This is a genomic window from Janthinobacterium sp. 75 (assembly GCF_004365495.1).
Taxonomy (GTDB): Bacteria; Pseudomonadota; Gammaproteobacteria; order Burkholderiales; family Burkholderiaceae_D; genus Janthinobacterium.
This window is the reverse complement of record NZ_SORD01000002.1, coordinates 461,374-517,174: the sequence shown is the minus strand read 5'-3', so window position 1 is coordinate 517,174 and position 55,801 is coordinate 461,374. Positions and strand designations below refer to the sequence as shown.

55 protein-coding genes and 1 tRNA gene (1 of these 56 cut by a window edge) are annotated in these 55,801 nt (G+C 61.9%); 40 read left to right on the top strand and 16 right to left on the bottom strand.

All coding sequences use genetic code 11. The annotated features are described in order from the left end of the window. Positions 1-165 carry the 3' end of a Zn-dependent hydrolase gene (locus C8C89_RS26645; RefSeq protein WP_133994104.1) on the top strand. The gene continues 1,071 nt to the left of window position 1, outside the view, so the window shows 165 of its 1,236 coding nt (coding positions 1,072-1,236); its start codon lies beyond the left edge, outside the window; it ends in the stop codon at positions 163-165. Between the two features lie 22 nt (positions 166-187). Here C8C89_RS26645 and C8C89_RS26640 read toward each other — a convergent pair whose 3' ends face one another. Then, the gene (locus tag C8C89_RS26640) at positions 188-1,942 is read right to left on the bottom strand and encodes an allantoate amidohydrolase (RefSeq protein WP_133994102.1); all 1,755 of its coding nucleotides are present in this window, start codon (positions 1,940-1,942) and stop codon (positions 188-190) included. Positions 1,943-2,015: 73 nt separating this feature from the next. After that, positions 2,016-2,954, bottom strand: a complete 939-nt coding sequence (locus C8C89_RS26635) for a LysR family transcriptional regulator (RefSeq protein ID WP_034754583.1) — start codon at positions 2,952-2,954, stop codon at positions 2,016-2,018. Positions 2,955-3,085: 131 nt separating this feature from the next. Here C8C89_RS26635 and C8C89_RS26630 point away from each other — a divergent pair, with 131 nt between their 5' ends. The 14 genes from C8C89_RS26630 (at position 3,086) to C8C89_RS26565 (ending at position 18,920) form a co-directional block, all read left to right on the top strand. Then, entirely contained in the window at positions 3,086-4,318 is a 1,233-nt protein-coding gene (locus C8C89_RS26630) for a urate hydroxylase PuuD (RefSeq protein WP_133994100.1), read from the top strand. Further along, positions 4,315-5,550 carry a M20/M25/M40 family metallo-hydrolase gene (locus C8C89_RS26625; protein WP_133994098.1) on the top strand — a complete coding sequence of 412 codons (1,236 nt, stop codon included), beginning with the start codon at positions 4,315-4,317 and terminating at the stop codon, positions 5,548-5,550. The genes C8C89_RS26630 and C8C89_RS26625 overlap by 4 nt, the downstream gene beginning before the upstream one ends. Positions 5,551-5,625: 75 nt before the next feature. Then, positions 5,626-6,552 (top strand): LysR family transcriptional regulator, encoded by a 927-nt coding sequence (locus C8C89_RS26620; protein ID WP_133994096.1) that lies wholly within the window; start codon positions 5,626-5,628, stop codon positions 6,550-6,552. Positions 6,553-6,686: 134 nt separating this feature from the next. Continuing rightward, positions 6,687-7,361, top strand: coding sequence for a DUF4286 family protein (locus C8C89_RS26615; RefSeq protein WP_133994094.1), 675 nt, complete (start codon positions 6,687-6,689; stop codon positions 7,359-7,361). Between the two features lie 108 nt (positions 7,362-7,469). Continuing rightward, positions 7,470-8,798, top strand: a complete 1,329-nt coding sequence (locus tag C8C89_RS26610; protein WP_133994092.1) for an MFS transporter — start codon at positions 7,470-7,472, stop codon at positions 8,796-8,798. Positions 8,799-8,802: 4 nt separating this feature from the next. Further along, positions 8,803-9,480 carry a DUF2848 domain-containing protein gene (locus tag C8C89_RS26605; protein ID WP_101484015.1) on the top strand — a complete coding sequence of 226 codons (678 nt, stop codon included), beginning with the start codon at positions 8,803-8,805 and terminating at the stop codon, positions 9,478-9,480. Positions 9,481-9,484: 4 nt separating this feature from the next. Next, on the top strand, positions 9,485-10,843 hold the full coding sequence (locus C8C89_RS26600; protein ID WP_133994090.1) for an amidase: 1,359 nt from the start codon (positions 9,485-9,487) through the stop codon (positions 10,841-10,843). Positions 10,844-10,931: 88 nt separating this feature from the next. Next, a complete protein-coding gene (locus tag C8C89_RS26595; RefSeq protein ID WP_101484874.1) occupies positions 10,932-12,263 on the top strand; it encodes a paraquat-inducible protein A in 1,332 nt (443 codons plus the stop codon). Next, positions 12,256-13,884 (top strand): MlaD family protein, encoded by a 1,629-nt coding sequence (locus C8C89_RS26590; protein WP_101484017.1) that lies wholly within the window; start codon positions 12,256-12,258, stop codon positions 13,882-13,884. Before C8C89_RS26595 ends, C8C89_RS26590 begins: the two co-directional genes overlap by 8 nt. Next, positions 13,881-14,486, top strand: coding sequence for a PqiC family protein (locus tag C8C89_RS26585; RefSeq protein ID WP_243858444.1), 606 nt, complete (start codon positions 13,881-13,883; stop codon positions 14,484-14,486). Before C8C89_RS26590 ends, C8C89_RS26585 begins: the two co-directional genes overlap by 4 nt. A 47-nt stretch (positions 14,487-14,533) precedes the next feature. Further along, positions 14,534-14,932 (top strand): DUF2946 domain-containing protein, encoded by a 399-nt coding sequence (locus tag C8C89_RS26580; protein ID WP_243858441.1) that lies wholly within the window; start codon positions 14,534-14,536, stop codon positions 14,930-14,932. Between the two features lie 77 nt (positions 14,933-15,009). Beyond that, positions 15,010-17,121, top strand: coding sequence for a TonB-dependent receptor (locus C8C89_RS26575; RefSeq protein ID WP_243858439.1), 2,112 nt, complete (start codon positions 15,010-15,012; stop codon positions 17,119-17,121). A gap of 8 nt (positions 17,122-17,129) precedes the next feature. After that, entirely contained in the window at positions 17,130-18,476 is a 1,347-nt protein-coding gene (locus C8C89_RS26570) for a PepSY-associated TM helix domain-containing protein (RefSeq protein WP_133994088.1), read from the top strand. Between the two features lie 57 nt (positions 18,477-18,533). Beyond that, positions 18,534-18,920, top strand: coding sequence for a hypothetical protein (locus C8C89_RS26565; protein ID WP_133994086.1), 387 nt, complete (start codon positions 18,534-18,536; stop codon positions 18,918-18,920). A 10-nt stretch (positions 18,921-18,930) separates the two neighbouring features. Here the strand turns inward: C8C89_RS26565 and C8C89_RS26560 are convergent, their stop codons facing one another. Then, entirely contained in the window at positions 18,931-19,845 is a 915-nt protein-coding gene (locus C8C89_RS26560; protein WP_101484877.1) for a LysR family transcriptional regulator, read from the bottom strand. A gap of 102 nt (positions 19,846-19,947) precedes the next feature. Here C8C89_RS26560 and C8C89_RS26555 point away from each other — a divergent pair, with 102 nt between their 5' ends. The 5 genes from C8C89_RS26555 to C8C89_RS26535 all read left to right on the top strand — a co-directional run bounded on the left by C8C89_RS26555 (position 19,948) and on the right by C8C89_RS26535 (position 24,618). Next, positions 19,948-21,057, top strand: coding sequence for a muconate/chloromuconate family cycloisomerase (locus C8C89_RS26555; protein ID WP_133994084.1), 1,110 nt, complete (start codon positions 19,948-19,950; stop codon positions 21,055-21,057). 10 nt (positions 21,058-21,067) lie between these two features. After that, positions 21,068-21,358 carry a muconolactone Delta-isomerase gene (gene catC, locus C8C89_RS26550; protein ID WP_101484022.1) on the top strand — a complete coding sequence of 97 codons (291 nt, stop codon included), beginning with the start codon at positions 21,068-21,070 and terminating at the stop codon, positions 21,356-21,358. Positions 21,359-21,392: 34 nt separating this feature from the next. After that, positions 21,393-22,313 carry a catechol 1,2-dioxygenase gene (catA, locus tag C8C89_RS26545; RefSeq protein ID WP_133994082.1) on the top strand — a complete coding sequence of 307 codons (921 nt, stop codon included), beginning with the start codon at positions 21,393-21,395 and terminating at the stop codon, positions 22,311-22,313. Between the two features lie 10 nt (positions 22,314-22,323). After that, the gene (pcaD, locus tag C8C89_RS26540) at positions 22,324-23,103 is read left to right on the top strand and encodes a 3-oxoadipate enol-lactonase (protein ID WP_133994080.1); all 780 of its coding nucleotides are present in this window, start codon (positions 22,324-22,326) and stop codon (positions 23,101-23,103) included. Positions 23,104-23,214: 111 nt separating this feature from the next. Further along, complete coding sequence (locus C8C89_RS26535; RefSeq protein WP_133994078.1) at positions 23,215-24,618, top strand: sodium:solute symporter family protein; 1,404 nt, start codon at positions 23,215-23,217, stop codon at positions 24,616-24,618. 13 nt (positions 24,619-24,631) lie between these two features. Here the strand turns inward: C8C89_RS26535 and C8C89_RS26530 are convergent, their stop codons facing one another. From C8C89_RS26530 to C8C89_RS26520, 3 genes are all read right to left on the bottom strand, one after another. After that, positions 24,632-26,026, bottom strand: a complete 1,395-nt coding sequence (locus C8C89_RS26530; protein ID WP_133994076.1) for a GntP family permease — start codon at positions 26,024-26,026, stop codon at positions 24,632-24,634. 148 nt (positions 26,027-26,174) lie between these two features. Beyond that, a tRNA-Pro gene (locus C8C89_RS26525) sits at positions 26,175-26,248 on the bottom strand. A 54-nt stretch (positions 26,249-26,302) separates the two neighbouring features. Further along, positions 26,303-28,396 carry an AsmA family protein gene (locus C8C89_RS26520; protein ID WP_133994074.1) on the bottom strand — a complete coding sequence of 698 codons (2,094 nt, stop codon included), beginning with the start codon at positions 28,394-28,396 and terminating at the stop codon, positions 26,303-26,305. 133 nt (positions 28,397-28,529) lie between these two features. On the opposite strand from C8C89_RS26520, the gene C8C89_RS26515 reads away from it, so the two are divergent. Genes C8C89_RS26515 through arsH form a run of 3 tightly spaced genes read left to right on the top strand, consistent with a single transcriptional unit; the run spans position 28,530 to position 30,074 of the window. Then, complete coding sequence (locus C8C89_RS26515; protein WP_243858437.1) at positions 28,530-28,904, top strand: metalloregulator ArsR/SmtB family transcription factor; 375 nt, start codon at positions 28,530-28,532, stop codon at positions 28,902-28,904. After that, entirely contained in the window at positions 28,901-29,323 is a 423-nt protein-coding gene (arsC, locus tag C8C89_RS26510) for an arsenate reductase (glutaredoxin) (protein ID WP_101484028.1), read from the top strand. The genes C8C89_RS26515 and arsC overlap by 4 nt, the downstream gene beginning before the upstream one ends. Positions 29,324-29,345: 22 nt before the next feature. Continuing rightward, positions 29,346-30,074, top strand: coding sequence for an arsenical resistance protein ArsH (arsH, locus tag C8C89_RS26505; RefSeq protein ID WP_133994197.1), 729 nt, complete (start codon positions 29,346-29,348; stop codon positions 30,072-30,074). Between the two features lie 60 nt (positions 30,075-30,134). Here arsH and ispB read toward each other — a convergent pair whose 3' ends face one another. Further along, entirely contained in the window at positions 30,135-31,124 is a 990-nt protein-coding gene (gene ispB / locus C8C89_RS26500; protein WP_101484029.1) for an octaprenyl diphosphate synthase, read from the bottom strand. A gap of 304 nt (positions 31,125-31,428) precedes the next feature. Here ispB and rplU point away from each other — a divergent pair, with 304 nt between their 5' ends. The 5 genes from rplU (at position 31,429) to proB (ending at position 34,845) form a co-directional block, all read left to right on the top strand. Further along, positions 31,429-31,740, top strand: a complete 312-nt coding sequence (gene rplU / locus C8C89_RS26495) for a 50S ribosomal protein L21 (protein ID WP_038500602.1) — start codon at positions 31,429-31,431, stop codon at positions 31,738-31,740. Positions 31,741-31,780: 40 nt separating this feature from the next. Next, positions 31,781-32,053 (top strand): 50S ribosomal protein L27, encoded by a 273-nt coding sequence (gene rpmA, locus C8C89_RS26490; protein WP_010395157.1) that lies wholly within the window; start codon positions 31,781-31,783, stop codon positions 32,051-32,053. 113 nt (positions 32,054-32,166) lie between these two features. Then, positions 32,167-33,276 (top strand): GTPase ObgE, encoded by a 1,110-nt coding sequence (obgE, locus tag C8C89_RS26485; protein ID WP_101484030.1) that lies wholly within the window; start codon positions 32,167-32,169, stop codon positions 33,274-33,276. A 12-nt stretch (positions 33,277-33,288) separates the two neighbouring features. Beyond that, positions 33,289-33,699 (top strand): hypothetical protein, encoded by a 411-nt coding sequence (locus C8C89_RS26480; RefSeq protein WP_133994072.1) that lies wholly within the window; start codon positions 33,289-33,291, stop codon positions 33,697-33,699. A 27-nt stretch (positions 33,700-33,726) separates the two neighbouring features. Beyond that, positions 33,727-34,845 (top strand): glutamate 5-kinase, encoded by a 1,119-nt coding sequence (gene proB / locus C8C89_RS26475; RefSeq protein ID WP_133994070.1) that lies wholly within the window; start codon positions 33,727-33,729, stop codon positions 34,843-34,845. Between the two features lie 130 nt (positions 34,846-34,975). Here the strand turns inward: proB and nth are convergent, their stop codons facing one another. Together nth and rsxB are read right to left on the bottom strand one after the other, a co-directional pair. Beyond that, positions 34,976-35,623: an endonuclease III gene (gene nth / locus C8C89_RS26470; protein WP_101484033.1), complete on the bottom strand. Its 648-nt coding sequence runs from the start codon at positions 35,621-35,623 to the stop codon at positions 34,976-34,978. Further along, a complete protein-coding gene (gene rsxB, locus C8C89_RS26465) occupies positions 35,620-36,354 on the bottom strand; it encodes an electron transport complex subunit RsxB (protein ID WP_133994068.1) in 735 nt (244 codons plus the stop codon). The genes nth and rsxB overlap by 4 nt, the downstream gene beginning before the upstream one ends. Before the next feature lie 363 nt (positions 36,355-36,717). Between rsxB and C8C89_RS26460 the strand changes: the two genes are divergently transcribed. The 3 genes from C8C89_RS26460 to C8C89_RS26450 all read left to right on the top strand — a co-directional run bounded on the left by C8C89_RS26460 (position 36,718) and on the right by C8C89_RS26450 (position 40,883). Continuing rightward, the gene (locus C8C89_RS26460) at positions 36,718-37,458 is read left to right on the top strand and encodes a transporter substrate-binding domain-containing protein (protein ID WP_101484035.1); all 741 of its coding nucleotides are present in this window, start codon (positions 36,718-36,720) and stop codon (positions 37,456-37,458) included. Positions 37,459-37,584: 126 nt separating this feature from the next. Beyond that, on the top strand, positions 37,585-40,149 hold the full coding sequence (locus C8C89_RS26455; protein WP_133994066.1) for a TonB-dependent receptor: 2,565 nt from the start codon (positions 37,585-37,587) through the stop codon (positions 40,147-40,149). A 44-nt stretch (positions 40,150-40,193) separates the two neighbouring features. Further along, on the top strand, positions 40,194-40,883 hold the full coding sequence (locus tag C8C89_RS26450) for a DOPA 4,5-dioxygenase family protein (protein ID WP_133994064.1): 690 nt from the start codon (positions 40,194-40,196) through the stop codon (positions 40,881-40,883). Between the two features lie 66 nt (positions 40,884-40,949). Here C8C89_RS26450 and phaZ read toward each other — a convergent pair whose 3' ends face one another. The 4 genes from phaZ to C8C89_RS26430 all read right to left on the bottom strand — a co-directional run bounded on the left by phaZ (position 40,950) and on the right by C8C89_RS26430 (position 44,881). Continuing rightward, the gene (gene phaZ / locus C8C89_RS26445) at positions 40,950-42,170 is read right to left on the bottom strand and encodes a polyhydroxyalkanoate depolymerase (protein WP_101484038.1); all 1,221 of its coding nucleotides are present in this window, start codon (positions 42,168-42,170) and stop codon (positions 40,950-40,952) included. Positions 42,171-42,445: 275 nt separating this feature from the next. Then, a complete protein-coding gene (gene fdxA / locus C8C89_RS26440) occupies positions 42,446-42,769 on the bottom strand; it encodes a ferredoxin FdxA (RefSeq protein ID WP_010395176.1) in 324 nt (107 codons plus the stop codon). A 332-nt stretch (positions 42,770-43,101) separates the two neighbouring features. Continuing rightward, positions 43,102-43,389, bottom strand: coding sequence for a protealysin inhibitor emfourin (locus tag C8C89_RS26435; protein ID WP_133994062.1), 288 nt, complete (start codon positions 43,387-43,389; stop codon positions 43,102-43,104). 94 nt (positions 43,390-43,483) lie between these two features. Then, positions 43,484-44,881, bottom strand: a complete 1,398-nt coding sequence (locus C8C89_RS26430; RefSeq protein ID WP_133994060.1) for a hypothetical protein — start codon at positions 44,879-44,881, stop codon at positions 43,484-43,486. 198 nt (positions 44,882-45,079) lie between these two features. Here C8C89_RS26430 and C8C89_RS26425 point away from each other — a divergent pair, with 198 nt between their 5' ends. From C8C89_RS26425 to proX, 4 genes are all read left to right on the top strand, one after another. After that, complete coding sequence (locus tag C8C89_RS26425) at positions 45,080-45,364, top strand: polyhydroxyalkanoic acid system family protein (RefSeq protein ID WP_101484041.1); 285 nt, start codon at positions 45,080-45,082, stop codon at positions 45,362-45,364. A gap of 582 nt (positions 45,365-45,946) precedes the next feature. Then, positions 45,947-47,182 carry a glycine betaine/L-proline ABC transporter ATP-binding protein ProV gene (gene proV / locus C8C89_RS26420; RefSeq protein WP_101484880.1) on the top strand — a complete coding sequence of 412 codons (1,236 nt, stop codon included), beginning with the start codon at positions 45,947-45,949 and terminating at the stop codon, positions 47,180-47,182. Further along, entirely contained in the window at positions 47,179-48,288 is a 1,110-nt protein-coding gene (proW, locus tag C8C89_RS26415; RefSeq protein ID WP_101484042.1) for a glycine betaine/L-proline ABC transporter permease ProW, read from the top strand. The genes proV and proW overlap by 4 nt, the downstream gene beginning before the upstream one ends. Positions 48,289-48,306: 18 nt before the next feature. Next, positions 48,307-49,365, top strand: a complete 1,059-nt coding sequence (proX, locus tag C8C89_RS26410) for a glycine betaine/L-proline ABC transporter substrate-binding protein ProX (protein ID WP_133994058.1) — start codon at positions 48,307-48,309, stop codon at positions 49,363-49,365. Between the two features lie 91 nt (positions 49,366-49,456). Here proX and C8C89_RS26405 read toward each other — a convergent pair whose 3' ends face one another. The 3 genes from C8C89_RS26405 to C8C89_RS26395 all read right to left on the bottom strand — a co-directional run bounded on the left by C8C89_RS26405 (position 49,457) and on the right by C8C89_RS26395 (position 50,796). Beyond that, on the bottom strand, positions 49,457-49,927 hold the full coding sequence (locus C8C89_RS26405; protein ID WP_133994056.1) for a GNAT family N-acetyltransferase: 471 nt from the start codon (positions 49,925-49,927) through the stop codon (positions 49,457-49,459). Between the two features lie 47 nt (positions 49,928-49,974). Continuing rightward, a complete protein-coding gene (locus C8C89_RS26400; RefSeq protein ID WP_034782468.1) occupies positions 49,975-50,229 on the bottom strand; it encodes an acyl-CoA-binding protein in 255 nt (84 codons plus the stop codon). A gap of 210 nt (positions 50,230-50,439) precedes the next feature. Beyond that, positions 50,440-50,796, bottom strand: a complete 357-nt coding sequence (locus tag C8C89_RS26395; protein WP_101484045.1) for an FKBP-type peptidyl-prolyl cis-trans isomerase — start codon at positions 50,794-50,796, stop codon at positions 50,440-50,442. A gap of 197 nt (positions 50,797-50,993) precedes the next feature. Here C8C89_RS26395 and C8C89_RS26390 point away from each other — a divergent pair, with 197 nt between their 5' ends. From C8C89_RS26390 to C8C89_RS26370, 5 genes are read left to right on the top strand one after another with little or no spacing between them, the layout of a single operon-like run. Next, positions 50,994-51,965 (top strand): cytochrome D1 domain-containing protein, encoded by a 972-nt coding sequence (locus tag C8C89_RS26390; protein ID WP_133994054.1) that lies wholly within the window; start codon positions 50,994-50,996, stop codon positions 51,963-51,965. Between the two features lie 2 nt (positions 51,966-51,967). Next, the gene (locus C8C89_RS26385) at positions 51,968-52,792 is read left to right on the top strand and encodes a polysaccharide deacetylase family protein (RefSeq protein WP_133994195.1); all 825 of its coding nucleotides are present in this window, start codon (positions 51,968-51,970) and stop codon (positions 52,790-52,792) included. Further along, positions 52,789-53,829, top strand: coding sequence for a sterol desaturase family protein (locus C8C89_RS26380; RefSeq protein WP_101484047.1), 1,041 nt, complete (start codon positions 52,789-52,791; stop codon positions 53,827-53,829). Before C8C89_RS26385 ends, C8C89_RS26380 begins: the two co-directional genes overlap by 4 nt. Then, complete coding sequence (locus C8C89_RS26375; RefSeq protein WP_133994052.1) at positions 53,829-54,656, top strand: EI24 domain-containing protein; 828 nt, start codon at positions 53,829-53,831, stop codon at positions 54,654-54,656. The genes C8C89_RS26380 and C8C89_RS26375 overlap by 1 nt, the downstream gene beginning before the upstream one ends. A gap of 45 nt (positions 54,657-54,701) precedes the next feature. After that, on the top strand, positions 54,702-55,487 hold the full coding sequence (locus C8C89_RS26370; RefSeq protein ID WP_101484049.1) for a molybdopterin-binding protein: 786 nt from the start codon (positions 54,702-54,704) through the stop codon (positions 55,485-55,487). The last annotated feature ends 314 nt before the right edge of the window (positions 55,488-55,801 follow it).

Here is a 55,801-nt window from a genome sequence, read left to right as displayed (position 1 = left end):
CACGACGCCATCTATGCGGCCAGGCTGGCACCGGCCGGCATGATTTTCGTACCGTGCAAGGACGGCATCAGCCACAATGAAATCGAGGATGCCAAGCCCGAGCACCTGGAAGCTGGCTGCAATGTGCTGCTGCACGCAATGCTGGAGCGGGCCGTGGCCGTATAGGTCACCGGCCCACGTCCGCCACTCAGGGCTTGGGCTGGAAGTTGCGCAAAAACGCCAGCAGCGCCCGCGCCGCGATGTCGGCGTCGTCCGCCGTCATGGTTTCCAGCGGATTGTGGCTGATGCCGCCATTGCCGCAGCGGGTAAACAGCATGGCCACGTCGGTGATGGCGGCCATGGCCATGGCGTCGTGGCCGGCGCCAGACAGCAACGTGTATGGTTCGATGCCGACCGATTCCACGGCCTGCGCCAGCTGCGCCATCAGCCACGGCGCACACGGCGCTGCACGCGCCGACAGCAGCAGTTCCAGCTGGTAGTCAATCTGGCGCCGCGCGCAGATGGCGGCGATGCCGTCGAGAATATCGTCGACGGCCGCCTGGCGCACGGTATCGACGGCGGCGCGGATGTCGAGCGACAGGATGCAGGCGCCTGCGATCACGTTGACGGAGCCGTTGGGCACCTGCAGCTGGCCCACCGTGCCCACCAGCGCATCGCCCTGGCTGCAGCGGTGTTCGACCAGCAGGATGATTTCGGCGGCTGCGCTGGCCGCATCCTTGCGCATGGTCATGGGCGTGGTGCCCGCATGGCTGGCCACGCCGCCAAGATTGACCAGGTAACGCGAACTGCCGGCAATTGCCGTGACAATCCCCAGTGGCAGGTCGCGCTCCAGCAGCACGGGCCCCTGCTCAATATGCACTTCCACATAGCCGAGCAAATTGGCGGGATCGCGTGCGATGGTGCCGATGGCGGCCGCTTCATGGCCGGCGGCGGCCAGCGCCTCGCGCATGCTCACGCCATCTGCGTCAAGCTGTTCCAGCAGAGACAAGTCGAACTTGCCCGTGATGGCCGTGCTGCCCAGGAATGTGCTCTTGAAGCGCACGCCTTCCTCTTCGGCGAAGCCGACGATCTCGACGTGGAAGGGCAGCTTTTCACCCCGCTCATGCAGATGGCGCACGACGGCGATCGGCAGTACGATGCCCAGCCGGCCATCGTACTTGCCGCCGTTGCGCACTGTGTCGTAATGCGATCCCGTCATCAGGGTTTTCGCGCCAGGCGCATCCGACAGATAGCACCCGACGACATTGCCGACGGCGTCGATCTGCACCTGCATGCCCGCCTCCCGCATCCAGTCGGCCAGTTGCGCGGCCGTCTTCTGGTGCGCTGGCGTCAGGTAGGCGCAGGTGAGGTTGTAATCGCTGTCGCTCCAGCCGGCCAGCGTTTCCGCCTGCTGCATGATGGCCGGGCCGAAGTCCAGCCGCACGTCGAACAGGTCGTTCAGGCGCAGTTCGGCGATGCGCTTGATCTGCCGCAGCGACTCGGCCAGTTCATCGGCAGGCCGGTTTTTCAGGCGCCGCGCAAACGTGGCGATGATGTCCTGGCGCGTCAATCCTTCGCCCGTCGGGCCCTTGACGGCCAGGATGAAGGGAAAGCCGAACTTGGCGTTGTATTCGCTGTTGAGGCGCTGCAGGGTGGAAAATTCCTCGGGACTGCACAGGTTCAAGCCGGACTTGGCTTGCTCGCGCGTCGACTCCGCCGTCAGTTGCCCCGCGATGGCGGCCTTGCCTGCCAGCTCGGGATGGGCGCGGATCAGCCCCAGCTGCTCATCGGGAGAGGCCAGGGCCAGCACGCGCTGCAGCTCCATCTTGAGGGCCGTCAGGCTGGCAAACGGCCTGGCCGCTGCCGCGCGCTGGGGTATCCAGGGTGAATGTTCGTAGATGCCATGCAGTTGCGCAATAAAGTCGGCCTGGCTGCTGGTGTTCAGGTCTGAAAGGGTCGTCATGGTTTTCCGATCATGCAAGCGGTGATGATAGCGCCCTGTCCTGGCGTCCATTATATGCGCGCGCTGATAGCTGCTATCGCTGCACCAGCGCCTTGGCGGCCGCGCTGACCTGGTCGCGCAGCCATTTATGCTCGGGTGCCTGGTGCACGCGCTGGTGCCACAGCTGGTAAAAGCGCATGGGCGGGAATTTCAATGGCACGGTATACGTTTTCAGCGGCAGGGTCTTTTCATAGAAGCGCATGAATTGCCGGCCCGTGGTGAGCACCAGATCCGTCTGCGTCAGCATGTAGGGGATCAGGCCGAAATACGCCGATTCCACCACCACGTTGCGCTGCAGGTTTTGCCGTTCGAGGAAGGAATCGATCACGCCGTGGTAGCCGGGCATCATCTGCGACGGCGCCACGTGGGGCAGGCTCAGATAATCGTCCAGGGTCATGGCGTCGCTGGCCGTGCGCCGCGCATAGGCGTTTTCCGCATGCATGGCGCAGATGATGGGGTCTTCGAACAGCTTCGAGATATGCAGGTGGGCGGGCGGCTCGTCCCAGTTGGCGATGACCAGGTCCAGGCCACCGTCGGAGAGTTGGCGGATATGGTCGATGCCCGGTCCCAGGCTATGCAGCACCACGCGGCTTTTCGGCGAGCCGCGGCGCAGCAGGGCCACCACGTTGGGCAGGAACTGGCTGTCCAGGTAATCGGGCGCGGCGATATGGAAGGTGCGCGCCTCTTCCTGCGCCACGAATGGCGTCTTCTTGACGAACAGGCTCTCCGTCTGGTCGAGGATGCGCTTGGCCGGATTGAGCAGACTTTCTCCATGCTGGGTGGGCACCATGCCGCGCGCGCCGCGCACGAGCAGCGGGTCGCCCGTCAGTTCGCGCAGCTTGCGCAAGGAGGCGGAGATCGAGGGCTGCGGCTGATTGAGTTTCAGCGCCACGCGCGAGACATTCTTTTCCACCAGCAGCAGGTAGAGGATGCGGATCAAGTGCAGGTCGAGGTGTTGCGGCAGGCTGGACATGTGGCGGCGGCTCTGTTGTATATCGATTTGAATATGTCAAATATACGATATTTTTCATGTGAAGGGCGGTAAATCCGTTTATCTTGTGTAGATTGGCACGAATATGGCTTCGGTCTGACTAGAGGAAATTTATGGAAGTATTTGCCTACCTGATTCCGTACGGCCTTGAGTGGCTGAACCTGATCGTCCGCTGGCTGCACGTCATCACGGGCATCGCCTGGATCGGTGCTTCCTTTTATTTTGTTTGGCTCGACAATTCGATCCGTCCGCCCGCGCCTGGCTCCGAGCTGGCGAAGAAGGGCGTGTCGGGAGAGTTGTGGGCCGTGCATGGCGGCGGCTTCTACAACCCGCAAAAATACCTGGTGGCGCCCGCCGAACTGCCAAAGGAACTGCACTGGTTCAAGTGGGAAGCGTATTCGACCTGGCTGTCCGGTTTTGCGCTGCTGACGATTGCCTACTACTTCAATGCGCAGGCCATGATGATCGACAAATCCGTGGCCGATATTTCCAGCGGCCAGGCTGTCGGCATCGGCATCGCCACCCTCGTCATCGGCTGGACCGTGTACGACCTGCTGTGCCGGTCCAAGCTGGCGCAATATGAACTGTGGTTTGGCGTGACGGTGTTCGCGCTGATCGTCGGTGCCGCGTATGTGCTCACGCACTTGCTCAGCGGGCGCGCCGCCTACATCCACGTGGGCGCCATGATCGGCACCATCATGGTGGCCAATGTGCTGATGCTGATCATTCCCGGCCAGCGCAAGATGGTCGAAGCCATGGCGGCCGGCAAGCTGCCCGACCCCAAGCACGGCATGAAAGCCAAGCAGCGCAGCGTGCATAACAATTATTTTACGTTGCCGGTGCTGTTCATCATGATCAGCAACCACTATGCGATGACCTACCGGAACGATCACGCCTGGCTGGTGCTGTCGCTGATCATGGCGGCCGGCGTCTTCATCCGCCACTTCTTCAACCTGCGCCACAAGGGCCGTGTCGAGTGGCGTTATCCGGCCATCGGCGTGGCCCTGCTGATGGCAGTGGCCGTGGCCATTGCGCCGAAAGCGCCCGTGGCCGTGGCGGCCGCGCCGACGGTGGACCCGGCCGCGCAGTTCAAGAGCGTGCATGCCATCATCGCCCAGCGCTGCGCCACCTGCCATTCGGCCCAGCCCACGCAGCCGGGCTTCGCCACGGCGCCGGCCGGCATGATGCTGGATAATGAAAGGGAAATTCGCCAGCACGCGGCGCAAATTTACAAGCAGGCCATCGAGCTTAAAGCCATGCCGATCGGCAACCTGACCAACATGACGGAGGCCGAGCGCAGTGAACTGGGCGCCTGGCTGCAACAGACCATGCAAGGAGCAAAATGACAACGCAAGCGGAACGAATCACGGCCTGGATCGACGATCACTTCGACGAAGAAGTCGCATTTCTACAGCAGGTGGTGCAGCAGCCGACGGATACGCCGCCCGGCAACAACGCACCGCATGCGGAACTGGTAGCGCAACTGCTGCAGGCATATGGCTGGCAGGCGGAAAAGCATGCCGTGCCAGCGGACCAGGTGGCGGCGTATGGCATGCAGAGCATCACTAACCTGATCGTGCGCCGGCCGTATGCGGCGGGCGGGCCGACGGTGGCGTTGAATGCGCATGGCGATGTGGTACCGCCCGGCGACAACTGGACCTATCCGCCGTATGGCGGCCAGATCGACGGCGGCTATATCTACGGCCGCGCGACGGCCGTCTCGAAGGGCGACTTCGCCACCTATGTGTTTGCCGCGCGCGCGCTCGAAGCGCTGGGCGTTCCACTAAAGGGCCAACTGGAACTGCACTTCACTTATGACGAGGAATTCGGCGGCTTGCTGGGGCCGGGATGGCTGCTGGAACAGCAGTTGACGAAGCCCGATTTCGTCATTGCCGCCGGTTTCAGCTACGGCATCGTCACCGCGCACAACGCCTGCCTGCAGCTGGAAATCACCGTGCACGGCAAGTCTGGTCACGGCTCCATGCCGGAGACGGGACATGACGCGCTGCAGGCGGCCAACAAGATCCTCAACGCCATCTATGGCCAGTTGCCGGAGCTGAAAAAGATCAAGTCCAAAGTGGCAGGCATCGATTCGCCGACCATGCTGGTGGGACGCATTGACGGCGGCACGAATACCAATGTGGTGCCGGGCAAGGTCGTCATGAAGATGGACCGTCGCATGATTCCGGAAGAAGATCCGGTGGCGGTAGAAGCGCAGGTGCGCGCGCTGATCGAAGACGCCGTGCGCGGCGAAGCGGGCATCCGCATCGAGATCCGCCGCCTGCTGCTGTCGCATGCGCTGCGGCCCTTGCCCGGCTCCGAGCAACTGGTCGAGAGCCTGCAAAAGAATGCGCAATCTATCCTGGGCGAAACCATCCCCGCCGTCGGCACGCCGCTGTATGCGGATGCGCGCCTGTACGGCGAACGGGGCATCCCCGCCGTACTGTATGGCGCTGGCCCGCGCACAGTGCCCGAGTCGAACGCAAAGAAGGCCGATGAGCGCCTGGCGCTGGACGATTTGCGCAAGGCCAGCAAGATCGTCGCCCTGACCCTGCTTGACTTCCTGGGCGAAAAATAGGGCAGGGCGCTTTGGCTTACAATGGGGCGAACACTCAAACTGTGAAGAATAGCCCCCATTGATTGAAGAGCCAAATTGAATACCCGTTTTCTCGAAGCGTTTGTCTGGGCTGCGCGGCTGGGCAGCTTTCGCACGGCGGCCGACAAGCTGCACATCACGCAGGCGGCCATTTCGAACCGCATCGCCTCGCTGGAGCAGGACTTCGGCACGCGCTTGTTCGACCGCGACGCGCGTGAAATCCGCCTGACTTTCGCCGGGCGCAACCTGCTTGTGTATGCCGAGCGCATGCTGGAACTGTGCCGCGACATGTATGCGGCCAATTCCTCGCCCGCGCAGATCACGGGTGAAGTACGCATCGGCGTCATTGAAACCATCGTGCATACCTGGCTGATTCCCTTCCTGCAGCGGGTGCAGGAACGCTATCCCGGCATCGAGATTCAATTGACCTCCGAATCGACGCGCCGCCTGCACGAACAGCTGCAGCAGGGCGAGCTCGATATCGCGCTGCAGACGGACATGCTGACGGGCGACCATATCCGCAGCACGGGTAGCGGCGCCATCGCCATGGGCTGGGCTGGCAGGGCAGCCGATTGGCCCGATACGGGTGCGCCGTTCACGGTGGCGCAACTGGCGCAGCACCCCATCATCACCATGAACCGTGGCTCGCAGCCGCATTCCGCATTGAAGGCGCTGTGCCAGGACGAGGGCGTGCAGCTGGGGCGGGTGCATTGCGTCAGCTCGATTTCCGCCATCGTGCGCCTGGTAAAGGCCGGTTTCGGTATCGCCGTGCTGCCCCTGGCGCCCCTGCGCGAGGAAATTGAGCAGGGCAACATCGCCCTGATTCCCTGCGTGAGCAGCCTGGCGCCGCAGCGCATTGTCATCAGCTACAGCGAAGACATCACCACGGAGGCGATCCAGCTGGTGGCCATGCTGGCGTGCGAGGAGGCGGCCAGGTTCACCCTGGCGCTGGGCGAGGAGTATGGCGCCGGGACGCGGGCGTGACAATTAAGTTGCCGTTATCACCGCGACCCACAAGAAAAACTTATCAGTCGCGTTCAGAATAACCCGTTTGCCAAGTGATGGCGCGCCACCTATTCTGGGTTGGCACTCCTCTTACAACGCAGAACGGAACCATCATGACGACGTCCACCACCACCTTGCCAGGCATGCTGTTCGTCTGGACCAGCGCAGACCCGGAACACGAACTCGATTTCAACCGCTGGTACGACCGCGAGCACGTGGAAGAGCGCGTGCGCATTCCCGGCTTCGTCAGCGGCACGCGCTACCAGAGCGTGCGCGGGCCCCGCAAATACCTGGGCCTGTACCGCACTGTGTCGCTAGCCGCTTTCCAGACAGCCGACTACTTCAAGGCCTTTGGCCAGCAGACCCCATGGTCGGTGGCGAACCTGCAGCGCATGGTGGATCCGATGCGCCGCGTCTGCGCCATCGAGGCGGAAACGGGCATGGGCACGGGCGCCTGGCTGGCCGTGCTGCGCCTGGGGGCGCCAGCCATCGGCCAGGACGCGCAAGCCGTGGCGGGCATGGCGGCGCTGGGCGCGACATTGCTGCAGATCGATGGCGTCATTGCCACCCGCTTGCTGACGCCCGACGCCGATCTGTCCGGTCCCCTGCCAGCGGAACGGAAGGAAGGCCGCGTGCTTGATCCGATCTTGCTGATCGATGCATCTTCCGAAAGCGCTGCCATGGCGGCGGCCAATGCAGCCAGTGCGGCGCTGGGCGTCGACGGGGAAGATGCGGCCATCCTGCAGCTGTCCTGGCAGTTGCGCGAGGCCGATTTGCACGCCGCCTGACGCGCAAGCGCGCATCTTGCCGGCACTGATAACACGAGACACGGGCCACGGCGCAGGGCAAAGCATCCTACACCGGGCCTGCAATAAAACTGACGAGAGAGGTAGGCTATGACGACACACACCACGGCGCAGACCCATGCGCACGCCAGCACTGCGGTACCGGGCGAAAAACCCAAGACGGGCCGCCTGGCCACGGCCAGCATGGTCGGCACGACCCTGGAATGGTATGACTTCACCGTCTACAACACCATGGCCGCGCTGATCTTCAACCATCTGTTCTTCCCTTCATTCGATCCGCTGACAGGTACCATCCTGGCCTTTTCCACGTATGCGGTTGGCTATATCTCGCGTCCCATCGGTGGCGTGATCTTTGGCCACCTGGGCGACAAGCTTGGACGTCGCTGGGTGCTGGTGGTGACCCTGATGCTGATGGGCGTGACGACGGGCCTGATGGGCCTCTTGCCCACGTATGCGACGGCCGGCATCTGGAGTCCGGTCCTGCTGGTGGCGCTGCGCTTCGTTCAGGGCATCGCGCTCGGTGGCGAATGGGCGGGTGCCGTACTGATCTCCGTCGAACACGGTGCGCCGGACAAGCGGGGCCGCAACGCGTCGTGGACGCAGGTGGGGCCATCGTTCGGCACCTTGCTGGCGACCGGCTGCATCGGCCTGATTACCTATCTGCTGCCGCATGAAGCGTTCATGGACTGGGGCTGGCGCATGCCGTTCATCGCCAGCCTGCTGCTGGTGGCCTTTGGCATGTGGATACGCAGCGGCATCGAGGAAACTCCGCTGTTCAAGGAACTCGACCAGCAGGACGCCAAGGCCGAAGCGCCGATCGGCGACGTGCTGCGCCTCTACTGGCGCCGTCTGCTGATCGCCGGCGGCGTGCGTATCGGCTCTGACGTGCTGTATGCGCTGGTGGTGGTGTTTACCCTGACGTATGTGACCACCGTGCTGCACCTGTCTTCGACCCTGGCTTTGAGCGCCATCATGATCGGCACTGCCTGTAATGCGCTGTCGGTGCCGCTGTTTGGCGCCCTGTCGGACAAGATTGGCCGCCGCCCCGTGTATGCGCTGGGCGCCATCCTGGGGCTGGTGTGGGCGTTTGCCTTCTTCACCCTGCTCGATACTGCCAGCCCTGCCGCCATCGTCACGGCTGTCGTCGTGGGCCTGATCATTCACGCCATCATGTACGGCCCGCAGGCGGCCTTCGTCATCGAGCAATTCCCTACCAAGGTGCGCTATGCGGGTTCCTCGCTGGCCTATACCCTGGCCGGCGTCATAGGCGGCGGTTTTGCGCCGCTCGTTATCGCCAGCCTGTACCGCTCTTATAACAGCACCATGGCCGTCTCGCTGTATGTGGCGGTGGCGCTCCTGATCACCGGCGCGGCAGTCTTTGCGGCGCGCGAAACGGGCCGCAGCCCCCTTGAGGAATAACATCATGACGACATTGAGTTTTCAACTGGCAGGCCACGGCCCCGTTACCTTTGACATCGATCAACTCATCATCGCCGGCTGGACGGGCCGCGACATGGCGATGGTCGAGCACCATATCGCCGAACTGGAAGCCATCGGCGTGGCACGCCCGAAAAGCGTGCCGACGTTTTACCGCGTGGCGGCGGCGCTGCTGTCGAGCGATTCCGCCATCGAAGTGCCGGGCCTGGACTCGTCCGGCGAGGCCGAATTCGTGCTGTTTTCCACGCAATACGGCCTGCTGGTAGGGATCGGCTCCGACCATACGGACCGCAAGGTGGAAAGCTATGGCGTGACAGTGTCGAAGCAGATGTGCGGCAAGCCCGTGGGCGATACCCTGTGGCGTTATGCCGACGTGGCCGGCCACTGGGACCAGTTGCAGATGCGTTCCTGGCGCGAGCGCGCAGGCGTACCGGCCCTGTACCAGGACGGCCCCGTGACGCGCATGCTGTCGCCGGAAGACCTGATCTTGCGCTACACGGGGCAAACGACCCTGCCTGTGGGCAGCGCCATGTTCTGCGGCACGCAGCCGATCATCGGCGAGATGGGCCATGGCGACGCGTTCGCGCTGGAGCTGTATGATCCAGCCTTGCAGCGCCGCCTGCAGCACCGCTATGCCGTGCAAACCCTGCCCGTGGAAGGATAAGACAATGAGCAAGCTGAGCAAGACCATCCGCGAACTGGCGGCCGACCTGGCCGCCGGCCGCATCACCAGCGTGGAACTGACGCAGCGCATGCTGGCGCGCGCCGAGGCGCACCAGGCCCAGGGCGGCCATGCCTATGTCAGCCTCGATGGCGAACAGGCGCTGGCCGAGGCGCGCGCCAGCGATGCGGCGCGCGCGGCCGGTATCGTTGCCTCGCCCCTGGCCGGCGTGCCCATCTCGATCAAGGACCTGTTCGACGTCAAGGGGCAAGTCAGCAGCGCCGCCTCGCTGGCGCTGGCCGATGCGCCGCCCGCCGATGCGGATGCGGGCGCCGTGGCACGCCTGCGCGCGGCTGGCGCCATCCTGCTGGGCCGCACCAACATGAGTGAATTCGCGTTTTCCGGCCTGGGCTTGAATCCCCATTACGGCACGCCGCGCAACCCGCATGACCGCGCACGCGTGGCGGGCGGCTCCACCTCGGGCGGCGCCGTGACGGTGGCCTTGGCGATGGCGGCCGGCGCGCTGGGCACGGATACGGGCGGCTCGATCCGCATCCCGTCCGCTTTTTGCGGCCTGACCGGTTTCAAGCCGACGGCGGCTTCCGTATCGCTGGCTGGCACGGTACCGCTGTCGCGCTCCCTCGATTCGGCCGGCCCCATCGCCCACAGTGTCGATTGCTGCGCCATCCTGTATGCGGCCTTGTCCGGCCAAAATATCTCCGATGGCGCGCCAGCCCTGAAAGGCTTGCGCTTCGGTTTTACGACTGATTACGTAGGCGCGAATGTCGAGCCGCAGGTGCGGCAGGCTTTTGAGCGCGCGCTGGAGAAGTTGCGCGCGGCCGGAGCGCAGGTGGAACAGTTCGATTTCCCGGAATTGCTGGAGCTTCCGACGATCAATGGCGGCGGTGGCCTGGTGGCGGCTGAAGCGTGGCACTGGCACAGGGTGTTGCTTGAAGAGAAGGGCGCGCAGTACGACCAGCGCGTGGCGGCGCGCATCCGCCGCGGCCAGCAGCAGGGCGCGTCTGACTACATCGATTTGCTCGATGCGCGCGCGCGCCTGATCTCCGTTGCAGAGCGGCGCCTGGCGCCATACGATGCCTGGCTGATGCCCAGCGTGGCCATCGTGGCTCCGCAGGTCGAGCCGCTGGACGCGGACGATGCGACCTTCTTCGCCACGAATGGCCTGGTGCTGCGCAATGCCAGCGTGATCAACTTCCTCGACGGCTGCGCCTTGTCCCTGCCTTGCCATGCGGACGGCGAACTGCCTGTGGGCCTGGGCATTTGTGCCCTGGCGGGCGCCGATGACAAGGTGCTGAAAATCGGTCGCGCCGTCGAGACGCTGCTGCAGGGGAGGGGAAAAGAATAGTGCTGCAGTGCAGGAAAATGCCAATTCTGTCATGATTGCTGGCATTATCATGAGATAGTCGCGCTTGCGCGCCGGCAAACTTCACACTGTGCACCGATACGACCTGATTAGCTGTCATGACTGCGGTGTGCTGTACCGCAAACGTCCGCTGCGTCCACGCGAGAAGGCGCGCTGCATCCGTTGCCGCTCGGTGCTATACCGGGGCGCCCACGCGCGGGGTGCATCGGCCGAATTGACCAAGGTGGTGGCCCTGACCCTGGGCGCCGCCCTGGTCTTCCTGATCGCGCAGTTTTTCCCCATCGTCGAACTCGACGTCAATGGCCTGACCTCCAGCGCCACCTTGCTCGGCTCCATCCGCGTGCTGTGGTCCGAGCAGATGCAGGTGGTGGCAACGATGGTCTTCCTGTTTACCATCCTCTTCCCTGCCATCGAACTGGGCTCCCTGCTGTATGTGGCGCTGGGCCTGCGCGGCGGCGTCAAGGTGCCGGGCTTTAACCGCGTGCTGCGCGCCGTGCAGACGGCGCGCGAATGGGGCATGACGGAGGTGCTGATGATCGGCATCCTGATCACCGTCGTCAAGATGACCAGTCTTGCCACCGTGCTGCCGCAACCGGGGCTATTCGCGTTTGGCGCGCTGACCCTGCTGCTGGCCATCGTCGTCTCATTTGACCCCAAGGCCCTGTGGAACCTGGGCGACGATCTGACGCGGCAAGCGCTGCCCGGCATCCGCTACAAGGCTTTCGCGCCGGGCGCGAAGGTGCTGCCCTGCCATGCCTGTGGCCTGGTGGCGCCACCGCTGGGCAAGGGCAGGCATCTGGCGTGCGTGCGTTGCGGCACTGCCCTGCATGTGCGCAAACCGGACAGCATCAACCGCACCTGGGCCCTGCTGATCGCCGCCATGATCCTCTACATTCCCGCCAACCTGCTGCCCGTGATGGTGACGTATTCCCTGTTTGGCGCACAAAACGACACCATCATGAGCGGCGTGGTGCTGTTCTGGACCAGCGGTTCGAAAGGCCTGGCCATCATCATTTTCATCGCCAGCGTGGTCGTGCCCATGCTCAAGCTGGGCGTGCTGGCGCTGCTGGCCTTCACCGCGCAGCGGCGCTCGCGCTGGCGGCCGCGCCAGCGCACCATCTTGTACCGCATGGTCGAATTCATCGGCCGCTGGTCCATGCTTGACATCTTTGTCGTCACCCTGACGGTGGCGCTGGTGCGCTTCAAGTCGCTGGCCGTGATTACTGCCGGACCCGGCGCGCTGGCCTTTGGCGCCGTGGTGGTGCTGACCATGCTGGCGGCGATGCAGTTCGACCCGCGCCTGATCTGGGACCCCGTCGACGGGCAGGTGCCTGGCGAGGAAGAACCCGTGGTGGTGGCAAATACCGGAAACAATACAGTGATTGGAGAACAGCATGTCTGACAAAGAAGCAGGCGACCTTGCCGAAACGGGTGGCCGTCCATTGCCTGAACCCGATGTGGAACAGGGCAGCCGCTGGCTGCCGTCGCTGGTATGGCTCATTCCGCTGCTGGCCGCGCTGATCGGCGCCGGCCTGGCAGCCAAGTCCATCCTCGACCAGGGACCCACGGTGACAGTCAGCTTCAAGAGTGCAGAAGGACTGGAGCCAGGCAAGACCAAGGTCAAGTACAAGGATGTCGATATCGGCCAGGTGCGCGCCATCACCCTGGGCGACGACTTGAGCAAGGTGCTGGTGACGATCGACATGAGCAAGGAAGCACGCCGCTTTGCTACAGACGATTCGCGCTTCTGGGTGGTACGCCCGCAGATCGGCGCCAGCGGCGTGACAGGGCTGGGCACCTTGCTGTCGGGCGCCTACATCGGCGTCGACACGGGCAAGTCGGAGCAGAAGAAGGAGAACTTCGTCGGCATGGAGAGCCCTCCCGCCGTCGCAGGTGACCAGAAGGGCAAGCTGTACACCCTGCATGCGGACAGCCTCGGCTCCGTCGATGTCGGTTCGCCCCTGTTCTTCCACCGCCTGCGCGTGGGCAAGGTGGTCAGCTTCGCTCTGGACAAGGATGGCAACGGCATCACCATGTCGGTCTTCGTGAATGCGCCGTACGACCAATTCGTCGGCAAGAATGCGCGCTGGTGGCATGCCAGCGGCGTCGACGTGCGCCTCGATTCCAACGGTTTCAAATTGAATACGCAGTCCTTGGCCGCCATGCTGGTGGGCGGCATCGCCTTCGAGGCGGAAAATGGCCGCAGGCCCCAAGAACCGGCGCCGGCCGGTACCAACTACCGTCTGGCAGCCGACGAGGCCAGCGCCATGCGCGAGCCCGATGGTGAAGCCATTACCACCGTATTCTATTTCGACCAGTCCCTGCGCGGCTTGCAGCCTGGCGCCACGGTAGACTTCCGCGGCATCGTGCTGGGTGAAGTGCGCTCGGTCGGCATCGAGTTCGATCCCGTGAAGAAGAACTTCCGCATGCCCGTCACCGTCAATCTGTATCCGGCGCGCCTGGGCATGCGCTTCAAGGCGGCCGTCGACGATGCGGAAGGCTCGGCCGGCCACCAGGTGCTCGAACGTATGGTCAGCCGCGGCTTGCGCGCCCAGCTGCGCACGGGCAACCTGCTCACCAGCCAGCTGTACATCGCGCTGGACTTCTTCCCGAAAGCGCCGAAGGTGGCGCTGGACTTGAACAGGTATCCGCTGGAAGTGCCCACCGTGCCCAATACCCTGGATGAGCTGCAGACGCAGATCGCCAGCATCGCCCGCAAGCTCGATCAGGTGCCGTACGCGGAGATCGGCAACAATTTGAACGCCACCATCAAGCAGGCCAATACCCTGTTCAAGCAGCTCGATGGCCAGGTGGTGCCGGAAATGCGCGATACCCTGACGGCGGCGAAACAAACCTTCGGCACGGCCGAACAAGTGCTGCAAAAGGATTCGCCGCTGCAGTCTGACGTGCGCCAGGCCTTGCAGCAGCTAACGCAAACCCTGCAATCGCTCAATGCCCTGTCGGATTACCTGGAACGGCATCCAGAGTCGCTGATCCGCGGTAAAAAAGGAGATGAAAAATGATGAAGCCTGTCCTTGTAAGCTTCGCCGCGCTGCTGGCGACCGTCCTGCTGGGTGCCTGCTCCACGCCCCAGTCCGAGCATTTCTATACGCTCGGCGGCGGCGTCGACGCGCTGCCGGCCAAACCCGTCAAATACTATGTCGAGGTGCTGGCCGTCAGCGTGCCGCAACAGGTGAGCCGCAATCAGTTCGTCGTGACGGCGCCATCGGGGCGCATCGAATTGCTGGAGCAGCAGCGCTGGGCGGGACCGCTGGCCGGGGAGATCGGCCAAGCCCTGTCGACGGCCGTGACCAGCGACCTGGGCGCCATTGATGTGTTCCGCACGCCGCATCCCGACAACCTGCCCGTGTATCGCATCAGCACGAATGTGCAGCGCTTCGAGTCCGTGATGGGCCGGTATGCGCTGATCGATGCCGTGTGGAGCGTGCGCCAGCTGGCCAGCAACAAGGTGGTCACTTGCCGCACGGTCGCCAATGAAAAGGTGGGTGAAGGCTACGATGAACTGGTGCTGGGTCACCGCCGTGCAGTCGGCCGCATCGCCACGGATGCGGCGGGCGTGGTGCGTGCTTTTGACAACGGCAACGCTGCCTGCCCGGCCGCGTGAGCCGCTTTCCGCTACCCAGTCCCGGCGGCCGCTGCTAAAATACGGCCATGGGAATGACCTTGTTCACGCGCCGCTTTGCCGCCTGGATCGCCTGCTTTGCGATCCTGCTGGCGGCGCTCGCGCCATCGATTTCCCAGGCTGTCGCCAACGCCAAGCAGGAATCCGGCTCCGGCTGGGCGGAAATCTGCTCAGTTGCCGGCATCCGTTTCGTCCAGGTCGACGATGATGGCGCCGCCGATGGCAAGTCCGGCGGCAAGGTCATGCAGATGGAGCATTGCGCCTTTTGTTCCACGCATGCGGGTTCCGTGGGCTTGCCGCCCAGTCCCGTGCTGCCGCTGCCCGTCGCCAGCGGCACGGCCATTTTTCCGGCCCTGTACTACCAGTCGCCGTCCCCGCTGTTCATCTGGTCTACCGCGCAATCGCGCGCGCCGCCCGCCCTCATTTAAGTCTTTGCATTTTTAGTGCTTGCCCTGCGCGCCTTCCAGTGCGACGGGCAGCATCCGCACACTTAAACGAGAATCACATGAACAAGAAATTATTGGTGCTGGCCATGGCCATCACCTTGGCCTACCCCTGCGCGCAGGCGCAATCCGATCACGCCATCGACACCGTCGTCGTTTCCGGCTCACGCGCGCAATCGTGGCTGTCCGAGACGCCGCAGGCCATCGGCGTCGTCAACGCCGCTGTCCTGGAACGCGACAAGCCCAAGACCATGGGAGATATCCTCAACCGCGTCGCCGGCGTGTACTGGAATGACCTGGGCAACGAGCAGCACAGCATGAGCATCCGCCAGCCCATAGGCACGAATGCCGTCTACCAGTACCTGGAAGACGGCATTCCCATCCGCCCGTTGGGCGTCTTCAATCACAACTCGCTCAACGAGATGAACATGGCGGGGGCCAGCGGCGTGGAAGTGGTGAAGGGCGCGGCTTCCTCGCTGTACGGCAGCAATGCCGTGGGCGGCGCCGTCAATTTCCTGACGGCTGGCGCCAGCGCCACGCCGACGGCCAAGGTGGGCGTGCGGCGCGACAATGTGGGCGGCTTCACCCGCTACGACACGTCCGCCAGCGATACCTGGGGTCCGCTGGGACTGCGCTTTTCCCATTACAGTTCGCGCCGTTCGCGCGACAACTGGCAAGAGTACAGCTATGGCGACAAGGATTCGTTTTCGCTGCGCGCCGACTATGCGCTCAGCCCCACCTCGCAGCTGCGCGCCACCATCGTCCACACGGATCTCGATGCGGCCATGACGGGCAGCCTGTTTGAAGACGATTACCGCAATGCCCCGGGCAAGAGCCTGAACACTTTCACCTACCGCAAGGACAAGACCACGCGCATGAATCTGGCGTGGGAAGGCGCGACGACGGCCAATGGCACGAGCACCGTCACCGTGTTTACACGCAAGAATGACCATGGGCAGATTCCCGCGTATTCCATAGGCAGTTGCGCGGGCATGCTGTGCAAGGGTGTCATCAATAACAACCACGTCGATTCGCTGGGGCTGGATGTGAAGCACCAGCAGGAATTCGCCTGGCTGCGTTCGCGCCTGGTCGCCGGCGTATACGTGGACAAGAGCGATAATCCATTTGTCAGCGATAATCTATCCATCGTGCGCGATACCGCCACGGGCCGCTATCTGCGCTATACGCTGGCCAATACCAGCAATCCGGCGGGCGTGCGCGACTATCAGACGGACATCCTGAACACGGCCCTCTTCGCGCAGTGGGAATTTTCCCCGCTGGCGGGCACGCGCGTGGTGCTGGGTGGACGCTCGGATGCCATCCGCTACGATTACCACAACAAGCTGGCGCCGGGCGGCAGCGTCAATTACGGCGCGCCCGACGAGTCGCGCAGCTTTTCGCACCTCAGCCCGAAGCTGGGCGCTACCTACGCCATCGGCCAGGCGGGCAGCGCGTATGCGAACGTCAGCCAGGGCTTTACCCCGCCCGAGGTCAGTCAGCTGTATGGCAAGACGGGCATCGCCGACCTGCAGCCGTCGGTCTACAACAACTATGAACTGGGCTTGCGCTGGGCCTTCCTGCAGGGCCGCTTGAAACTCGACACGGCGCTGTACCGGCTCGACGGGCGCGACACCATCGTCAGCTATACACTCTCGCCGGGCAATAGCGAAAACCGCAATGCGGGCCGTACGCGCAGCGAAGGCCTGGAGCTGGGCCTGAACTACGACAGCGGTCCCTTCGACGTGCGCTTCGCCACGGCCATTTCGCGCCACCGCTACCTGCGCTACCAGGTGTCCGCCAGCCTCGATTACAGCGGGCGGACCATGCCGCAGGCGCCGCGCGACATCACCTCGTTCGAGATCGGCTACAAGCCCGTGGCCGGAGCCAGGTTGGCGCTCGAAGCCGTGCACCAGGGCCGCTACTGGATGAACAATGCCAACACGGTGGAGTACAAGGGCCACGCGCTGCTGAACCTGCGTGCCAGCTACCAGCTTGCGCGCGGGCTGGAAGCGTGGGCGCAGGTGCGCAACCTGGCCGATAAACGCTATGCCGATTCGGCCAGTAGCAGTTATGCGGGCACGGGCAGTTACGTGGCCAATACGCAGAACCAGTACACGCCCGGTGCGCCGCGCAGCGTGATGCTGGGCCTGGGCTACACCTTCAATGCACTGTGAGGATGGCCATGGACGACGCAAAATTTCTTATCGCTCGGCGTAAAAGCCTGTACTGGCGCATCCACTTCTGGGCTGCGCTGATCGCCTCGCCGTTTGCGCTGCTGGCCACCCTGACGGGCATCCTGTATGTGTTCACGCCGCAGATCGAGGCAAGGCTATACCAGCAACTTGACCATGTGGCGCCGCAAGCGTCCATGCTGCCGCTGGACGCCGCCGTGGCGGCAGCGGAAAAGGCGGCGCCGCGTGGCTGGACAGTGCAGCACGTGGTGCCCCCTTTTCAACAGGACGACGCGGTGCAGGTGGCGTTTGCGCCGCCCGGTGGCGCGCAGGATGAACATGCGGGCCATGGCGGCCATGCCGCGCCGGTCAAGCCGAAGTTCGGCCTGCCCGCGCAAGCCATCGTCGTGTATGTGAATCCGTATGATGCGCGCGTGCTGGGCAGCCTGGCCAGCAGTGAACGCTTCGGCAACTGGGCCAAGAAACTGCATTCTCGCCTGCTGCAAAACGATGGCTGGCGCTGGATGATCGAGCTGGCGGCCAGCTGGCTGATGGTGATGCTGGTGACGGGTGTGGTGCTGTGGTGGCCAAGCGGCGCGCAATCGGGCTTGCCCAAGCGGGGCGCGCGGGGCCGCAATGGCTGGCGCCAGTGGCATGCTTTTCTCGGCGTGGCGCTGGGCGTCATCAGCTTTGTCATCCTGACGACCGGGCTGACATGGAGCCAGCAGGCGGGCGGGCGCATCCGCATGCTGCGCGATATCAGCGGCCAGGCGCCGCCGCCCGTGCCGCGCGGTCTTCATTCAAGCGAAGATGCGGCCGGTGGTCCGCTCGACTGGCAAGGCGCCTGGCAAGTGGCGCGCAGTCACGCACCCGCCATCGCCGTGCAGCTGACGGCACCGGCCAGCCAGGATGACGTCTGGCGCGCCACCATGGCCGACCGCAGCCAGCCCACCTTGCGCTTCGACCTGCAATTCGATGCCTATAGCGGCAAGCCGCTGTATTACGCAGGCTGGGATGCGCAGACGGCGTTCGGCAAGGCCACCGCCATCGGCATCCCGTTTCACCGGGGTGAATTCGGCTGGTGGAACCAGGCGCTGTTGCTCCTGTTTGGCGCCAGCGTGCTGTTCTCGCTGGTATCGGGCTGGGTGATGTTCTTCAAGCGGCGCCTGCCAGGCTCACTGGGCTTGCCGAAGCTGCTGCCGGGCGCCTGGACCTCGCCCTCCGCGCTGGCCTGGCTGGCGGCGGCCGCCATGTGTGCGCTGATGCCATTGCTGCTCATTTCCGCGTGCATGCTGATGCTGCTGGAACTGTTCCTGGCAAAATGCGGTGCGCGTATCGGCAGGATGCGATTGCGCTAGAATAAGGGGCGCGGCCAGGCTCGTTGCCAAGGGCCGCCCCCTTGTACTGGTTGACGCATGTTATTCATCGACTTTTCCGCCTTGTCCGCACTGGCCGCCGCTTCGGCAGGTGTCACTCAAAAATGCAGCTGCTGCACGGTGCCGCTGGACGCCTGGCAGCGCCTTCCCACCTCGCTGGAGCTCGACCGTTTCGAGGAGGTCGGCACCCTGCGCGAAGACCCGTACGAGGAACCCACCTTCGCTGAATACCATCCCGATGGCACGCGCTACGATAGCGTCGACGCGCCCATCGCGCCGCGCTACTATCCCGCGAACCTGAGCCAGGTGGCCCGCTGCCTGAATTGCGGCCGCCACTACCTGCGCTACAACGAGGCGGGCGGCTATTTTACGGAGCTGCGCATCCGCGCGCTGCGCCAGGAATTGCTGGCCGACGCGCCGCTATAAGCGGTGAGGGCTACAGGCTCTCCTTGACGTGCGCGATGCCGTGTTCATCGTAGATGGAATACACGGCGGCGAGGATGTTTTCCAGTTCCGGCGAGCGGTCCATATGCCGCATGCTGAACAGGATGGGCGAGAACGCATGCTTGTCTTCCAGCTTGCGGTACACCACGTTCCTGTGATGCATGGCCTGCACGCTTTCCGGCACGATGGAAATGCCCTGGCCGGCTGCCACCAATCCCATGGAAATCTGCAGTTCGCGCACTTCCGTGACGGGGCCGGGCGTGACATTGCCTACACTGAACATGGTCAGCACCTGGTCGGCAAAGCTGGGGCGGGGCGCTTTCGGATACACGAGCAGGGTTTCATGGACCAGGTCAGTCAGGCGCAATCCGCCTTCTCCCTGGGCCAGCCGGTGTCCGGGCGGCAGGGCCACCACCAGCCGTTCTTCGCGCAGCAGGATGCGGCGGATGCTGGGGTCCTCGCTTTTCAATCGTCCGAAACCTACGTCGATGCGGCCTTCCTTCAGTGCCTTGAGCTGCTCCACCGTGGTCATTTCGTGCAGGGTCACGTCCACTTCTGGATGGCGCTCGCAATAGCGGTGCACGATATCGGGCAATTCCCCATACAGGGTCGAGGCAACAAAACCGATCGACAGGGTGCGTTCCAGCTTGCCCACGCGCTGCGTCATCGCCTTCAGGTCGCGCACCTGGTCGAGCAGCGGGCGCGCATGGGCGAGGAAAAACTCGCCCGCTTCCGTCAGCCGCAAGGGCCGCGAGCCTTTTTCGATCAGCTCCACGCCCAGGGTTTCTTCCAGTTGCTGCATCTGCCGGCTGAGCGGCGGCTGCGCGATATGCAGGCGCGCGGCGGCCCGCGTGAAGTTCCTTTCCTCTGCCACCGCCACGAAGTAGCGCAAGTGCCGTAATTCCATCTTCATACCTTTCAGGTATAGGTTTGATACCAACTCGGTGTTGGACGTGGGGACATTCGGGGCATATCGTGTCACCACTCCACAGAATTATACGGAATAAATATGATTCAAAATATCGAGACCTACCTGGTCGATGTGCCAACCATTCGTCCGCACCGGATGTCCGTCGCCATCATGAACACCCAGACCTTGGTGCTGGTGCGGCTGCGCTGCGCCGACGGCATCACCGGCTGGGGCGAAGCGACTACCATCGGCGGCTTGAGCTATGGCGGCGAAAGCCCGGAAAGCATCAAGACGAATATCGATACCTATATTGCGCCCCTGCTGGTCGGCATGGAAGCGAGCGAAGTCGCCAAGGCCATGGCCAAGGTGCGCAAGGTCATCCAGGGCAACCGTTTCGCCAAGTGCGCGATCGAGACGGCGCTGCTGGACGCACAGGCGCGCCGCCTGGGTGTGCCGATGTCGGAATTGCTGGGCGGCCGGGTGCGCGATGCGCTGCCCGTAGCCTGGGTGCTGGCCAGCGGCGATACCGTGCGCGATATCGCCGAAGCGGAAAAAATGCTGGACTTGCGCCGCCACCGCATCTTCAAGCTGAAGATTGGCCTGCGCGACGTGATGGATGACGTGGCCCACGTACTGGAGATCAAGCGTGCGCTGGGCGAACGTGCCAGCGTGCGCGTCGATGTCAATCAGGCCTGGAGCGAGACGGACGCCGTGCGCGGCATCGCCGCGCTGGAAGCGGGCGGCATTGACCTGATCGAGCAGCCCGTCAAAGCGGGCAACCGCGCCGCGCTGGCGCGCCTGACGCAGCGCTTCGACGTGGCCATCATGGCGGACGAAGCCTTGCATGGTCCCGCCGACGCGCTGGCGCTGGCCCAGGCCGATGCGGCCGACGTGTATGCGGTGAAAATCACCCAGTCGGGCGGCTTGCTGCCCGCGCTGGAAGTGGCCACCGTGGCGCGCCTGGCTGGTGTCGGCCTGTATGGCGGCACCATGCTCGAAGGCGGCATCGGCACGGCCGCCACGGCCCACGTCTGCTCCACGTTCGCCGAACTGGCCTGGGGCACGGAACTGTTCGGGCCCCTGCTGCTGACGCAGGAAGTCTTGCGCGAACCGCTCGTGTACCGCGACTTCATGCTGCAAGTGCCGACTGGCCCGGGCCTGGGCGTCGAGATCGATATGGACAAGCTGCATGCCTTGCAGCGCCAATAGAGGAGAAAGCATGTTATTCCATGTACGCATGAACGTGAACCTGCCGTTGACGATGCCGGCCGAGCAGGCGGCGCAGCTAAAGCAGACGGAAAAGGAATTGGCGCAGCGCCTGCAGCAGGAGGGCAAATGGCGCCACTTGTGGCGCATCGCCGGGCAGTACGCCAACGTCAGCGTCTTTGACGTCGACAGCGTGGACGAGCTGCATCATTTACTGACCTCGCTCCCCCTGTTCCCCTACATGCAGATTGACGTGATGCCGCTGTGCCGCCATCCCTCGTCGGTCCGCGACGACGATTCCTGAACCGTACGCAGTACCTTCATCAAGGAGACATCTCATGCAACATTCCGACATTGATACCCTCGTCAAGAAGTGGATCGTGGAAGCGGCCGACCGGCCGGCCAACCCGCGCGTGCAGCAAGTGGTGCTGCGCCTTCTGGGCGACTTGTGCAAGGCCATCGATGACCTGGACCTGACGCCCAGCGAAGTATGGAGCGGCGTGTCCTATCTGTCGGCCGCCGGCGCGTCGAGTGAACTGGGCCTGCTGGCTGCTGGCTTGGGCCTCGAACACTTCCTCGACCTGCGGGCCGACGAAGCCGAAGCGAAAGCAGGCTTGGCCGGCGCCACGCCACGCACCATCGAAGGGCCACTGTACGTGGCCGGGGCGCCGCGCAGCACGGGCTTTGCCCGGCTGGACGATGGCAGCGAGAGCGCGCGCGCCGAAGTGCTCTTCATGCAGGGCACCGTGTTTGACGCCGACGGCAAGCCCGCTCCCGGCGCACTGGTCGAGGTCTGGCATGCTAACTTGCTGGGCAATTACTCCTTCTTCGATCACACGCAATCGCCGTTCAACCTGCGCCGCAGCATCCTCGCGGACCAGGATGGGCGCTACCAGTTCCGCAGCATTCTGCCGGTCGGTTACGGTTGCCCGCCCGAGGGCACCACGCAGCAGCTGCTCGATCTGCTGGGCCGGCACGGCCAGCGTCCTGCGCACATCCATTTCTTCATCAGTGCGGCGGGCCACCGCAAGCTGACGACGCAAATCAATATCGATGGCGACCATTACCTGTGGGACGACTTCGCCTTTGCCACGCGTGCAGGCCTGGTGCCACCCATCACGCGCATCGAGGACCCGGCGCAACTGGCGGCCCTGCAGCTGGAGCAGCCATTTTCCTCGATCGATTTTGATTTCCACCTGAGCCGAGACAGTGCGGCGCTGCCATCGGCCGAGGTCGAACGGCCACGTGCCGCGGCCTGAGGGAGACGCCATGTCCGAGTTTTTTACATCCGACGGTAGCGTCCTGCATTACCGCACCGATGGCGACCGCGCCCGGCCCTGCCTGATCCTGTCGAACTCCCTCGGCACGGACCTGTCCATGTGGCAGGCGCAGGTGACCGCGCTGGCCGGCGACTTCTTTGTCGTGCGCTATGACACGCGCTGCCATGGCCAGTCCACCGGCGCCGCGCCGTTCGGCATCGACCGGCTGGGGCTGGACGTGGTGGCGCTGCTCGACCACCTCGATATCGCCCGTGCGGCCTTCTGCGGCATTTCCATGGGCGGCTTGACGGGGCAGTGGCTGGGCATCCACCAGCAGCAGCGCCTGACGCAACTCGTGCTGGCGAATACGGCGGCGCGCATCGGTTCTGCTGACGTCTGGCTGGCGCGCGCGGAGCAAGTCCGGCGCGATGGCATGGCTGCGGTAGCCGATGGCGCCCCCGCACGCTGGTTCACGCCGCAGTTTCTCCAGCGCGAGCCGGACACGGTGGCGCACATGATCGCCACGTTGCGCGGCCAGGATGCGGGTGGCTATGCGGCCTGCTGCGAGGCGCTGGCGCAAGCCGACTTGCGCGCCTCCGTTGGCACGATCACGGTGCCGACCCTGGTGATCGCCGGCGAGCACGATCCCGTGACGACGCTGGACGATGCGCGCTGGCTGCAGCAGCAGGTGGCCGGCAGCCGCCTGGCGAGCGTGCCCGCGTCGCATATCTCGAGTGTCGAGGCGGCGCAGGCTTTCACGGCGCAGCTGCGCGGCTTTTTAGTGCCGTAGGCAGGCCAGAATTTCGCTTTGCCCCTGAGCACCGCCGCCGGCTGGTCCGGCATGCGGCAGGGGGAGCTTTTTTGAAAAATAATAAGAAAAAAGCAGACTTGGAGTAGACGAATGGAAAACAGATTAATCATCATCGCGGCGGTCACGGTGGGCTATTTCGCCCTCATGTCGTACATTACCTACAGCGTGCGCAAGCACGCCAACAGCGCAGAGGGAATGACGGCGGGCGGGCGCAACTATCCCGCCTACCTGATCGGCGCGCTGCTGCTGTCCGAATTCATCGGCAGTTCCGTCAGCATCGGCACGGCGCAAAAAGGCTATGAGCTGGGCATTTCCGCAGCCTGGAACCTGGTGGCGCTGTCGCTGGGCTTCTTGCTGCTGGCGATCGTGCTGGTGAAAAAATACAAGGAAAGCGGGCAGTCGACGATTTCCGGCATCCTGGCGCAAACGTATGGCGAGCCCGTGCGCTATGCCGCATCGGTACTCACCATCGTCGCGCTGGGTATCGTTGCCGTCGCCCTGTATGCGAGCGGCGGCGCCGTGCTGGCGGCCGTGCTGCATATCAATAAAACGGTCGCCATTTTGCTGGTGGGCGCCATCACCGTGATTTATGTCAGCCTGGGCGGCATGCGCTCGGTGGTGTACACCAATTTCGCCCACTCCATCGTCAAGTACCTGGGCGTGATCCTGGCGCTGGCGTATGCGCTGGAAGCGAGCGGCGGCATCGGCGCGCTGCAGGCGCAACTGCCGGCCAAGATGTTCAACTGGGTCGAGATCGGCTGGGGCCAGATCATCGCCTGGATGATAGGCGGCATCGGCTCCATCTTCGCCACGCAGTACGTGATCCAGGCCCTGGTCAGCACGGACAACCCGGCCGTGGCCAAGCGCGCCTGCTATTACGTGTCCTCGCTGATGATACCGTTTGGCCTGATGGCGGCCCTGATCGGCATGTGCAGCGCCGTGCTGTATCCGGGCATGAAGTCGATCGACGCTTTCCCGACATTGATTGCCCACATGCCGGCGTTTTCCGCCAGCATCATGATCGTGGGCCTGGCCGGCGCCCTGTTCGGCGGTATTTCCGCCACCACCCTGGCATCTGCCACCCTGGCCATGAAGGATTTTTATGATCCCTGGTACAACAAGGCGAAGAACGACGCGAAATCGTTGATGTTCTTGCGCATCGCCATCGTCGTGGCAGGCTTGCTGCCGCTGGTGCTGGCGCTGTATGCGGAAAAACTGCTGATGATCGCCTTCCTGGGCAAAGCCCTGCGCGCCACCCTGGCCGTGCTGGTGCTGATGGCCTTCTATGCGCCTAAATTCGGTACGCCGCGCGGCGCCTTTGTTGGCGTGATCGTCTCGGTGATCGCCACCATAGGCTGGTTCCTGGCGGGCAATCCGTATGGCGTGGACAGTTCCTACCTGGCGCTGGCTGGCCCGCTGCTGACCATGGGCATCAGCCATTTGTTCAAGCCGGCGCAAACTTTGGCGAAGCCGGCATCGTCGCCGCGGCTGTAGCTTGCCCCAACCCTCAGACCAGCCCCGTCATGTAATAAATGGCAATGACGAGGAATACGGCCACCGTCTTGATGACGGTGATGCCGAAAATGTCGCGGTAGGACTGGCGGTGCGTGAGGCCCGTGACGGCCAGCAGGGTGATCACGGCGCCATTGTGCGGCAAGGTATCCATGCCGCCGCTGGCCATCGCCACCACGCGGTGCATGACTTCGAGCGGAATGTGTGCCTGCTGCGCGGCCTGGATAAAACTGTCCGACATGGCGGCCAGCGCGATGCTCATGCCGCCCGAGGCCGAACCGGTAATGCCGGCCAGCGTCGTCACGGAAACGGCCGCGTTGACGAGGGGATCGGGCACGCTGCGCAAGGTGTTGCTGACGGCAAGAAAACCGGGCAGTGCCGCGATGACGCCGCCAAAGCCATACTCGGACGCCGTATTCATGGCGGCCAGCAAGGCGCCGCCCACGGCCGCCTTGGTGCCTTCTGCAAAGGCGGCGCGGATGCGCCCGAAGGCCGTCACGCACACGAGCAAGATGCCCAGCAATAAGGCACCTTCCACGGCCCAGATACCGGTGACGGAGGCTATCGACGTCGACACGGGCGCGTGCAAGCCCGGCAGGGCGTCGGCGGTGAGGACGTAACTGGCGCCATACCAGCGCGGGATCAGCCGGGTCAGCGCGTAATTGGCCACGCCGACGAGCAGCAGCGGCGCCACCGACAGGAGCGGATGGGGCAGGTCGCCACCGCCGGTCTTGGCCTGTTCAGCCTCGGCGCCGTAGCCTTCGCCCGTCGCCATGACGGAACGGCGGCGCCACTCCAGGAAGGCCAGACCCATCATCACCGTCAGCACGGAACCTATCGTGCCCAGCCACGGTGCGGCCCAGCCGGTCGTGTTGAAGAAGGTGGTGGGGATGATGTTCTGGATTTGCGGCGTGCCAGGTAAAGTGTCCATGGTGAAGGAAAACGCGCCCAGGGCGATGGCACCCGGCATCAGCCGCTTGGGGATATTGCTCTGGCGGTACAGTTCGGCCGCGAACGGATAGACGGCAAACACCACCACGAACAGCGATACGCCGCCATAAGTCAGCGCCGCGCACACGGCAACGATGACGGCATTCGCGCGGGAACTGCCGATATAGCGAATGGCGGCCACGACGATCGACTGGGAAAAACCTGACAGTTCAATCAGCTTGCCAAACACGGCGCCCAGCAGAAAGACGGGGAAATACAGCTTGATGAAGCCCACCATCTTTTCCATGAAGATACCGCTGAAGACGGCCGGTACGGCAGACGGATCGGTGAGCAGCACGGCACCCAGTGCGGCGACTGGTGCAAACAGGATCACGCTGTAGCCGCGGTAGGCGGCCAGCATGAGGAAGGCCAGTGCGGCCAGAACTATCAGGAAAGACATCGGTCAGGCCCTTGCGCGATGGAAGTGTTTAATTAATCAATTGTTCAATTAATATCATACTTCTCGGCAACACGCCAACGCGTGGGTCAAGGATTGCGCGTTGTCGGCAGGTGTGCAGGCGCAGGCAAGGAATGTGGGGGCAGGCTAGTCGGGGTGAGAGGATTCGAACCTCCGCCCTCTGCGTCCCGAACGCAGCGCTCTACCAGGCTGAGCCACACCCCGCTTTTCTTTATTACAGCAGATGGCGGGGCGGGTTTCAAGCGACTGCATCAAGGCCTATTTCTTTTCCTGCTGGGCCTTTTTGATGTCCGCTTCGCTGACTTTTTTTGCCGGTGCATTTGTCGCCGGCGAAGTGGGGTTTTTCCGCGTGGCGTTGGCTTGCGCCATGACGGCGGCGCAGTCCGTGTCGGGGGCTTTGTCGACGTTGACCAACGGCAGCAGGGCGGCCAGCGGTGTGACGATGGTGGCCAGGGCCACGGCGGCGCCGGCCTTCAGGGCGAGCGGGCCTTTTTGCGGGCCTACGTCCGGGTTCTTGAACGTGCCTTTCGCGTACAGCGGCGTGCGCAGGGTGATGATGCGGGCGCCCTTGGTGCGCGGGCGCACGTCGAGGTCCAGGGTTTCATGGGCCAGGTTGACGTTGCCCGTGACATTCACCACGGCCGTGTCCGTATCCAGCACGAAGCGTCGCACATCGGCCTGGCCATTCGTGACGGCGAAATCGCTGGCCAGGCAGTTCAGGTGTACCTGCTTGTCGCCGAAGATTTTCACGAAGACGGCATTGGCCAGGTTCAGGCCAGCCAGTTCCAGCATGAATTGGCTGACGGAGCCTTCGCTGACGGTGGCTGCCAGTTCCCCATTCGCGCTGGCCAGCATGGCCGAGACGGAATTGCCGTGGCCCGTGAGGGCCGCGTCGCCATACACTTCGCCGAAACTCGCTTGCATTGATTGCAGCTTGGGAAACAGTTCGCGAATTTTGAGGTGGCGCGCCGTCACCTTGGCTTGCGCAGCGATGGTCTTTTGACGGCCGTCGAGGGTGATATTCGAGGTGATGTCGCCACCGGCCATGCCGAAATTGAGCGGCGTCAAACTCAGCACCTTGTCTTTCATGTGGATATTGGCGACGACGTCGTTGAATGGAATGTCATGCGTGCGCACCAGTTTCTTGCCGGTAAATTTTACGTCGGCGTCGAGCGCATTCCATTTGGCCGTGTTGAACTGCTCCACGGGCAAGGCTTTATTGTCCGGTTGCACGGGTGCCTTTCCGCGCGCCTGTTTCTGCGCATTGCTGTCGGCGCCGATGGTGGGACCCAGGTCTTCCAGGCGCAACTGCTGCGACATCACTTCGCCGCGCAGCAAGGGGCGGGGCTGGCGCGGCAAATACTGCAGGGTGCCCGCCAGGTCGCTCTGGCCCACCTTGCCCTTGAAGTTCTGATATGTCCAGTTCCAGGTGGCGCCGTCCTTCTTGCCCAGCAATCGGCCCTTGGTGGCATAGTCCGGCGTTTCCGGCAGCAGCACGCCCGTCAGCGGATACAGGTCGGCCATGCTGGCGCCGGCTAGGCTCAGCTGCAAATCGATGCCGGACAGAGAGCGCGGGTCCGTCAGGGTGCCATCGATGCTGGCCTTGTTCTTGCCCAGCACGGCGTGCGCCTGCACGGGATAGGCCGTATTGTTGTCGGTCAGGGACAGCACGGCGCCCGCCTTCCCGCCGCCCGTCACTGGCGCCTTGCGGTAGCTGCCGCCCAAGGTGAAGGCGATGCCGTATTTTTCCACGGGCGCGCTGCCTGGCGCGTCACCCGGCGTGGCATCGGGCGCCGTCGAGCTGACCTTGGCGCGCACGTCAAGGGCGATGCCATCGTCCAGGTAACGGATGACGCCGTCGCCAAAGGCCATGCGCTGGATTTCCACCTCCCATGGCGATGGGCCGTTATCCTTCAAGGTCCAGCTATTGCTGCCATCGGCGCGCCGTTGCAGGGCAATGTTTGGCGCGTCGAGCGCCAGGTCCGTCAGCACCACCTTGTGCTGCAACAGGGCCAGCGGATGAATGCTCACGTCGATGCGTTTCGCGCTGGCCAGTTGCGGGCCGGCCGTGGCCCAATCCGGGTTGCTCATGCGCACGTCCTGCGCGCTGATGACAGGGCGGGGCACATAGCGGCGCCAGCCCGGCTCCGTCTTCAGGCCCTGCCGCCATTGCACCTGCAGATCGCCGCCGATGACGAATTCGCGGCCCGTGCTTTCCGACACCTTCTGGTTGATGTAGGGGCGGGCGCGATTCCAGTCGAAAGTCAGCACGAAGATGACGACGATGGCGATGAGGGCCAGCAGGGCGGCCAGGCTCCAGCCTAGGATTTTGAGCGGGGTTGAGCGTGTCATGGTAAGCCAATCGCAATGATTTTTTCATCAAGGTAGACCGATAGGCCATCACGGTCGGTGCGCTGGGTTACGTAAGCTACATAGGTAAGGCATGTCGCTTGAAATGATTCCATAATTCGATTATTATTGAATTATGGAAAATGAAAAGACAATAGCTGACCGGCCGATACCGCTGACGAGTGCTTCCGCCATCGTGGCCCTGGCGGCGCTGGCGCAGGAATCGCGGCTGGCCGTGTTCCGCCTGCTGGTACAGACGGGGCCGGAAGGCATGGCTGCCACAAAAATCGCCGAAGCGCTGGCCATCGCGCCATCGTCACTGTCGTTTCACTTGAAGGAATTGGCGCACGCCGATCTGGTGACGGCGAGCAAGGCGGGCCGCTCCATCATCTACGCCGCCAACTATGCGGGCATGAACGGCTTGCTGGCCTTCTTGACCGAGAACTGCTGTGCCGGCAGCCCTTGCTGCCTGCCGGACAGCGGCAATGTACCCAACGAAAGCACACCATGACCATCACGATCTATCACAATACGGCTTGCGGCACCTCGCGCAACACCCTGGCCCTGATCCGCAACACGGGCGTCGAACCCGTCATCATCGATTACGTCAAGAACCCTCCATCGCGCGAGGAGCTGGTTGACCTGATCAAGCGTGCGGGTCTGTCCGTGCGCGCGGTGATGCGCGACAAGGGCGCCCTGTACGACGAGCTGGGCCTGGCCAATCCGGAGCTGAGCGATGCGGCCCTGCTGGACGCCATGCAAGCCCACCCTATTTTGATCAACCGTCCCATCGTCGTCACGGAACTGGGCGTGCGTTTGTGCCGGCCATCGGAAAAAGTGCTGGACATCCTGCCGTTGCCGCAGCAAGGCGCCTTTGCCAAGGAAGATGGCCAGGCCGTGGTGGGCGCCGACGGCAAGCCGGTGGCCTGAGATGGACGATTTGCCCAATGAGCTGGCCAATGATTTGCCCAACATCAGCGCCGCGCACCTGGATCTGCCCAGCCTGGACAAATTGGCGCCGCTCAACGTTTCCACGCATGCGCCGCGCATTTTGCTGCTGTACGGTTCCTTGCGCGAGCGCTCGTACAGCAAGCTGCTGACCCTGGAAGCGGAGCGCATCCTGCGCCACTTCGGGGCCGAGACGCGCGTGTTCGACCCGCACGGCTTGCCCATGGTCGATAGCGTGTCGCCCGAGCACCCGAAGGTGCAGGAATTGCGCGCGCTGTCGCTATGGTCGGAAGGGCAAGTGTGGTGCAGCCCCGAACGCCATGGCGCCGTCACTGGCGTGTTCAAATCGCAGATTGACTGGTTGCCGCTGGAAACGGGCAGTGTGCGCCCTACACAGGGCCGTACCCTGGCCGTGATGCAAGTGTCGGGTGGTTCGCAATCGTTCAATGCCGTCAACGGCTTGCGCGTGCTGGGACGCTGGATGCGCATGGTGACTATCCCGAACCAGTCTTCGGTCGCCAAGGCGTATCAGGAATTCGACGATGACGGCCGCATGAAGCCGTCGCCGTATTACGAGCGCCTGGTCGACGTGATGGAGGAGCTCTATAAATTTACCTTGCTGGTGCGCGACCGCCGCGATTATCTGGGCAGCCGCTACAGCGAACGGCTGGAAGCGGAGCCGGCCATCGTGCAGGAATTGGCGGGCGCGGCCATGGAGCATGAGCGCAAGTAGGGACGCCATAAAAAAACGGCGCCAGTGGCGCCGTTTTGTATTGCACGTCGTAAAACGCGATCAGTGATTGCGGTCCACGGCAAACGAACACAGTTGCAGCATGGATTGCTTGTAGGCGCTGTCCGGCCAGCCGGCGATGGCATTGGCGGCGCGCTGGCCGGCGATTTCCGCCTGCTGGCGCGTGTAGTCGAGGGCGCCGCTGCTGGTGATGGCGGCCAGGATGGCGTCGAAATGCTGTTCGTCACCCTGTTCGATGCAGCTGCGCACCAGTTCGCGTTGCTCTGGCGTACCGTTTTCCATCAGCCAGATCAGCGGCATGGTCGGTTTGCCTTCGCGCAAGTCGTCGCCCACGTTCTTGCCGATTTCGGCGGCGTCGCCTGCATAGTCGAGTACGTCGTCGATCAGCTGGAAAGCCGTGCCCAGCGAGCGGCCGTATTCTGCAGCCGCTTCGATATCGTCTTCGCTGGCGCCGGCGATCAGGGCGCCCAGTTGCGCCGACGCTTCGAACAGCTTGGCTGTCTTCGAGCGGATGACATTCAGGTAGCTCTCTTGCGTCACGTCCGGGTCGTGCATGTTCAGCAACTGCAGCACTTCGCCTTCCGCGATCACGTTGGTGGCGTCGGAGAGGATTTGCATGACGCGCATATTATTCAGCGACACCATCAGCTGGAACGAGCGCGAGTGCAGGAAGTCGCCCACCAGCACCGAGGCGGCATTGCCGAACAGGGCGTTGGCCGTCTGGCGTCCGCGGCGCATCGACGATTCATCGACGACGTCGTCGTGCAGCAGGGTGGCGGTATGGATGAATTCAACCACCGCCGCCAGTTCATGGTGCGCAGTGCCGCGATAGGCGTGGGCATTGGCCACCAGCAAAATCAGCACGGGACGGATGCGTTTGCCACCTGCACTGATGATGTATTCAGCGATCTGGTTGATCAGAATCACATCGGAGTGCAGTTTTTGGCGGATCACCGTATTGACTGCGTCCATATCGGCGGCAATCGTTTGCACGATGGTGTTTTGGTTAACGTGTTTGTTAGCGTCAGACAAGGCGAACCTGCATTAGATTGTGGGTGCGGCGATTATACGACATGGCTTGCGCGCGCGTGATGTTTGCCTATGACTGTGGAGCAATTGTTTGACCTTGTTGGCACTGGCGCACGCTTTTCCGTCCGCCTGGCGCAAGCCTGACATGGTGGTCAGGTTGTCGACATACCACGATCATCGGTCTTTGTGAATAGTTTTTGACGCAATTTCTCAGTCCGTGTATAATCGCTGGTTCCCCCTGTTGTGCATGGCTTGCTTTTCATGGCAGTGGGACAAATTCTTTCAACATTTGATGAGGTTTCAAATCATGTACGCGGTCATAAAAACCGGTGGCAAACAATACAAAGTTGTCGCTGGCGAAAAACTTAAAGTAGAACAGATACCGGCAGACATTGGTTCCGAAATCACCATCGATCAAGTTCTCGCAGTAGGCGCGGGCGACACCATTAAATTTGGTGCGCCATTGGTCGAAGGTGCAACGGTACTGGTTACGGTTGTGGCGCATGGTCGCCATGATAAGGTCAAAATTTTCAAGATGCGTCGTCGTAAGCATTACCAAAAGCATCAAGGCCATCGCCAGAATTTTACCGAAATCCAAATCGTTTCGATCAACGGCTAATCGCCGCTGTTTGAATTAATCAGCTATCAAGGAGTCTTAAATGGCACATAAAAAAGGCGGCGGCACAACGCGAAACGGCCGTGATTCAGAATCAAAACGTCTGGGCGTTAAAGTCTACGGCGGCCAAGCTATCAATGCTGGCGGCATCATCATTCGTCAACGCGGCACCCCAGTGCGCGCTGGCGAAGGCGTAGGCATGGGCAAAGACCACACCTTGTTCGCGTTGATCGCGGGCAAAGTGAAGTTCGTTGTCAAAGGTGCTGGCTCGAAGCAATTCGTGACCGTTGTACCTAACGCAGCAGTACCAGCGTAATTCATCGCGGAGCGCCAGTTCGCTCCGCTGTGATCGCATGATGTAAGGCGCAAGCCTTCAATCGAAAGGCTCTGCCCAAGGTAGAGCCTTTTTAGTTTTATGGCGGCAAAATTATGAAGTTTATCGACGAAGCAAAAATCGAAGTCATCGCGGGCGATGGCGGCAACGGCTGCGCCTCTTTCTGCCGTGAAAAATTCAGGCCTTTCGGCGGTCCCGATGGCGGCGATGGCGGCAAGGGCGGCACCATTTGGGCAGTCGCCGACCGCAATATCAACACGCTCGTCGATTTCCGCTTCTCCAAAATGCACAAGGCTCGCAATGGCGAGCCTGGCCGTGGCGCAGATTGCTATGGCAAGGGCGCGGATGACATCCACCTGCGCATGCCTGTGGGCACCTTGATCATCGACAACGCGAGCGGCGAAATTCTGGCCGATTTGACCGAACACGGCCAGATCGAAATGCTGGCCAAGGGCGGCGAAGGCGGCTGGGGTAATATCCACTTCAAGTCCTCGACCAACCGCGCGCCACGCCAAAAAGGCGAGGGCAAGGAAGGCGAACGCCGCGAATTGCGCCTGGAACTGAAAGTACTGGCCGATGTGGGCCTGCTGGGCATGCCGAACGCCGGCAAGTCGACGTTTATCTCGGCCGTCTCTAACGCGCGCCCGAAAATTGCCGATTACCCATTTACCACCCTGCACCCGAACTTGGGCGTGGTGCGCGTGTCGCACGAGAAGAGCTTTGTGATCGCCGATATTCCCGGCTTGATCGAAGGCGCTTCCGAAGGCGCGGGCCTGGGCCATCAATTCCTGCGTCACTTGCAGCGCACGGGTCTGCTGTTGCACATCGTCGACCTGGCGCCGTTTGAAACCAACGTCGATCCTGTCAAGGAAGCCAAGGCGCTAGTCAAGGAACTGAAGAAATACGACGAGTCGCTGGTCGACAAGCCGCGCTGGCTGGTGTTGAACAAGCTCGACATGGTGCCGGAAGAAGACCGCAAGAAGCTGGTGAAGGACTTCCTCAAGCGTTTCGCCTGGAAAGGTCCCGTCTTCGAGATTTCCGCGCTGAACCATCAGGGTTGCCCCGAACTGGTGAATGCGATTTATCAACATCTGGAAGCGAAGAAACACAGCGAAAGCCGTGCCGAAGAAACGCAGATGACCGAAGAAGCACGCGGTATCTCGTCGATCGACCCGGATGATCCGCGTTTCAAGATCATCGACTAAGGCTGTATCCGGATGTCAGTACAGGCGGTCGCTGTCGCGTCCTCGCGCAAGCAAGCGTGGCAGCGCCGTGTATTGCATCTGATCGCGTATGCTTACGGGCTGAGCGCGGTCGCCTGCCTGCTGTTCGCCGATGAAATGGCGGCCGGCATGGGCATCTTCCTCAATGGCGTCAATGGCTACAGCCAGTTCTACGCCTCCCATGTCGGTGTCTGGGGCGCTACCGCGCTCCTGGCGCTGTTCGCAGCACGGCAGGGCGAACCGCCCATCCTCGGCGATATCACTGCAATGTTGGTCCTGGCGCAGCCCGCCGGCCGTTTGTACGCGGCCATCAGCTTCGGCTTGCCCCAGGGTTTTGTGTTGTTCATGTGCGCAATCGAGCTGCTGGCGGGGTTGGCCTTGCTGTGGCTGCGTCCTGCGCGCTGACGTCTATTAAGTGAAGAGCGCCGCCCCATGGATTCCGTGATTCAAAAAGCTACCCGCATTATCATCAAAGTCGGCTCTTCGCTGGTCACCAACGATGGCCGCGGACTCGATCATGTCGCCATTGCCCGCTGGGCTGCGCAGATTTCCGGCTTGCGCGCGATGGGCAAGGAAGTCGTGCTGGTCAGCTCCGGCGCCATCGCCGAAGGCATGTTGCGCCTCGGTTTCGAGCAGCGCCCCACCGATATCCACGAATTGCAGGCGTGCGCCGCCGTTGGCCAGATGGGCCTGGCGCAAATCTATGAGAGCAGCTTCCGCGCCCACAGCCTCGGCACGGCGCAGGTGCTGCTGACCCACGCCGACCTGGCCGACCGCGAGCGCTATCTGAACGCCCGCTCCACCCTGACGACCCTGCTGCGCCTGGGCGTGGTGCCGATCATCAATGAAAACGACACTGTCGTCACCGATGAAATCAAGTTCGGCGACAACGATACCTTGGGCGCCCTGGTGGCCAACCTGATCGAGGCCGATGCCCTGGTCATCCTGACGGACCAGCACGGTCTGTTTTCGGCTGACCCGCGCAAGGACCCGAACGCTTACCTGATCACGCAGGGCATCGCCGGCGATCCGGCTCTGGAAGCGATGGCTGGCGGCGCCGGCAGCAGCCTGGGTCGTGGCGGCATGCTGACGAAAATCCTCGCTGCCAAGCGCGCCGCCAAGTCGGGTGCCCACACCATCATCGCCTGGGGCCGCGATAGCGACGTACTCAGCCGTCTAGCCCATGGCGAAGCGATCGGTACGGAGTTGCTGGCACAAACGGGGCAATTGACAGCGCGTAAGCAGTGGATGGCCGACCATCTGCATACGGCCGGTGCCGTCGTGCTGGACGCGGGCGCCGTGCAAAAGCTGCGCCAGGAAGGCAAGTCCCTGCTGCCGATCGGCGTGACGGGCGTGAACGGCGAATTCGGCCGCGGCGCCGTGATCACCTGCGTCGATGCAGCCGGCGTGCCCGTGGCGCGCGGCCTGTCCAACTACACGAGCGGCGAAGCGCGCCGCATCATGCGCAAGCCCTCCACCGAGATCGAGTCCATACTCGGCTATATGGAAGGCCATGAGCTGATTCATCGTGACAATATGGTCTTGCTATAGGTCGGATTAGGCCCGAAGGGCCGTAATCCGACAACACCCCAGGCAGCAACAATGTGTCGGGTTACGCCCTGCGGGCTAACCCGACCCACGCAGCAACGACATCGGCCTACACTCGGGCCGTTTTTTTTACCTATACCACGGCAGGCATCGGTGACTTGCTCTTGTAATCGCACAGGTCTGCAATCATGCAGTTCCAGCATTGCGGTTTGCGCGCCGTGCACGTGTAGCGGCCGTGCAGGATGAGCCAGTGGTGGGCGTCGTGCAGAAATTCCTTGGGTATGAATTTCAGCAGTTTTTGCTCGACGATATCGACGTTCTTGCCTGGTGCGATGCCGGTGCGGTTCGAGACGCGGAAGATATGCGTGTCGACCGCCATGGTTGGTTCGCCAAATGCCGTGTTCATGACCACATTTGCCGTCTTGCGGCCCACGCCGGGCAAGGCTTCCAGCGAGGCGCGGTCGCGCGGCACTTCGCCGCCGTGCTGATCGAGCAAGATCTGGCAGGTGGCGATGACGTTCTTGGCCTTGGTGCGGAACAGGCCGATGGTGCGGATATAGCTGGCCAGTTCGTCGACGCCCAGCGCCAGTATCCTGGCTGGCGTATTGGCTACCGGATACAGCAAGCGTGTTGCCTTGTTGACGGACACGTCCGTCGCCTGCGCCGACAGCAGCACGGCGATCAGCAGCTCGAACGGCGTTGTGTATTCGAGTTCCGTTTTCGGCGAAGGATTGGCAGCGCGGAAGCGCGTAAAGATTTCCAGGCGTTTGGCGGCGTTCATGCGTCTTTTTTCGGCGTGTTGGAGGCGGGCGGTTCGGTCTGGGCAGCGGCGCTGGCGGCGGCCTTGGCGCGCGCGCGCTCCATGGCGGCGGCGATGATGGCGCGCTTGCGCTCTTTTTCCGCTACTTCATCGGGCGTGACGGGCAATTCCTGCGTCACTTCCTGCATCTTGGCGACGGCCTTGGCGGCCAGGCGCGCGTCGTTGGCCTCGGCTTCGCGGCGCAGCCGCTGCGCGCGGAAATCGTGGCGCGCGCGGGCGTCGTCGGCGTCCATCTGGCTCCAGGCATCCCAGCCTGTGGCGTCGCCGCTGACGGGATACATCACGATGCAGTCGACGGGGCAGGGTGCCACGCACAGGTCGCAGCCCGTGCACAGGTCCGTGACGACCGTATGCATCTGCTTGGCGGCGCCGACGATGGCGTCCACGGGACAGGCCTGGATGCACAGGGTACAGCCGATACACAGCGATTCATCGATGTAAGCGACAGATCGCGGGCGTTCGAGGCCATTGACGGGATTGAGCGGAATGACTTTTTTGCCCAACAAGCCGGCCAGGCGTACGATGCCTTGTACGCCGCCCGGTGGGCACTGGTTGATGTCGGCGTTGCCGGCGGCAATCGCTTCCGCATACGGGCGGCAGCCGTTGTAGCCGCATTTGGTGCATTGCGTTTGCGGCAGCAAATCTTCGATCTGGTCGGCAAGTGAGGGAGAGGCGGGATGCGGCACGGTCATCTTCAATACGGTAAAACGTCATTATCGGCCATCTGGGCCGCATATAAGTAAAAACCTGTGTCGTGTAAGGGGATAGTGCGCCCCGGCTGGCTGTTGCAGGCGCGCCGCAATCGTATTTTATTTCCCTTGGGAATGTCAAAGTGCAAATAAACAACTTTGCAATTTCTTTTTTTTATGGGAGCATGATTTTTATCAAGGCAATGATAAAAAAAGCCGACCGCCAGACCTGTTGCCGCCCCCTACACTGTGAGGCGCACCAGGCCATAGGAGCAAAACATGCGTTTCCTCCGGACAGTTGGTTTGCCCTTCTGTTTGTTCATGCACTCTACGCTTGCCGTTGCGCACGGGCAGGCTAGCTCCCCCATGGCGGCGCCTGGCGCTGCCAGCTCGCGCATCGTTCGCTTCGCGGCGGAAGACTGGCCGCCCTTCATTTCCCATGGCCTGCCAGCCGATGGCATGTCGGGCGCCATGGTCAGCGCCGTCTTTGAGCGGCTTGGCTATACGGTCAGATATGAATATTTTCCCTGGAAGCGCGCCATGCAGTTTGGCCTTGCCAGTCCCCGATACGCCGGTTTCCTGGCCGTCTGGCGCACGCCCGAACGGGAAAAACTCTGTCACTTTTCTGTTCCTGTTGGTAACACGCAGGGCGTGCTGGCCTATCTGAAGGAGGATGGCGCGCCGGGTGCTACCCTGGCCGAGCTGGGCAAGCTGCGCATCGGCACCGTGGCCGGTTATTCGAATGGCGAGCAGTTCGATGGCATGGTGGCGCGCGGCGAGCTGAAGACGGAAGAGGGTTTGAACGACGCCACGAATCTGAAGAAACTGTTCATCAAGCGTTACCGCGTGATCGTCATCGAGCGCCACGTCCTGCAGCATTTGCTGATGGGACGCAACTTCAGCAAGGCCGAGCGCGAGCGTATCGCCATCATCGATACCGTGTTCAAGGAGCGCCCCGTGCATGTGTGCTTCAAGCGCGATGAGGAAGGTGGTGCACAGCAAAAACGCTTCAACGAGGCGGCGCGCGATATCGATACGGCCCGGCTGGAACGCGATTACTGGAAGCGGCTCGACCAGAGCCTGGCGAGCGCCCCAGCGACGCCCTGACACGGCGCGCCGCTGTTGTTAGTTTCCAAAACGAAATATCTAAATACGAAACCATTCGTTCTTGTTTGTTTATCCATCCTTTAGTCTGCAGCCACAGTGTTGACGACTTTGAAAGGATGTTTTCGTATGTTGGAACTGATAGCCAAGCAAGACCCCGCACCACGCCTGCGGCAACTGGCGCACGCCGTCTCGGTGGCCGTTCTGGCGCTGGCAGCGCCCGGCGCAAGCTATGCGCAGGCGGTGCCGGACGACGCTGGCGCGCTGGCTGGCGCCCCGCTCGACGCCGTCATCGTCACGGGCGCGCGTGGCACGGGGCGCACCGTGGCCAACAGCGCCGCGCCCATCGACGTGATCAGCGCGCAGCAGTTGCTGGCGACGGGAAAATTGAATCTGCTCGACGCGCTGGACACGGCCTTGCCGTCGTTTAACTTGCCGGCCCGCGTGCAGCCCGACCTGGGCAGCATCGTGCGCGCCGGCCAGCTGCGCAACCTCGACCCATCGCATACGCTGGTGTTGGTCAATGGCAAGCGCCGCCATACGACGGCCATCGTCAATGAGGATGGCTTTCCCGGTTCCGTCGCCACCGACCTGGCCTTGATACCCACGAGTGCCATTGCCCGCGTGGAAATCCTGCGCGACGGCGCCTCGGCCATCTACGGTTCCGACGCGATTGCCGGCGTCATCAACATCATCCTGAAATCCGATGACAAGGGCAGCTTCAGCGCGCAGCTCGGTTCCACCGACGATGGCGATGGCACGAACGGGTCCGTGCGCATCGATGGCGGCACGCGCCTGGGCGAGCATGGCTTTGCCCACTTCGGCGCCGAAGTCCAGCGCCAGGGCATCGCCGTGCGCAATTTCGGACTGAATCCCACTTATCTGTCGTATCCGGCCGTGCGCAACAGCGATGGCCAGCTGGTGAAATTGGGACCGAACAACAGCTTGCCGGCCGGCGCCTCGCCGAACCCGGCTGAAGCGAAGCGCAACAGTAATCCGTGGCGCAATACGGGCGTGCCGCAAAGCACGACCGCCTCGCTCAGCGCCAACCTCGGCTATGACGTGTCGAGCGAGGTGCAACTGTACGGCTTCGGCACGTATGCCCACCGTAATGCCCGTTCGGCACAGAATTTCCGCCTGCCCAATACCATTTTCAATAACAACAAAGGCTTGCTGTCCGTGTATCCCGACGGATTCACACCCTATGAAACGACGAGCGAAAACGATGTTGCGCTGACGGGCGGTATCAAGGGCGAAACGGCGGGCTGGAGTTGGGATGTCAGCAGCACCTACGGCCGCGACGATATCGATGTCGGCGTGGAGCACTCGGCCAATTACTCGCTCAATTATCCCGGTGGCAAGACCGATTTTGACATCGGCAATCAGCGCTACAGCCGCTCGACCACCAACGCCGACGTGCGCCGTCCCGTGCCGCTGGGGCTGAGCGAGCCGGCGGACCTCAGCGTCGGCCTCGAGTATTCGCATGAAACGCAGCAACGCAGCCCGGGCGAGCCCGCTTCCTGGCAGGGCAGCGGCTCGTCGGCGCTGGCCGGCTACCTGCCTGTCGATGCGTCCGACACGGCGCGGCACAGCTATGCGGCGTATATCGGACTGGGGGCCAAGCTGACGCCGCAATTGCTGCTCGACACGGCCCTGCGTGCCGAAAAGTATTCGGATTTCGGCAGCAAGACCACGGGCCGCTTGTCCGCCCGTTATGACGTCACGCCCGCTGTCGCCGTGCGCGGCACCGTCAGCAACGGTTTCCACGCGCCCAGCCTGGTGACGCAATCGTATTCGAATACGTCCGATCATGCGGGCGTGCCGTACACCCTGGCGCAGCCGAATTCTGCCGCCGCGCGGGCCCTGGGCGCGCAGCCGTTGAAACCGGAAAAATCGACGAATCTGTCGGCTGGCCTGACTTTCAATCCTACGCCCACCCTGCGCTTTGCCGTTGATGCGTATCAAATCAAGGTCAGCGACCGCCTGGGCGTGTCGTCGAACATCGGCATCGACCGCAGCTCGGGCGTGGCGCTTGACGGCAGTGGCCGCCCGCTGACGGCGGCGCAAGCGAGTGTTGTTGAAAACCTGCTGCGCTCGGCAGGCTTGACGGTGGGCAATGGCCTGGTGGCGCATTATTTTGCCAATGTGGGCGACACGCGCACGCGCGGCATCGATTTCACGGCGGAAGATGTCTTGCGCTTGGCCGATGGCAAGCTGCGCTGGACGGCGGCCGCAAATATCAACCACACGAGCCTGGTGGGCAAGGCCGACCTTCCCGCCGTACTGCAAGGCTTGCCGAACATCGGCACCCTGAGCAAATCGGCCGAGTACGACTTGCTGTACCGGGCACCGCGCGACAAGGAAATTCTCACCATGGCGTATGAAAAGGCGGGCTGGGTCTTAAACGTGCGCGAGACGCGCTACGGCAAGCTCAAGCGCCTGAACGCCATCACGGGCGGTGATTATCAGCTGAAGGCTGCCTTCGTGACGGATGTCAGCGTCGGCTACGACATCAGCAAGCGTATCAACGTGACGGTGGGCGCCAACAATGTCTTCGACCAGAGGCCCAGCCAGGTACCGCGCGAAGCGCGCAGCGCGTCGAATCTGGCGCAGTACACGGGCGCATACGACAACTCGGGACCATTGGGCGTTCTCGGTGCGTATTACTACGCCCGCGCCAGCGTGGCTTTCTGATTTTCCACATCCCCCTACCTACCATCAAGAACAGGAAATCTTCTATGTCTGACAATAATCAACACGCGGCCATCGATCTGGAATGGGCCAATCTCCTCTCTCCGCAACGCCGCACGGTCTTGCGCGGCGGTGGCCTGGTGGCGGCGCTGGCCGCTTCGGGACTGGCTGGTTCGGCACTGGCGCAGGATGGCGCAGTCAAACGCGTAAAAGACGTAAAACCAGCGGTGCCCGGCAAGAGTCCGTGGGGCGAGCATACGGATACGGCACCCACGCCGCGTCCCGCCAGCGTGCGTCCCGGCGAGGAAGCCTTGCCGCCGACACCGCGCGCCTATACGGATATCGAGAGTTATCACGCGCATATCTATTTTGATGAAGACAGCTATCAGAAGGCGGCGCTGATACGCAAGTGGGCGGCCGAGCGCTTCCAGATCGAATTGGGCGACTGGAACCTGGAGCCGCGCGGCCCACACGTGACGCCCTCGTTTTATTTTGGCTTCACCAATGATCTATTGCCCGTGATTGTGCCGTGGCTGCAGTTGAACAGCCTGGGCCTGACGATATTGATCCACCCGAATACGGAAGATCCGCGCGCCGACCATTTGTATTACGCGCTGTGGGTGAACCGTTCGCAGCCCGTGAATGGCTATGCGATGAAGAAGCCGGGGCCGGGTGAGCCGAGAGTCGAGCAAATCTTCGTCAATACGCGCCCGACAGTGAAAATCGAGCGCGCATGAGCTGGGCATAAAAAAAACGGCACGCCAGGGTAGCCTGGCGTGCCGTTTTGCTTGAAACAAAGCCTATCAGCCGTGTTTCTGGATGAATTCACCGATTTTCGGGCAAATGATCTCGCGCCAGCGGCGGCCCGAGAAGATGCCGTAGTGGCCGCATTTCGGCGCCACGAAGTCTTGCTGCATCTCGGCAGGGATGCCGGAACACAAGTCATGCGCCGCCTGCGTCTGGCCGGCGCCGGAAATATCGTCCAGTTCGCCTTCCACGGTGAACAGCGCCACATTCGTGATGTCTTGCGGACGCACCAGCTGGCCGCCCACTTTCCACGTGCCCATCGGCAGGCTGAATTCCTGGAAAACCGTTTTAATAGTTTCCAGGTAGTACTCGGCCGGCATGTCCAGCACGGCGTTGTACTCGTTGTAGAACTGGCGGTGGCCTTCCGCCGGCTCGTCGTCGCCCGTCACCAGGTGCATGTAGAACTCGCGGTGGCTTTGTGCATGGCGGCCCGGGTTCATGGCGATGAAACCGGCATGCTGCAGGAAGCCTGGATACACCTTGCGGCCAAAGCCGGGATAGTTCGGCGGCACCGCGTAGATCACGGTGTTTTCAAACCACGAGAATTTCTTTTCCGTCGCCAGGTTGTTTACCTGCGTAGGCGAGCGGCGCGGATCGATGGGGCCGCCCATCATGGTCATGGTTTTCGGCATGTGCGGATCTTTGGCCGTCGCCATCAGCGAGATGGCAGCCAGCACAGGCACGGTCGGTTGACAGACGGAAATCACATGCAGGTCCGGCGCCAGCAGACGGATGAACTCTTGCACATAATAAATGTAGTCGTCCAAGTGGAACGGGCCCTCCGTCAGCGGTACCATGCGCGCGTCCGTCCAGTCGGTGACGTAGACATCGTGCTCGGCCAGCAAGCCACGCACGGTATCGCGCAGCAGGGTCGAGTGGTGACCGGACAGGGGGGCAACCAGCAAAACTTTAGGCTGTTGCAAGCCAGTGGCTTCTTTTTTGAAGTGTATCAGGCGGCAAAACGGTTTTGTGACGACAACGTGTTCGCTGATGTCGACGCTCTCACCCTGGACGAGCACGGATTTGATGTCGAATTGCGGTTTTTCGTAGTCTTTGCCAAGGCGGTACATCAGCTCGTAGCCGGCTGCGATGCGTTGCGAAAACGGAGTGTGGGCCAGTGGGGAAACCGGGTTGGTAAATAACTTGGAGGACATGTCTGCCCATTGCATCACCGGAGTGAGGAAAGAGCGTTGCAGTTCGTGCAGTTGGTAAAGCATATAGAGTCCTTGTTTAATTCCAAGCGCCAATATCGGCTCAAATATCATAATCCAATTCTACGATATTTGTTGAGGACAAAATGTGCTTTACCACGCATAGGATCACAGTTTGCGCAATGATGTGACAGCACGCCACACTTGCGTGGATAGACCTGCAACGATGTTTTAAAAGCAAAAAAAGCAGCGTTTCCGCTGCTTCTTGTACATTTATTTGCCGCTAAGCCCCTGCGGGGAGGGCGATCCCCGCCGGAACGACCGCCGCAACTGCCGTGTGCTTAGCGCACCAGCATGTCGAGCTTGTCCTTGACGTCCTTGTATTGCTCGGCTTCCGGCAAGGCAGCCTTCGTCTTGGTGATCGAAGGCCAGTTGCGGGCCAGATCGACGTTGATCTTGATGAAGGCTTGCTGGTCGCCCGGCACGTCTTCTTCCGCGAAAATCGCGTTCACCGGGCACTCTGCCACGCAGACGGCGCAGTCAATACATTCGTCCGGATCGATTGCCAGGAAGTTCGGGCCTTCCCGGAAACAATCTACCGGGCAGACATCGACGCAGTCGGTGTAGCGACAGGCGATGCAGGATTCGGTGACAACGTGGGTCATAACAGTCCTATCAATTTGGGGGAGGTGCTGTAGCGCCTGCAGGAACTTCGGCGGCGCATACTAAAGCAAAGCATTGTATTTTAAGGCAATTCGCTATTTCTCACAAATCCCGCTTATATACAATACATATAAGCAAATTCATTTTTACGCGTTGCCGTTGCCGCGCAGAGAGCGCATTTCAGCGACTATCCGGGACGTTGCCATGAAGAACGCGGCAAGAAAGCGACAGTCGCCCGATACGGCAGGGTGCAGGGCGTGCGGCGTGCTGTCTTGCCGTGTGGTGTTTTTGTTTTGCTCAAATCAAAACCGACACAAAATACATGCCAGAAAAATCAGGCGCCGGCACGTATTTTCGTCAGCAACTGTTGCCAACGTGCGTTTTCAGCGCTGCCATCCTCGGCAAACGTGATGGTGCGGCGCGCGGTAGGCGCCTCGACGGTGATCTGCCAATGGGGGATATCGGCGCCCAGCTGTTCGTCCGTGCCCTGCGGGTGCGTGAAAAAGCCGCTGCTGGCCAGTGCCGCTTCCAGCCCGGGGCCAGCCGGATGGGCTTGCGTATCGATGTCATACTGTTCACTCAGGCCGGCAAAGCCGCCGCTGCTGCGGGCTGAAATTTTCATGGTGCTCCTTGCTATCGATGGTGGTAGGACGCGCTATGGCCCGCCGCTAGTCCGGCAGGCCTGAAGCGGGCGTGCTGGTGCGCTGCCGGGCTGTCTATCGGGGGCCGTAACTGCGGCACCAGGCGGCCAGCGCGTCGCGCTCCGCTTCGAGCAATTGATCCGACTCGCAGTATTGCGCATGGTTCATGGTACCGCAGCAGGCGCGCCTGTCTTGCACGGCGCCCACTTCGTCGACGATATCGGGGGCAAAGCTCGTCTGGCCATCTTCTGTCATGGCATAGGCCTTGAACACTTCGCGCACGGTAAAGCTGTTGCGGATGAAATCGAGGTAGGCGCCATTGCCGTCGGCCCCGGCGATTGTCAGCATGTGGCCAGCCACGTCGGCAAACGTGGCGGCCTGCTCGGGCGACGCCACCAGGGCGCGCAGGACCAGGCTGCGCAGGTAGTCGCCGCAGCGGTGCAGCACGGCCGCATCGTCTTCCAGCTGGGGCTGGCGTTCGTGGGCAAAGATGTCGGCCAGGATGTCGTAGATGGCGCCCGTAAACACTTGCGAGATGGCGTGCACTTCCGTGCCTGCTTCCGACAATTTGATGTCATTGTCGGCATTGCGCAAGCCGTTCGGCCGGCCCAGGGCCAGGCCGAACTGCTCCGCCAGGTCGGCGAGAAATGTCTTGTCGTGCAGATCGGACTTGGTTTGCGCGATCACGGCTTCGACCTGGTCCAGCTGCGACAGGGCCAGGAAGATGGCCGTCAGGTCGCCGAACGATTCGTGCAAGCCGCCCGTTTGCGGTGGATTGTTGCTGAGGAGCCAATTGGGCTTGAGGCCATCGAGTACGGCGTGCCCCGTTTCATGCGAGACGATGTCGAGCGAGCGGCAGGTGTAGACGCGCTCGGTGGCGCCGCTGGGGATGAAGTCGCCGAACTTGAGGGCCTTGTCGCTGCGGCTGTAATACGCATTCATGACATTGGGTAAACCGTGCGGAAATACGCGCAGGGGCGCCGTGTTGCTGGCGCTATTCCATTGCCAGGGCAGCGGCGGCGCCGTGTCGTTGCGGGCCAGCGCGCGCTGGTACATGGTGAGCGTCATGCGCACGATGGCAAAGGTGTGTACGGCATCGAACTGGTCGGTGTTGGGCGAGACAATGAAGTCGCCAAAGGCATTCGGGCTGACCTGCGCTATGCCCGGTTCGCCAAACGTGATGCGCGCGTCGCGCGGGCCTTGCAGGATCAGCCCGGGCAGGAAGGACTTGCGCGTGCCCAGGTCGCTGACGGACGGGTCTTGCTTCCAGATCAGCACGCGCGAACCGACGGGCACGGCGGTCAGGTTGCGGGCCGTTGCCTCGCTCAGGCGGGGCGGGCCTGGCTGCAGGGTCAGTTGCGCATTCTTGCGGTGCTGGCGGTACGGCGCCGAGGGGGTAGGGACATAGCCGACGGGCAAGGACACGCATTTGTTCAGTGCGACGTCGGCCGGCACGATGACTTTCTGGTCCATGGTAGCTCTCCAAGACACGCGCAACTCGAACTGGAATAGTCGTCCCGCTTCGGCGCGTCCGGTTTGATCCCGCGCAAACGATGCGTGGGAAGGACGGGCTTTTTTAGCCGTCCGGCGCCAGCTGCCGCCATGCCCGCCGTATGGCGGCTGGTATGATGCTGGCCGTATTGCCCGTTTTTATAATAAAAGGATCGTTTGATGGCGGATATAAATATAGTTCAGCAACATAAGCTGACAGCAGCAAAGGCGCGCGAAGCGGCACAGCAAGTGGCCGACAAGCTGGCCCAGGAATATGACCTGGTGTGTGCCTGGGATGGCGATGTGCTGCGCTTCGAGCGCAGCGGCGTCGATGGCTCGCTGACCCTGGAAAAAGAGCAGGCGCAACTGCAAATCAAGCTGGGCTTCATGCTCAGCGCCTTTGCTTCCACCATCGAAGGCAAGATTGCCGAGAAGATGCGCAAGGTGTTTACCGAGTCAGTTTGATGGCGTTTCACCCGCTTGTCTGGCGCCAAATTTGGTGCTAGGGAGCGTCTCGCAGTGATGGGCGAAAAGACGATGAAACCACGTCTCTTTTCGCCTTTTTTACGTCTGACTGTACGTTAGCGAACATTGCTATCACATTTCTATTTGGAAAGCTATTGGACTTTAGTGCCTTTTTGCGTTATACTTGAGTCATATTTACAACAGCTTCACCGCGTTTCACCTTCTGCTTCGCAGTACTCTCCGCTCGCTGAGTGGTGAATAATTCTTCGGGTTTTACACCCGCATCCAGTTAAAAGTAGCTTGGTCGATTTTTTTTCGGTCAAATACATTTGGTGCCATGTATTTGCATGGCGCTAGCGTTGTTAAAAGTCCTGAACCACAGCCTCTTTTAGCACGCACACGGCACCCCGGCATCGGCTTTGGCCATCCGCTGGTCACACGCGTGTCACCCCCTGTTTACTGTCGCTCCCGTGCGCTTTTGCGCCGTGGCGTAGCCGACGCAACAGGGTTTGCTGATTCCCGCCGCAAGCTAGCAGCTTGCTGGGTTTCATTCCATTCGTCAAATCGAGGGAGAACCACATCGTGGCAAAACAAATCATTATCGACCATGTGTTCAAAGTGTTCGGCGACAAGCCAGAAGAAGCACTTGAACTCGTCCGTCAGGGCGCCAGCAAGCAGGACATCCTGGCCAAGACCGACTGCACCATCGGCGTTTTCGACGCCACCTTTACCATAGAAGCGGGCGAGATCTTCGTCATCATGGGCCTGTCCGGTTCGGGCAAGTCGACCCTGGTGCGCATGCTGAATCGCCTGATCGAGCCGACCGCCGGCCGCATTTTGATCGACGGTAACGACATCAATACCTTGCCGGACGCCCAGTTGCGCGCCCTGCGCCGCAAGGACATCAGCATGGTGTTCCAGTCGTTCGCGCTGCTGCCGCAAATTACCGTGCTCGACAACACTGCCTTCGGCATGGAACTGGCCGGCATGCCCAAGGCCGAGCGCCATGCGCTGGCCCAGCAAGCGCTGGAGCAGGTGGGCCTGGACGGCTACGGCGCCAGCTATCCTGACGAATTGTCGGGCGGCATGCAGCAGCGCGTGGGCCTGGCCCGTGCGCTGGCCTGCGATCCATCGATTTTGCTGATGGATGAAGCGTTTTCCGCCCTTGATCCGATTATTCGTACGGAAATGCAATCGGAACTGCTGCGTTTGCAGCAAATCAAGCGCCGCACCATCGTCTTCATTTCGCATGACCTCGACGAAGCCATGCGCATCGGCGACCGCGTTGCCATCATGAAGGACGGTCACGTGGTGCAAGTGGGCACGCCGGAAGAAATCTTGCGCAAACCGGCCAACGATTATGTGCGCAACTTCGTGCGCGGCGTCGATGCGGCTGCCGTCTTCAAGGCCAGCGATATCGCCCGCAAGAGCCAGATCGTGGTGTCGGAGTCGCCGAGCCGCGGCTCGCGCGCCGCGCTGTCGATGCTGGAAGAGCAGGATCGCGCCTTTGCGTATGTCGTCAATCCGCAGCGCAAGTTCCTCGGCGTCGTTTCGGCCGATTCCTTGCGCAGTGCGCTCGACGGCCATGTCGGTCCGCTGGGTCTGGCGCATGCCTATCTGCCCGACGTGCAGACCATCAATGCAGATGAGCCAGTCGCCGGCCTCTTTGGCCAGGTGGCGCAACTGCCTTACGCCGTCCCTGTGGTGGCCAATGACGGCAGCTTCCGCGGCGCCATCAGCAAGACAACTCTGCTGAAGTTCCTCGACCGCGATACGCCAGCCATTGCCGAGCCACAACAACAGAAAGGACAAGCATGAACCCAAGTACCGTTTCCACAGTAGAACCTGTTGTTGAACAGGCCGCCCACATCAATCCCTGGGCGCTGACGCCGCCCACCGACGCCAGCACCGCGTGGCTCGATGCCGCCGCGCCTGCCGTGCAGCCGGAACAGGCAAGCGGCTTTCACCTGACACAGATTTTCGACGGCTCGCTGCCGCTGGAAAGCTGGATCAACCAGGGCCTGGGCTGGGTCGTGGCGCATTTCCGCCCCTTTTTCCAGGCCGTGCGCGCGCCGATCGACAGCGTGTTGTCCGGCGTGGAAGGCGTGCTGCTGGCCGCTCCGTCGCTGACGGTGATCGCCATCATCGGTTTGCTGGCATGGCAATTTACCAGCCGCACCCTGGCCATCGGCACCGTGCTGGCATTGCTGCTCGTCTCGATGCTGGGCATCTGGCCGGAAGCCATGACGACCCTGTCGCTGGTATTGACGTCGCTGGCCTTCTGTCTGGCCATCGGTTTGCCGCTGGGCATTTTCCTCGCCAGCAGCGACCGCGCGCAGAATATCCTGCGCCCCCTGCTCGACGCCATGCAGACGACGCCCGCCTTTGTTTATCTGGTGCCGGTGGTGATGCTGTTTGGTATCGGCAATGCGCCAGGCGTGATTGTGACGATCATCTTTGCCTTGCCGCCGCTGGTGCGCCTGACCAACCTGGGTATCCGCCAGGTGCGTCCTGACCTGATCGAAGCGGCCCGCGCGTATGGCGCCTCGCCGTGGCAGTTGCTGACCCGCGTGCAGTTTCCGCTGGCCATGCCGTCCATCATGGCCGGTATCAATCAGTCGCTGATGCTGTCGCTGTCGATGGTCGTGATCGCCTCGATGATCGCCGTCGGTGGTCTGGGTCAGATGGTACTGCGCGGTATTGGCCGCCTGGACATGGGTCTGGCAACCGTGGGTGGTCTGGGCATCGTGCTGCTGGCCATCACCCTGGACCGTTTGACGCAAGCGATGGGCCAGCCGCGCCGTGGCGTGCGCCACTGGTATCAGACGGGGCCTGCCGGTTTCGTGCTGCGCCTGGTGCGCGGCAACGCTGCCAAGGCTGAAGCGAATGCCGCACAGCAAGCCACGCTTGCCAACGCACAATAAGAAAGAGAAAGGATACACATGCATCAAATTGACAATTTTAAAGTGACGCAAAAATCGCAACGCAAGTTCCAGTTGTTTTCCGCCCTGGCGATCGCCGCCCTGGCCCTGACCACCAGCCTGGCCATGGCGCAGACGCCGGCCGTGGCCGCCGATGCGCTGCCCGGCAAGGGCGTCAAGGTGCAGCCGCTGCAAAGCTCGATCGCGGAAGAAACCTTCCAGACCATGCTGGTCGACAAAGCCCTGGAAAAGCTGGGCTATGAAGTGCAGCCGATCAAGGAAGTGGAGTACCCGACCGCGCATATCGCCATCGCCAATGGCGACGCCACCTTCATGGCCGTGCACTGGGACCCCATGCACAAGGATTTTTATAACAATGCGGGCGGCGACGCCAAGCTGTTGCGCACGGGCCAGTATGCCGGTCCGGCTGCGCAAGGTTATCTGATCGATAAGGCGACTGCGGAAAAGTACAACATCACGAATATCGACCAGTTGCGCGATCCCACCCTGGCCAAGCTCTTCGACCATGATGGCGACGGCAAGGCCGACTTGACGGGTTGTAATCCAGGCTGGGGTTGCGAAGCGCTGATCGAGAACCACATGGATGCGTACAAATTGCGCAAGACGGTGACGCACGTGCAGGGCAGCTATGCGGCCCTGATCGCCGATACCCTGGGCCGCTACAAGCGTGGCGAGCCGATCCTCTACTACACGTGGACGCCGTACTGGGTCAGTGGCGTTCTGGTGCCGGGCAAGGACGTGGTCTGGCTGAAAGTGCCATTCTCGGCCAATCCGGACAAGGTGAATACCCGCCTCGACGATGGCAGCGATTACGGTTTTGCCGTCAACACGGCGCGCATCGTGTCCAACAAGGCCTGGGCGGAGAAAAATCCGGCCGCAGCCAAGCTGTTCGAGGTGATGCAACTGCCGGTGGCCGATATCAATGCGCAGAACGAGCGCATGCGCCGCGGCGAAAACACGCAGGCCGATATCGCGCGCCATACGGCTGGCTGGATCAAGTACCACCAGCAGACGTTTGACGGCTGGATTGCGCAAGCCTTAGCGGCGGCAAAAAAGTAAGTTTGCAGCCGAGACAGGCGTAAAAAAGTGGCTACCGATTTGGTAGCCACTTTGACGTTAACGGCCTGTTTTTGTGGTTTTTGGTGAGTTTTCAGCCGTTTTCGGCCAGTTTCAGGTGCAAAATGGGGAAAGGCTTGCCGAACGGGTCGAGTTCGGAACGGCTATCCTCGATAAAGCCCAGATGGCGATAAAAGCCATGGCCTTGCGTGTTGTGCTCGTTGACATCGACGGCCGTGGCTCCCAGGCTGGCGATCGCGTACTGGAGCAGCGCGCGGCCGGCGCCGCTGCCGCGCTGGTCGGGATGCACGAACAGCATCTCGATCTTGGCGTGTTCGACGCACAGGAAGGCATAGGCGACGCCGTCATCGGCGCGCAGCACGTGCAGCAGGCGTTCGGCTGTCACTCTGGCCAGCTCGTCGCGCACGAAGGGCATCAGGAAGGCGATATCGCTGTCGTCGAGGAAATCGTGGGTGGCGCGTACGGACAGGTGCCAGACGTCGAACAATCGGGACAGGTCGGCGGCATGTGCCAGGGAAACCCTGGAAATTGGTGATGGTGTCATGCAGAAATTATACTGCCCCGGCAGGTGCCGGGGCAGGGGAGGGAAGATCAGTCCTTCAAGTCTTCGATCAAGTCGATGTATTGCTGTTGCGCCTCTTCTTTCGAGGTGCCGGCCAGAGCCGCCCATGCGTCGAACTTGGCGCGGTTGACGAAGTCGGTCATGCCAGGACGCTCGCCCGTGGCGTCGCCGCTTGAGGCTTGCTTGAACAAGGCGTAGATTTTCAACAAGGTCATATTGTCCGGACGCTCGGACAGGGTCTTGGAATCGAGCTGCGCTTGTTCGAATTGCTCTTGTAAACTCATGATGGCTCCTGTGTGCTGATGGAATCGCTGGAAAAGTGCGGCAGGCCCGGCGGAGTGGCCACCGTGCGTGCTGCAGTGCCTGACATCATAGTGAAAAAAGGGCGCCGTGCATTAGAGGGGATACTCAAAACAAAAGCGCCGCCGCTCGATGTAGAGGGGCGGCGCCTGGCGCGGTCTTGCGAGCGCGGTGCTGCTTCTTATGGAGCCAGCTTATACGCCCAGCAGTTCAACGTCGAAAATCAGGGTGGCGTTCGGTGGAATCGCGCCGCCGGCGCCGCGTGCGCCGTAGCCCAGTGCTGCCGGGATGATCAGTTGGCGCTTGCCGCCCACTTTCATGCCTTGCACGCCTTCGTCCCAGCCTTGAATGACGCGGCCTGCGCCCAGCGGGAATTCGAATGGGTCGTTGCGGTCCTTGCTCGAGTCAAATTTCGAACCGGCGCTGCCGTCGTCGTTTTGCAGCCAGCCCGTGTAATGTACGACAACATTGTTGCCGGCTTGCGCTTCAGCGCCTTCGCCGACGACGGTATCGATGTATTGCAGGCCGGAAGCGGTAGTGATGGTGGTCATGATAATCCTTGTGTAGGCGATGAAAGCTTCAGATTGTAGAGCAATGAGTTGCAAAGCGCCATTCCAGGCGCGGCGCAGGGAAAATGGGGGAATTACGGCGAAGTGTGGTTGCCGGTCGCATTTAAGGGGGGATTTCATACAAAAAATACAGTGTTCCACGTAAAATGCCTGTTTTGTATTTAACAGTGATTTCTTCCATGTTCCGCAGTCTACGCCGCCTTGTTTTTTCCTCGCTGTGCCTGGTTTCCGCAATGTCTACGGCGCAAGCCGAAGTGGTGGTGGTGCTCAATTCCCGTGATGCTACGGTGCAACTGCTGGACCAGAAAACCTATGCTCCCCTGTCCACCTTTGCCGTCGGCAAGGAACCGCATCATCTGATGGAAACGCCGGACGGCAAGTCGCTGATCGTCGCCAGTTCCGTCGGCAACGAGCTGATTTTCCTCGACCCCGTCTCGGGCCAGATCCAGCGCCGCATCAGCAATATCCTCGACCCCTACCAGATCGGCTTTTCGCCGGACCAGAAATGGTTCATCTCGAACTCGCTGCGCCTGGACCGCATCGACCTGTACCGCTACGACGGCAAGAACCTGACCCTGGCCAAGCGCATCGCGCTGCCGAAGCTGCCCAGTCATATGGCGTTCACGGCCGACAGCACCATGGCCTTTATTACCCAGCAGGGCAGCAACCAGGTCAGCGCCATCGATCTGGCCACGCAAACCGTCAAATGGACCATGCCCGTGGGTCCCGCGCCGGCCGGCATCACCATGACGCCCGATGGCAAACATTTGCTGGTGGGCATCATGGGCAGCGACTACGTGGAAGTAATCGACTGGCGCACGCAAAAGACCGTCAAGCGCATCAAGGCGGGCGCCGGTACGCATAATTTCCGCGCGCTCGGTGACAACCGCATGACGTTTGTCTCGAACCGCGTCTCGAACACCATCAACATCATCGACCAGCAAACCCTGGAAAACGTGGGCACCATCAATGTGCCAGGCGGCCCGGACTGCATGGAAATCACGCCCGATGGCAAGACCATGTGGGTGACCTTGCGCTGGATCAAGAAAGTGGCCGTGATCGATTTGACCACGCGCAAGGTGATCAAGATGATACCGGTGGGCCGCTCGCCCCATGGCGTGTATTTCGCCACCCATTCGCCGCGCATGTGATGATGAAGCGTCTTATTCTGACTGGCGGCTTGCCCGCCGTGCTGCTGTGCGCCAGCGCCATGCTGTCGACCGCGCATGCCGCCGCCGCATTTGCTACCCCTACGGCCACGCCGGCCGCCTGCAAGGGCACCATCTACATGACCTTCGACACGGGCAGCCAGTCGCAAGCGCAACTGATCGCCGACGTGCTGAATAAACGCCATGTGAAGGCAACCTTCTTCCTGGCCAATGAAAAGACCACCCGCGGCGACTATTCGCTCGATGCCTCGTGGGCGCCGTACTGGAAAGACAGGGTCGCCGAAGGCCATGCATTCGGCACGCATACGTTTGACCACGTGTACTGGAAGAAGGATCTGGACCATGGCTTGATCCAGGTCAAGCCCCAGTTTGGCAAGGATGGCGGCAAGCTCGCGTCCTTCACCGACAAGCAGTTCTGCGAGGAATTACGCCGGGTCGATACGCGCTTCCAGGAGTTGACCGGGCACAAGCTTGATCCGTTCTGGCGCGCGCCGGGCGGCTACACCTCGCCGCGCACCCTGGCGGCCGGCAGCGCCTGCGGCTACCAGCATGCAGGCTGGGCGCCGGCGGGCTACTCGGGCGACGAGCTGCCCAGCGACAAGTATCCGAATGCCATGCTGCTGAAAAAAGTGCTGGCAAACTTGCGCAGCGGCGACATTTTCATTTCGCACATGGGCATCTGGTCACGCAAAGACCCTTGGGCGCCCGCCAACCTGGATGCTTTGATATCCGGCTTGCAAGACAAGGGTTTCTGTTTTGCCACGCTGCGCGAGCATCCTGCCTACGCGCAAAAGAAGGGCCAGCCATGATTGCCGCCGACATCAGCGCCATCGTGCAACCGGCTATCGACGCCGTGGTCGATGCCTTTGGCGTGGCGCAAGGCTGGCTGTTCCAGACTGTGGTGAATCCCCTCGTGTATCACCTGGGCTTTGGCGAATTCACGGAAGAGGCTTTCGAGGGCACGGAGTGGCTGCTGATCGGCCTGTGCGAACTGGTGCTGCTGTTTCTCGTGCTGCGCCCGCTCGAAGCCCTGATTCCCGCGCAAAAGATCACCGACCCGCGCGCCCGCCGGAACGATTTCATCTATACCGTGCTGCACCGCATCGGCCTGTTTTCCGTGCTGGTCTTCTTCACGCTCGATCCGCTGATGGATGCCTTGGCGGGCGCTTTGCGTTTCGATAATATCCATCCCCTGAACCTGGAATCGCTGTTGCCCGGCATCAGTCCCTTCCTCAGTTTTATCATTTATTTTGTCATACTGGACTTCGTCGACTATTGCTACCATCGTGCCTCGCACCATGTCGGCTGGTGGTGGGGCTTGCACAGTTTGCATCACAGCCAGCAAAACATGAACTTGTGGAGCGACGACCGCAATCACTTGCTCGATGACTTCTTGCGCGACGTGGTGATGGCCCTGGTGGCGCTCGGTATCGGCGTGCCGCCGGGCCAGTACGTGCTGCTGGTCTCTATTTCGCGCATTCTGCAAAGCTTGCAGCACGCGAATGTGAGGATACACTTCGGCCGCATCGGCGAGCGGCTGCTGATCTCGCCCCGTTTCCACCGCACGCATCACGCGATCGGCGTGGGGCACGAGTCGAAAGGCAAGGGCAGCATGGGTGGTTGCAACTTCGGCGTGGTCTTGCCGATTTGGGATATGCTGCTGGGCACCGCGAATTTCTCGGCGGGCTACGCGCGCACAGGCGTGCGCGACCAGCTGGCCCGCATCGACAGCCATGGCGTGGGCCGGCCTGGACGCAACTATGGCCGAGGTTTCTGGCAGCAGCAATGGCTGGGCCTGCGCCGTATGGTGGAATTTGCAAGAATTAAACGAAAAGGACGCCGTTGATGCGTAATGTGTTGAATTCGTATGGCCGCGCCTTGCTGTCGCAATTGCACGGCAAGATACTGCTGCTGAGCGTCGCGCCGTTCATCCTGTCGCTGATACTGTGGGGTGCACTGCTGTATGTGGGCCTGCAACCGCTGATCGACAGCCTGCACGCGCTGTTCACGCAGTACGATTTCTTCCGCACCAGTGGCCAGGTGCTGTCCACTTTCGGCCTGGGCATGTTGAAAGCCGTGATCGTGCCCCTGATCGCCATGTTCATGTTGCTGCCGCTGATGATATTGACGGCGCTCATTTTCATGGGACTGTTCGCCATGCCGGCCATCGGCCGCCATATTGGCGGGCGGCATTTTCCGCAGCTGGAAAAGAAACATGGCGGCAGCCTGCTTGGCAGCGTCGGCACCTCGCTGGCCACCTTTCTGTTGTTCATCGTCGTCTGGCTGCTCATGCTGCCCCTGTATGCGTTTCCGCCTGCCGCGCTGGTGGGGCAGGCCGTGCTGTGGGGTTGGCTGACCTACCGCGTGATGGCGTATGACGCCATGGCCGACTACGCCAGCGTGGAAGAGCGCCACGCCATCATGCGCACGCAGCGCTGGCCCCTGCTGGCCATCGGCATGGTGTCTGGCGCGGCCGGCGCCGTGCCGGGCATGCTGTGGATGGGCGGCGTGATGTCAGTGGTGTTCTTCCCCTTCCTGGCGGCGTTCGCCATCTGGCTGTATGTATTGATCTTTATCTTTACGGGTCTGTGGTTCCAGTATTACTGCCTGGAAGCACTGTCGCGTTTGCGGGGCGTACGCGGCATGACCGACGTGGCGCCAGCGGACGCCTGACCTGAGTGAATCCTGACCTTTAATCGAATCGAACGAGGAAGTTCCATGGCTATCGGATTGATCATCATCGGCGACGAAATCCTGTCGGGCAAGCGTACTGACCAGCATTTCCCGAAAGTAGTGAGCATGCTCAAGCAGCGCGGCTTGCAGCTGAGCTGGGCGGAATACGTGGGCGATGAACCGGCCCGCCTGGTCGCCTTGCTCAAGCGCAGTTTTGCCAGCGGCGACATCGTCTTCAGCTTTGGCGGCATCGGCGCCACGCCGGACGACCATACGCGCCAGGCGGCGGCCGATGCATTGGGCTTGCCGCTGGTACTGCACCCGCAAGGCAAGCTCAATATCGAGCAGCGCATCACGGAAATGGGCGTAGAGGCGGGTGTGCCGGCCGATTTGAATTCGCCGGAAAACCTGCACCGCTTGAAAATGGCGGAATTTGTCGAAGGCGCCGAGCTGATTCCGAATCCGTACAACAAGATTGCCGGCTTTGCCGTGCGCGAACATTATTTCGTGCCGGGCTTTCCCGTCATGTCCTGGCCCATGATCGAATGGGTACTCGACACGCATTATGCGCATCTGTTCAATCAGGTGCCGCATGCGGAACATGCCTTGCTCGTGTATGAAACGGCCGAATCCCTGCTGACACCGCTGATGGTGCGCCTGGAAGCGGAGTTTCCGCTAATCAAGGTGTTCAGCCTGCCCAGCGTGGGCGATGCACAGACGCGCCGGCATATCGAACTGGGCGTCAAGGGCGAACCCACGCAGGCGGCGGCTGCCTTTGCGGACATGTGTGCCGCACTCGATACCTTGCAGGCGGAATACCACACCATCTGAGAGGTTGCCCGCCCGGCGCCGGCGGCTTTTTCGCTTGTGTCCGGGCCGCCTTGCATCTTAGTACGCAGGCGACCGTTCCAAGACGTTGTTTTTTTGCGAAAATCTTCAATGAAGCAAGATTTTTGTGTGCGCTCGTCAGTCGTTTTCATGCCGATGTGGTGGAATGGTGAACAGGGACCTTGCGTGTCAAACGCGGGGTTGCCTGCCTGTGCAGCAACATGTTTTTTGATTCACTGGTATGGACATCATGTTAAGCAAGCTTTGTTGTGACCGGCCCTGGCTGGCCCTCGTCTTATCCTGCGCGGAGCGGTATC

What these genes read in the sequence shown, in the direction of transcription:
- proB (WP_133994070.1), top strand. Translation starts at nt 33,727, where the DNA reads ATGGATTCCGTGATTCAAAAAGCTACCCGCATTATCATCAAAGTCGGC.
- C8C89_RS26600 (WP_133994090.1), top strand. Translation starts at nt 9,485, where the DNA reads ATGAGCAAGCTGAGCAAGACCATCCGCGAACTGGCGGCCGACCTGGCC.
- C8C89_RS26605 (WP_101484015.1), top strand. Translation starts at nt 8,803, where the DNA reads ATGACGACATTGAGTTTTCAACTGGCAGGCCACGGCCCCGTTACCTTT.
- C8C89_RS26480 (WP_133994072.1), top strand. Translation starts at nt 33,289, where the DNA reads ATGTCAGTACAGGCGGTCGCTGTCGCGTCCTCGCGCAAGCAAGCGTGG.
- C8C89_RS26385 (WP_133994195.1), top strand. Translation starts at nt 51,968, where the DNA reads ATGAAGCGTCTTATTCTGACTGGCGGCTTGCCCGCCGTGCTGCTGTGC.
- arsC (WP_101484028.1), top strand. Translation starts at nt 28,901, where the DNA reads ATGACCATCACGATCTATCACAATACGGCTTGCGGCACCTCGCGCAAC.
- C8C89_RS26395 (WP_101484045.1), bottom strand. Translation starts at nt 50,796, where the DNA reads ATGACCACCATCACTACCGCTTCCGGCCTGCAATACATCGATACCGTC.
- rpmA (WP_010395157.1), top strand. Translation starts at nt 31,781, where the DNA reads ATGGCACATAAAAAAGGCGGCGGCACAACGCGAAACGGCCGTGATTCA.
- C8C89_RS26450 (WP_133994064.1), top strand. Translation starts at nt 40,194, where the DNA reads ATGTCTGACAATAATCAACACGCGGCCATCGATCTGGAATGGGCCAAT.
- fdxA (WP_010395176.1), bottom strand. Translation starts at nt 42,769, where the DNA reads ATGACCCACGTTGTCACCGAATCCTGCATCGCCTGTCGCTACACCGAC.
- catA (WP_133994082.1), top strand. Translation starts at nt 21,393, where the DNA reads ATGCAACATTCCGACATTGATACCCTCGTCAAGAAGTGGATCGTGGAA.
- proX (WP_133994058.1), top strand. Translation starts at nt 48,307, where the DNA reads ATGCATCAAATTGACAATTTTAAAGTGACGCAAAAATCGCAACGCAAG.
- C8C89_RS26460 (WP_101484035.1), top strand. Translation starts at nt 36,718, where the DNA reads ATGGCGGCGCCTGGCGCTGCCAGCTCGCGCATCGTTCGCTTCGCGGCG.
- C8C89_RS26455 (WP_133994066.1), top strand. Translation starts at nt 37,585, where the DNA reads ATGTTGGAACTGATAGCCAAGCAAGACCCCGCACCACGCCTGCGGCAA.
- C8C89_RS26375 (WP_133994052.1), top strand. Translation starts at nt 53,829, where the DNA reads ATGCGTAATGTGTTGAATTCGTATGGCCGCGCCTTGCTGTCGCAATTG.
- C8C89_RS26570 (WP_133994088.1), top strand. Translation starts at nt 17,130, where the DNA reads ATGGACGACGCAAAATTTCTTATCGCTCGGCGTAAAAGCCTGTACTGG.
- C8C89_RS26610 (WP_133994092.1), top strand. Translation starts at nt 7,470, where the DNA reads ATGACGACACACACCACGGCGCAGACCCATGCGCACGCCAGCACTGCG.
- rplU (WP_038500602.1), top strand. Translation starts at nt 31,429, where the DNA reads ATGTACGCGGTCATAAAAACCGGTGGCAAACAATACAAAGTTGTCGCT.
- rsxB (WP_133994068.1), bottom strand. Translation starts at nt 36,354, where the DNA reads ATGACCGTGCCGCATCCCGCCTCTCCCTCACTTGCCGACCAGATCGAA.
- phaZ (WP_101484038.1), bottom strand. Translation starts at nt 42,170, where the DNA reads ATGCTTTACCAACTGCACGAACTGCAACGCTCTTTCCTCACTCCGGTG.
- C8C89_RS26400 (WP_034782468.1), bottom strand. Translation starts at nt 50,229, where the DNA reads ATGAGTTTACAAGAGCAATTCGAACAAGCGCAGCTCGATTCCAAGACC.
- catC (WP_101484022.1), top strand. Translation starts at nt 21,068, where the DNA reads ATGTTATTCCATGTACGCATGAACGTGAACCTGCCGTTGACGATGCCG.
- C8C89_RS26435 (WP_133994062.1), bottom strand. Translation starts at nt 43,389, where the DNA reads ATGAAAATTTCAGCCCGCAGCAGCGGCGGCTTTGCCGGCCTGAGTGAA.
- C8C89_RS26585 (WP_243858444.1), top strand. Translation starts at nt 13,881, where the DNA reads ATGATGAAGCCTGTCCTTGTAAGCTTCGCCGCGCTGCTGGCGACCGTC.
- C8C89_RS26640 (WP_133994102.1), bottom strand. Translation starts at nt 1,942, where the DNA reads ATGACGACCCTTTCAGACCTGAACACCAGCAGCCAGGCCGACTTTATT.
- C8C89_RS26380 (WP_101484047.1), top strand. Translation starts at nt 52,789, where the DNA reads ATGATTGCCGCCGACATCAGCGCCATCGTGCAACCGGCTATCGACGCC.
- C8C89_RS26515 (WP_243858437.1), top strand. Translation starts at nt 28,530, where the DNA reads ATGGAAAATGAAAAGACAATAGCTGACCGGCCGATACCGCTGACGAGT.
- C8C89_RS26575 (WP_243858439.1), top strand. Translation starts at nt 15,010, where the DNA reads ATGAACAAGAAATTATTGGTGCTGGCCATGGCCATCACCTTGGCCTAC.
- C8C89_RS26630 (WP_133994100.1), top strand. Translation starts at nt 3,086, where the DNA reads ATGGAAGTATTTGCCTACCTGATTCCGTACGGCCTTGAGTGGCTGAAC.
- C8C89_RS26560 (WP_101484877.1), bottom strand. Translation starts at nt 19,845, where the DNA reads ATGGAATTACGGCACTTGCGCTACTTCGTGGCGGTGGCAGAGGAAAGG.
- C8C89_RS26625 (WP_133994098.1), top strand. Translation starts at nt 4,315, where the DNA reads ATGACAACGCAAGCGGAACGAATCACGGCCTGGATCGACGATCACTTC.
- C8C89_RS26580 (WP_243858441.1), top strand. Translation starts at nt 14,534, where the DNA reads ATGGGAATGACCTTGTTCACGCGCCGCTTTGCCGCCTGGATCGCCTGC.
- obgE (WP_101484030.1), top strand. Translation starts at nt 32,167, where the DNA reads ATGAAGTTTATCGACGAAGCAAAAATCGAAGTCATCGCGGGCGATGGC.
- C8C89_RS26615 (WP_133994094.1), top strand. Translation starts at nt 6,687, where the DNA reads ATGACGACGTCCACCACCACCTTGCCAGGCATGCTGTTCGTCTGGACC.
- C8C89_RS26520 (WP_133994074.1), bottom strand. Translation starts at nt 28,396, where the DNA reads ATGACACGCTCAACCCCGCTCAAAATCCTAGGCTGGAGCCTGGCCGCC.
- C8C89_RS26405 (WP_133994056.1), bottom strand. Translation starts at nt 49,927, where the DNA reads ATGACACCATCACCAATTTCCAGGGTTTCCCTGGCACATGCCGCCGAC.
- C8C89_RS26390 (WP_133994054.1), top strand. Translation starts at nt 50,994, where the DNA reads ATGTTCCGCAGTCTACGCCGCCTTGTTTTTTCCTCGCTGTGCCTGGTT.
- pcaD (WP_133994080.1), top strand. Translation starts at nt 22,324, where the DNA reads ATGTCCGAGTTTTTTACATCCGACGGTAGCGTCCTGCATTACCGCACC.
- C8C89_RS26370 (WP_101484049.1), top strand. Translation starts at nt 54,702, where the DNA reads ATGGCTATCGGATTGATCATCATCGGCGACGAAATCCTGTCGGGCAAG.
- nth (WP_101484033.1), bottom strand. Translation starts at nt 35,623, where the DNA reads ATGAACGCCGCCAAACGCCTGGAAATCTTTACGCGCTTCCGCGCTGCC.
- C8C89_RS26425 (WP_101484041.1), top strand. Translation starts at nt 45,080, where the DNA reads ATGGCGGATATAAATATAGTTCAGCAACATAAGCTGACAGCAGCAAAG.
- C8C89_RS26565 (WP_133994086.1), top strand. Translation starts at nt 18,534, where the DNA reads ATGTTATTCATCGACTTTTCCGCCTTGTCCGCACTGGCCGCCGCTTCG.
- C8C89_RS26535 (WP_133994078.1), top strand. Translation starts at nt 23,215, where the DNA reads ATGGAAAACAGATTAATCATCATCGCGGCGGTCACGGTGGGCTATTTC.
- C8C89_RS26590 (WP_101484017.1), top strand. Translation starts at nt 12,256, where the DNA reads ATGTCTGACAAAGAAGCAGGCGACCTTGCCGAAACGGGTGGCCGTCCA.
- C8C89_RS26555 (WP_133994084.1), top strand. Translation starts at nt 19,948, where the DNA reads ATGATTCAAAATATCGAGACCTACCTGGTCGATGTGCCAACCATTCGT.
- proW (WP_101484042.1), top strand. Translation starts at nt 47,179, where the DNA reads ATGAACCCAAGTACCGTTTCCACAGTAGAACCTGTTGTTGAACAGGCC.
- C8C89_RS26530 (WP_133994076.1), bottom strand. Translation starts at nt 26,026, where the DNA reads ATGTCTTTCCTGATAGTTCTGGCCGCACTGGCCTTCCTCATGCTGGCC.
- C8C89_RS26430 (WP_133994060.1), bottom strand. Translation starts at nt 44,881, where the DNA reads ATGGACCAGAAAGTCATCGTGCCGGCCGACGTCGCACTGAACAAATGC.
- C8C89_RS26635 (WP_034754583.1), bottom strand. Translation starts at nt 2,954, where the DNA reads ATGTCCAGCCTGCCGCAACACCTCGACCTGCACTTGATCCGCATCCTC.